The organism is Kribbella sp. NPDC059898 (genome assembly GCF_042730855.1).
Classification (GTDB): Bacteria; Actinomycetota; Actinomycetes; order Propionibacteriales; family Kribbellaceae; genus Kribbella.
In genome coordinates, this window is sequence record NZ_JBHWKR010000015.1 from 55039 (window position 1) to 108291 (window position 53253).

Genomic DNA, 53253 nt, shown 5'->3' on the forward strand with positions numbered 1-53253 from the left:
ACGATGCGGCTGCGGCATCTGATTGGGGGCCGCCTGGAGCGCGGCACGATGGCGCTGGAGATGGTGATCCTCGCGCCCGTGCTGCTGGCGCTGTTCATGTTCCTGCTTGCCTGCGGGCGGTACTTCCAGACCTCCTCGCTGCTGGAGAGCGCGGCCCGCGACGGTGCCCGCGGCGCCAGCCAGTCGCGGTCGGTGCAGGAGGCGCAGAGCCGCGTCGACGAGGCGGTCAGTACGACGATGGGCCAGGCGGTGAAGTCCTGCAAGGAGACCGCGAGCGGCTCGATCACGACCGGGTTCGTTGCCGGGTCGCCGTTGTCGGTCGAGGTCACGTGCACGATCAACTACCGCGACCTGGGCCTGCTCGGGCTCGGCGGCGACACCAAGATCACCAAGCGCTTCACCTCGTCGCTCGACCCGTACCGGGGGGTGCGCGGTGCCGGCTCCTGACCAGCTCCGGTCGCGGCTCGTCGAGTTCCTCCGGATCGACGCCCCGCGGCCGCACCGGCGGTTCGCCCGCGGCGCGCTCAGCCCCGCGGTGGCGATCCTCGCGGTGATGATCTTCACGCTGGCCGGCCTGGTGATCGACGGCGGCCGGCAGCTCGGCGCCCGGTCCCGCGCGGTCGGCTACGCGCAGGAGGCCGCCCGGGTCGGTGCTGCCGCGATCCAGCTGAACGTGTCCGAGGCGAAGATCGACACCGCCAAGGCGGCCACCGCGATCGCCGGCTTCTGCGGCCAGGTGCAGAACAACGACCCGACCGTCACGTCGTGCGGTCCGACCACGCTGACCGAGAAAGAGGTCGACATCCAGGTCGACATCCAGAACAAGACCACCTTCCTCGGGCTGATCGGCAAACAGTCCCTGAAAGCGGTCGGCTCCGGCCAGGCGCACGCCGAGCAGGGGGTGGACAAGGCCGACGACAGCCCGACGATCCCGCCGATCGTGGTGCACTCGACCCCGGACGACCCGGGCAGCATCCCGATCACCAGCGCGGTCCCGCCGACCATCGACCTGCCGTGCCCGACCTGGACCGTCGGCTCGCCGACACCGGTCTGGACCCTGACACCGTTCCCGTTCCCGGCCACCTGCAAGCCGAACGTGACTCCCACGCCCACGCCGGATCCGTCCGGCACGCCGAGCACGACGCCGACCACCCCGCCCAAGTCCGTGCCTACCGGCCACCCCAAGCCCTCTAAGACGCCTCGGCGCTAGACAACGGAGGATCGTTCTTCGTGCGTACGTTTGCCATCCCGGCCGCGGTGCTCTGCGGCGTCCTGCTGCTGAGTGCCTGCGGCAAGGACTCGAACGACGGCGGCCTCCCGGTTCCGGGCGGCGGCTCCGGTACGACGACCTCGAGTACGCCGGCCACGCAGCCGACGGAGCCCCGCAGTACCGCGACCGCACCCGCGACCACCGCGCAGCCGACCGCGCCGGCCGCCAAGCAGGTCGTCGTACAGGCCGGGAACTTCGGGTCGAATCCCGCCGTCCAAGGCCTCGTGACCAGTTATCCGCTGTACTTCAAGGCGCTCGTCGACCGCGACGACACGATCCTGAAGCAGCGGTTCCCGTCGTTCTTCTACGCCGACGTGGCGCAGGGCATCGTGGACGCCAAGCGCAACGGCTGGGTGATGAAGCCGCCGGGCGGCGTGGTCGTGGTCGGTGCGCGCAGTACGCCGCAGGGCACCGTGGCGGTGCAGACCTGCCGCTCGCAGAGCACGCAGTACTGGGACCCGAAGGCGCGGAACTGGACCGTCGTGGCACCGCACGGGTCGCCCGAGGTGATCGAGATGGTGAAGACCGGGATGGGCTGGCTGCCGTACCGGCTGGTCACGAGCAAAGGCGTGAACTGTGCGGGCGTGCATTACCCGGTCTAGACCGGAACGCCGAAATTCAGGTTGCGAAGAGGTGACGGGGCACTGGGCAACGGGCATGATGCCCCTGGTCGAAGATAATCTGCCGGAAGACGAGTCTGGGGAGTGAGGATGCACAACCGGGTAGGCCGCGCGCTGCTCGCCTTGAGCGCCGTTCTCGCACTACTGGTGGCAGTCCCCGCCACCACGGCCACTGCCGAGACGATCGTCACCGGCAACTCGGTCTGCAGCATGTACATGAACTCGGTCGGCTTCGGCTCGTACTGCAGCTCCGGCAAGGCCTATGTCGGCGACGGTACGCCGCCGCCGACCTGGAAGGAGCGGCTGAACGGCCAGCCCTTCGTGCCCTGCCGGAACTTCCCGATCCCGGACGGGATCCGGTTGCCGAAGGCACCGGAGGGCAAGAAGTGGGTGCTCCGGGTCACGATCACCGACTACGACCTGAACTCGTACAACGGCGGCAAGAACGCGCACCTGGAGCGCGCGTACATGCCCGTCGACGCGGCCGAGGAAGCACAGTGCCCGTTCCCGGACTACATGCGGCAGTTCTGGTACGAGTTCCAGACGAACTACCCGGATCCGGCGCTGCAGATCATGCCGACGTACACGCCACGGGTGAACATCCCGGCGTACTTCACGCTGACGCCGACGAGCTCGGAGATCTACAAGATCGACGGGACGACCAGCAGCTACTTCAGCCCGGGGCGGAACCTGACCATGCGCGGGATGGTCACGCAGATGACGATCGATCCGGGCGACGGCACCGGCGAGTTCACCTGCATGGCCGGGACAACGCCGCTGGACAACCCGACCGGGTACGACGAGACGAAAGACCCGTTCCACCAGATCAACCCGTGCTTCCACAAGTACGCGAAGTCCAGCGCGAGTCAGCCGGACGGGATGTACACGGTGAAGCTGACGATCACCTGGGACGTGTCGTACTGGATCGGCAAGGACCACGGCGGCTGGCAGTCGATCGGGCAGGCGGACGTTCACGCGGTGCAGCGGTTGCCGGTCCAGGAAGTCGAGGCCATCGGTGGCTGACAGGGTGCCTGATGGCGGGGGTATGGAGGAGCGATGGTAAGGGCGAATGATCCGGTGCGCGCGGCGCGGCTGCCGCAGCGGCGGTCGACGAGTCCAGGTGCGGACCGGCTGAAAGGCTTCCTCGCGCTGCTCGCGATCCTCGCGATCGTCGGCGGCGTGCCGTACCTGCTGCTGCGGTTCTTCGGTACGCCGTGGCCGGACAGCATGCCCACCAAGAGCATGCTGTTCAGCGAGCTGAGCATCCGGACCGTGCTGGGCATCATCGCGTTCTTCATCTGGATCGCCTGGCTGCACTTCGTGGTCTGCCTGATCGCCGAGGCGGTCGCGGAGGTCCGCGGCCACGGCCTGTCGCCACGGGTCCCGCTCGGTGGTGGCTCGCAGGCGCTGGCCCGGCGGCTGATCGGCACCGTCGTACTGATCGCGGCCGGAGCGGGCGTCAGCCTGCCGGTGGCGAGCGCGGCGACGATGAGCGGCCCGGTCGCCCCGACCGCGGTCACCGCGCGGCACAGCGCGCAGGAGTCCGCGTCGTCGCAGTTCCGCCAGACCGAGGCGTCCAGCACGATCCTCAACGGCAGCAACCAGCAGGCGACGAAGACCACCACCGGTGTGCGGACGAACCACGACCACAAGGGTCAGGTCATCAAGTACACCGAGGTGCGCCCGCCGCACGGCCGCAACTACGACTGCCTCTGGGACATCGCGGAGCGGCACCTCGGCGACGGCCGCCGGTACAAGGAGATCTACGACCTCAACAAGAACAAGCTGCAGCCGGACGGCCGCCGGCTGACCAACCCGGACCTGATCATGCCCGGCTGGCAGGTGCGGCTGCCGGCCGACGCCAAGGGACCGGGCGTGCACACCGTGCGGGTCAGCATCGGCGACCACACGACCACGAACGAGACCAAGACCCACACCACCGAGACCCGGACGAAGACCACCGAGACCAAGACGACGGCGAAGCCGAAGGTCGCGGTCGACCACCGGACCGAGGCCGGCACGAACGGTCCGGGACGCTTCTCGGAGCAGGGCTCCGAGAAGGGGTCCTCGCTGGGGATCGTCAGCTCGACGACCGACCCGGGCGCGAAGAACGTCAAGCCGGGCGGCCCGAACGTGACGGCCGAGCCGCACATCCCAGGCACGGGGACGAACGCCCAGGGCGAGCCGGCCGGTGGCGGGACCCAGGTGCCGGCGGCGACGCCGGTCGCGGCGCACAGCGGCGGCATCAGCCTGCAGGAGGCGGGGATCTTCGGCTTCGGCGCGACGCTGCTCGCGGCCGGCCTGGCGGTGGCGCTGAAGCGCCGCCGCGGCTGGGCACAGGGCCCGGGTCCGAAGGCCGCGGGTCAGCGGCAGACCGAGATCGACCTGCGGCTGGCGGCCGACGTACCGACCGCGCAGTTCGTGGACAACTCGCTGCGCAAGCTCGGCGCTGACATGACCCAGCTCGGGCGTCCGATGCCGAACGTGGTCGCCGCGCTGGTCACGGACCGGGCACTGACCCTGGTCCTGGACCCGTACGAGTCGCAGCCCGCCCCTCCCGGTCCGTGGCAGGCGATCGCCGAGGGCACCCGCTGGACGCTGCGCCGCGGCTACGGCCCGGCCGGCGAGGTGAACGCGCCGGCGCCGTACCCGACGCTGGTCACGGTCGGCCAGAACGCCGACGGTGCGACGGTGCTGATCGACCTCGACACCGCGAACGGGATCGTCGCGTTCGGCGGCGTCACCAACGCGTCCCGCGACGTGGTCGGTTCGCTGGCCGTCGAGCTGGCCACGAACCTGTGGTCGGAGGGCGCGCACATCAGCATGGTCGGGTTCGGCGACGACCTGTCGTCGCTGTCGCCGAGCCGGCTGAGCTACTGGATCCGGCTGGACGACGCGATGGGCGAGGTGGTCCGCCGGACCGAGGCGCAGGTGCAGGCCTGCCAGCGGCGGAACGCCGGCTCGGTCGCCGAGGCCCGGATGACGCACCCGGACGCGGCGCTGTGGGGCGCGGAGATCATCTTCGTGTCCGCGCCGCCGTCGCCGGAGGAGCAGGAGCAGCTGAACCGGCTGGCCGCCGACACCAAGCGGAGCATCTCGGTGGTCGTGGTCGGCGACGTACTGAACGCGCCGTGGCGGTTCGTCGTGGACGAGAAGAACCAGGCGGTCTGCCGGCTGCTCGGTCTCGAGGTCGAGGCGCACAGCATCAACCCCGAGCAGTTCGCGGACCTGGTGCAGCTGTTCGACGCGGCCGAGGTGGACGCCCGCGACAAGCGCCGTGCGGAGCAGGACATGCCGGCGTACGAGTACTCGGCGATGGACCTGAGCCAGCCGGCCCCGGTCGAGGTCGACCTGCTCGGCCCGGTCGAGGTCGACGCCCGCGGCACGATCGACGAGGGGCGGATCGCGCTCGCGACCGAGATCGTCGCGTTCCTGGCCAGCCAGGACTACGGCGTACACCCGAACGTGCTGGCCGGTGCGATCTGGCCGCGCGGCATCAGCCAGGAGCTGCGCGACTCGGCGCTCGACCACACCCGCCGCTGGGTCGGGGTGGACGCGATGTACGCCGACGAGTCCGGCCGCTGGATGCTGAATCGCAGCGTGGTCCGGGTCGACTGGGACGTGTTCCGCACGCTCGCCAAGCAGGCGTCGATGGTGGACGACCCGCGCGGCCCGCTGTCGACGGCGCTCAGCCTGGTGCACGGCCCCGCCTGGTCGAACCTGCCCGGCGGCCGCTACTCGTGGCTCGCCTCGTCCGGTATCGAGCGCCGGATGGTCGAGTCCGTCGTGGACGCCGCGCTGCGGCTCGCCGAGGCGTCCCTCGGCCACAACGACGGCAACCTGGCCCGCACCGCCCTGCAGACCGGCCTGAGCTTCTCACCGGCCTCCGAGGAACTGTGGCGAGCCACCCTCCGGCTGGCCGCCCACTTCGGCACCACCGCCGACGTCACCAACGTCGCCGGCCAGATGTACGCCGCCCTCACCAAGCACGGCGCCCCCCGCGGCCCCGAAGCGGAAACCGACGCCCTCGTCGACGAACTCCTCCCCGGCTATCACCGCCCCGCCCAGGTCGCCTGACCCCCCTTCCGCACAACCCTCCAGCTCAGGGGACATCCCCTGAGCTGGAGGGTTGCCTACTGAAAATCTGCGGGGGCAACCCTCCAGTTGAGTGGGCAACCCCCTCAGAGAGAGCTGGCGGACCAGGTGTCGCAGGCGTTCAGGTCGCCGGAGTCCATGCCGGCCTTGAACCACTTCATCCGCTGGGCGGCGGTGCCGTGGCTGAAGGACTCGGGGGTGACCTGGCCCTGGGTCTTCTGCTGGATGCGGTCGTCGCCGACGGACGCGGCGGCGTCGAGGCCGCGGGCGATGTCGTCCTGGGTGAGGTCGGTGATCAGCGGCTTGCCGTTCTTGCCGGGGACGGTGGTGGCGTGGTTGGTCCAGACGCCGGCCAGGCAGTCGGCCTGGAGCTCGGAGCGGACCGAGTCGGACGCCGGGCCGCTCCGGGTCTTGATCCGGTCGAGGATGCCGTACAGGTTCTGGATGTGGTGCCCGTATTCGTGCGCCACGACGTACGCCTCGGCGAACTCGCCGCCGCGGGCGCCCAGGTCGGTCTGCAGGGTCTGGAAGAAGCCGATGTCGAGGTACACCCGCTTGTCCGGCGGGCAGTAGAACGGGCCGACCGCGCTGGTCGCCGGGCCGCAGCCGGTGTTCACCGAGCCGTCGAAGACCCGCATCGCGGCCGGCGTGTACTTCTTGCCGCGCCGGGGGAGCTCGCTCGCCCAGAAGCTCTGGATCGAGTTCTGGTAGAAGACGAACCTGCAGTTCGAGTTCGACTGCAGGTCGGTGCCCTTCTTGCACGAGCTGAGATTGCCCGCCGCCGTGTTCTGCGTGACCGGCTGGTCGCTGCCACCTCCGCCTGGCAGGCCGCCGTTCAGGAGCAGGATCACGACGAGCAGGATGATGCCGCCGATGCCGCCGCCGACCGGGATCACCCCGCCGGGCAGCCCACCGCGGCCCCCGCCACCGCTACCGCCGCCACTCCCGCGGGTGTCCTCGACACCGCTGGTGTCGAGATCCGCGTCCGGATTGAATTTCACGCCACATACACTAGAGCAGCTCACCCCTGCCGGACCCCAGCGTAAGGACCTCTGCGTACCCCGATGATCACTGTTTCCAATCTCGAGGTCCGTGTCGGTGCCCGCCAGCTGCTGGCGCCCGCGTCGTTCCGGGTCGGCCCGGGCGACAAGGTCGGGCTGGTCGGCCGCAACGGGGCCGGCAAGACCACACTGACCAAGATCCTCGCCGGCGAAGGGCTGCCGGCCGCCGGGTCGGTGACGTCGTCGGGGGAGATCGGCTACCTGCCGCAGGACCCGCGCACCGGCGACCTCGACGTACTCGCCCGGGACCGGATCCTGTCCGCCCGCGGGCTGGACGACGTGGTCCGGCGGCTGCGCGGCGCCGAGAAGCAGATGGCGAGCACGGACGAGAAGACCCGCGCCAAGGGCATGCGGCGGTACGAGCGCGCCGAGGCCGACCTGCACGCGGCCGGCGGGTACGCCGCCGAGTCCGAGGCGGCCCGGATCGCCGCGAACCTCGGCCTCCCGGACCGCGTCCTCGGCCAGCCACTGTCCACTCTGTCCGGCGGTCAGCGGCGCCGCGTCGAGCTGGCCCGGATCCTGTTCGCGCAGGCCGAGGCGCTGCTGCTCGACGAGCCGACCAACCACCTGGACGCGGACTCGATCATCTGGCTGCGGGACTTCCTGAAGTCGTACGCCGGCGGCGTGATCATGATCAGCCACGACGTGAACCTGCTCCAGGACACCGTCACCCGGGTCTTCCACCTGGACGCGAACCGGGCCGAGATCGACGTCTACAACGTCGGCTGGAAGGCGTACCTGAACCAGCGCGAGACCGACGAACGACGCCGCAAGCGCGAGCGGGCGAACGCCGAGAAGAAGGCCACCCAGCTGGTCGACCAGGCGAACAAGATGCGCGCCAAGGCCACCAAGGCGGCGGCCGCTCAGCAGATGCTCCGCCGCGCCGAGCGGTTGATGTCCTCGCTCGAGGACGAGCGCCAGGCCGACCGGGTCGCGAAGATCGCGTTCCCGACGCCGGCGCCGTGCGGCAAGACGCCGTTGATGGCGCGCGAGCTGTCGAAGTCGTACGGCTCGCTGGAGATCTTCACCGACGTCGACCTGGCGATCGACAAGGGCTCCCGGGTCGTCGTACTCGGGCTGAACGGTGCCGGCAAGACCACCCTGCTGCGGATCCTCGGCGGGATCGAGAAGGCCGACACCGGCGAGATCATCGACGGCCACGGCCTCAAGCTCGGGTACTACGCCCAGGAGCACGAGACGCTCGACGTGAACCGGACCGTACTGGAGAACATGAAGTCCGCCGCCCCGGACCTGAACGAGACCCAGGCGCGCAGCGTGCTCGGCTCGTTCCTGTTCACCGGCGACGACTCCGACAAGCCTGCTCGCGTGCTGTCCGGCGGTGAGAAGACCCGGCTGGCGCTGGCGACTCTGGTGGTGTCCGCGGCGAACGTGCTGCTGCTCGACGAGCCCACCAACAACCTCGACCCCGCGTCCCGCGCCGAGGTGCTGAACGCGATCCGCTCGTACACCGGCGCGATCGTGCTCGTCACCCACGACGAGGGCGCCGTCGAGGCCCTCGAACCCGAACGTGTCGTCCTGCTCCCCGACGGCGTCGAGGACCTCTGGACCAACGAGTACGCCGACCTGGTCTCGCTTGCTTGATTACTTCTGAGTAATATCCGGGAGTATGACTGGTCTGAGGCTGAGTGTGGACGGGCCCGTGGCCCGGGTGGTGCTGGATCGGCCCGAGGTGCGGAACGCCCAGACGCCCCGGATGTGGAGCGAGCTGGCGGAGTTCGGTACGTCGCTGCCGGACGACGTCCGCGTGGTGATCGTGTCGGGGGAGGGCCCGTCGTTCTCGGCCGGGCTCGACCGGCGGCTGATCATGGGCGAGAACGACCTCGGCGAGGAGCCGCTACTCAACCTGGGCGCCAGGCCGACCGCCGAGGTGCTGGAGCTGATCGCGCACTTCCAGTCCGGGTTCTCCTGGCTGCGCCGGCCGGAGATCGTCAGCATCGCGGCCGTCCAGGGGCACGCGGTCGGCGCCGGCTTCCAGCTCGCGCTGGCCTGCGACCTGCGGGTGGTGACCCCGGACGCCCGGTTCAGCATGCGCGAGCCGTCGCTCGGCCTGGTCCCGGACCTCGGCGGCACCAAGCCGCTGGTCGAGCTGGTCGGGTACTCCCGGGCGCTCGAGATCTGCGCCACCACCCGCTGGGTCGAGGCGGCCGAGGCGAAGGAGCTCGGCCTCGCGAACATCGTCGTACCGGCGGACGAGCTGGAGGCGACGGTCAAGGACTTGTCCGACGCGCTGCTCGGCCCGCTGCCGGGCGCGATCCGCGAGACCAAGGCGCTGCTCCTCGGTGCCGCGGACCGCGCGTACGACGACCAGCTCCGGGCCGAGCGTGAGGCCCAGGAGCGCCGGCTGAAGGAGCTCCTGGCCGCTTTCGGCTAGTGCCAGTTGCTCACGAGTACGTCGTTCGGGGCCGGCTCGCCCTTGCCGGTCTCGACGTACTGCTTGAGGCTCATCAGGAACGTCGCCCACTTGGTGCTGCAGTGGTACATGAACTCGACCGGCTCGCGCCAGCCCTCCTGCTTGAACAGGACGATCGTGTAGTCGTCGGCCTGTGAGAGCTGGAAGCTCACGTGGGTGCCGATCCACTCGTCGGGCCCGGCAACGACCTCCCACCGGATCAGCTCCGGCGTCTTCTCCAGGACCTTCATGTCGAACCCGTCGCCGCCCGCGCTGGCGAAGCGGAACGCGATCACGCCGTCGACGTCGCCGGTGGTGTCCTCGGTCCACCACCCGGCCAGCCCGTCGATCGTGGTGAGTGCGTCGTACACGGCCTTCGGGTCCGCGATCACGCCAACCCGGTGCAAAATGTCGCTCATCGTTCTTGCCTCTCTGTTTTCTCGATCGCCTCGGCGATCGTCTTGATGCGCTGCAGCCGCCGGTCCCAGGCGTGGGTCACGTCGGACAGCTGGTTGATGGCGTGGGCGAGGCGGTCCTCGTCCACGGTGTAGCGGCGTTCCCGGCCGTACGGCGCGGAGTGCACCAGGCCGGCCCGGTCCAGGACGCCGAGGTGTTTCGCCACCGCCTGCCGGGTGACGGGCAGGCGCTCGCTGAGCCCGGTCGCCGTACCGCCGCCGTCCGCGAGCAGCAGGTCGAGCATCCGGCGCCGGGTCGGGTCGCCGATCGCGGACCAGAGCTCGTCGTCGATCATGACCTGGCGACCAGCCGATCGACGTACGGCGCGATCCGGGGAAGGAAGTAGTTCCAGCCGCTGGTGTGGTCGTTGAACAGGTCGTCGGACTTGCCGGCCTCGTCGAACCCGGTCTCGGCGAACCGGAGCAGCGTGCCCCCGTCGACCGGGGTCAGGTCGAAGGTGACCAGCACCGAGTTCTGCGGGGTCGCGGTCTCGCCGTCGTAGTCCCAGCGGAACGTGAACCGGTGCGGCGGCTCGGCCTCGAGCACGGTCAATCCGACGGTCATCGTGCCCGTGTCCTGCGTGAAGCCGATCGTCCCGCTGCCACCGGGGACGGGCTTGTAGTCGGCCTCGTCCGGCCACCACTCGCGCAGGTGCTCCGGCGAGCTGACCACCTCGTAGACGACCTCCGGTGCCGCCTCGACCCGAATCTCCCGCTCGATGCTCCTGCTCATGACCCTCATCCTTTCGCAACCTTTGGTTGCTCATGACTGTAGACCGTCGATCTCGAATGTGCAACTAAAGGTTGCGGGAAGTGTGTTCTGTCCCCGGCTGTTGAGAAGATCAGTACAAAGAGAGGCGGCAGTATGTCGATGATGGGTGGGATGGCCGCGGCCGGCTGGCGGCGCCAGGACGCGTCGATCGTCGGGCGGAAGCTGGCCAAGGGCACGGTGCGGCGGATCCTGAGGTTCGCGCGGCCGTTCCGGTGGCAGATCACGGCGTTCCTGGTCCTGGTGATCCTGTCCGCGTTCCTGGTGATCGCGTCGCCGCTGCTGTTCAAGAAGATCGTCGACGACGGCATCACCAAGGGGAACGCCGGACTCGTCACGGCGCTCGCGCTGGTGGTCGCCGGGCTCGCGGTCGTCGAGGCGGTGCTCGGCCTGGTGCAGCGCTCGTTCTCGGCGCGGATCGGTGAGGGACTGATCTACAACCTGCGGACAAAGGTGTTCGCGCACGTCCAGCGGATGCCGGTTGCGTTCTTCACCCGGACGCAGACCGGTGCGCTGGTGTCGCGACTCAACAACGACGTGATCGGCGCGCAACAGGCCTTCACCAGCACCCTGTCCGGCGTGGTCTCGAACATCATCAGCCTGATCCTCGTGGTCGGGGCGATGCTCGCGCTCAGTTGGCAGCTGACCGTGGTGGCGATCCTGCTGCTGCCGATCTTCCTGATCCCGGCCCGCGTCCTCGGCCGCCGGCTGGCCGCGATGACCCGCGAGCAGATGAACCTGAACGCCGAGATGTCGTCCGCGATGACCGAGCGGTTCAGCGTCGGCGGCGCGCTGCTGGTCACGCTGTTCGGCCACCCGGCGCTGGAGGAGCGCGACTTCGGCGAACGCGCCGGGCGGGTCCGCGACCTGGGCATCCGGATCGCGATGCTCGGCCGGGTGTTCTTCACCGCGCTGACCCTGGTCGCGGCGCTCGCGACAGCCCTCGTGTACGGCGTGGGCGGCAACCTGGCGGTCCGCCAGACGCTGACCGTCGGCACGCTGCTCGCCCTCGTCGCACTGCTCGGCCGGCTGTACGGCCCGCTGACCGCGTTGTCGAATGTCCGCGTCGACGTGATGACGGCGCTCGTGTCGTTCGAGCGCGTCTTCGAGGTGCTCGACCTGGAGCCGATGATCAAGAACGCCCCTGACGCGCAGCCGCTGCCCGAGGACGCCGCGAGCGTCGAGTTCGACCACGTCGCCTTCGCCTACCCGACCGCCGAGCAGGTCTCGCTGGCCAGCCTGGAGTCCGTCGCGGTCCTCGACAAGCGCGCCTCCGCCCAGGTCCTCGAAGACGTGAACTTCGTCGTGCAACCGGGCCAGATGGTGGCGCTGGTCGGCCCGTCGGGCGCCGGTAAGACCACCATCACCAACCTGGTCGCCCGCCTCTACGACGTGACCGGGGGAGCGGTGCGGATCGGCGGGTCCGACGTTCGCGATGTCACCCTGCAGTCCCTGCACGACACGATCGGGTACGTGACGCAGGACCCGCACATGTTCCACGACACGATCCGCGCGAACCTGCTGTACGCGAAGCCGGACGCCACCGAGGACGAGATGACGGCGGCGTTGCGGGCGGCGCAGATCTGGGAGCTGGTGTCAGAGCTTCCGGACGGGCTGGACACGGTGGTCGGCGACCGCGGGCACCGGCTGTCCGGCGGCGAGCGGCAACGGCTCGCGATCGCCCGGTTGTTGCTCAAGGCGCCGAAGATCGTCGTTCTCGACGAAGCGACCGCGCACCTGGACTCCGAGTCCGAGGTCGCCGTCCAGCGGGCCTTGGACACCGCTCTCGAAGGCCGTACGTCGCTCGTCATCGCGCACCGGCTGTCCACCGTCCGGAACGCCGACCAGATCCTGGTCGTTGACCACGGCAACGTCATCGAGCGCGGCACGCACGAGCAGCTGCTCGCGGCCGGCGGCGAGTACGCTGATCTGTATCACACGCAGTTCAAGGAGTCCGGCACAGCGGCAGGTGTCTGATGGTCAAACTGGGGCTGGTCCTGGCAGCCGGGTACGCCGGCTACAAGGTCGCGTACCACTCCGAGGACGGCCGGCACTACGGCCGCACCGGTGAGCGCACGATCAGGACGACGTTGTCGCTCCTGATCGCGAGCCTGGCCGGCGGCCTCACTTACGCGGTTCTGCTTCAGCACTAGACCGGGACTCGTGCTCCAGCAGGTGCAGCACGGGGACGCCGAGATGCCGGCGGGCCGAGTTGGTCCAGTCCAGGTGGAAGAACTCGGCGACGATGTGCGGCCGGGTCAGGATGATGACCTCCTGGCCCTGGCTCTGCTGGACGGTCGCGACCAGTGCGTCGATCGGCCGGTCGTGCGAGATCCCGCCCTCGGCGCGCTGCCCGAGGTCGCGGAGCCGTTGCACGCTGCGGCCGCTGCAGCCCTTGGCCTCGGAGTCGATCGCCCGTTGCGCCTCCTGCAGGTCCTCGCGCTGACCGGCGAGGCCCGGTCCGTAGAGGTCCGCCGTACCGAGCGCGCTGATCGACGCCTCGACGCCTGCCTCCGCGTTGTGGCAGGGCACCAGCACGTGGTACGTGACCGGCTCGGGCATGTCCTGATGGAGTTCGACGACGCGTTTCGCGTCCGGCACGGACAGTTCCTGCTCGACAAGCAGTACGACGTCGTACATCGTGCCACCTCCGCTGACCAGTCGGTATACCCCCATAGTGCCCCTTCAGGGGCCGCTCAGTCATGGGGCCTCCCGGTCCGGACTGAGGAGCGGCGGGAGCGAAGCGACCAGAGCGACGAGGGAAGACCGGGAGTGACAGCCCCATGACTCGCCGCGCCGGAGGCGCGGCATCAGCAGAGTATTCAGCTGGATCGTTGCAGTCTGCGGTGTCCGTACGTCCGCAGCGCGCGGAGCAGGTCGACCTCGCGGAACGCCGGCCAGTACAGGTCGCAGAACTCGATGTCCGAGCCGGTCGCCTGCCAGAGCAGGAAGTCCGACATCCGCAGCTCGCCACTGGTCCGGATCACCAGCTCGGGGTCGGGCAGGCCGGGCACGTACAGGTGCCGGCCGATCTCCTGTTCGCTCAGCGTGTCCGCGACGTCCTCGAGCGACCGCCCGTCCGCCGCCGCGTCGTCGAGCAGCTCCCGGACGGCGTCCACGACCTCGAGGCGCCCGGAGTAGCCGATCGCCAGTGTCAGATCACCGGCGGCACGATCCCGGCTGAGCTCCACAGCCTCCTTCAACGCCCTGGCTGTTGAATCGGGCAACAAATCCAGCTGGCCCGCGACATGGAGCCGCCAGCGGTGGTCCCGCCGGATGTGCTCGGCGAGCACGCTCTCCGTCAGTTCCATCAGGTAGTCGACCTCGGCCGAGTCGCGCTTGCGCATGTTGTCGGCCGACGCGACCCAGGCCGTGACACAGGTGATCCCGGCGTCGGCGCTCCACTGCAGGAACTGCTCCAGGTGCTGCGCGCCGAAACGGTGCCCGACGCGTACGTCGTCGTACCCGGCGCCGCGCGCCCAGCGACGGTTGCCGTCCATCACGATGGCGACATGACGCGGCACCGGAAGGATCTTCAGCTCGCGCCGGAGGCGGCGCTTGTACAGGGAGTAGAGCATCAGCGCTGGGCGCTCGAGAGGACGTCGGCCAGGTCGAACTTCACCGGCTCCTCCAGCTGCTCGTACGTGCAGGACTCCGGCGTCCGGTCCGGGCGCCAGCGGACGAACTGCGCGGTGTGCCGGAAGCGGATCCCTTCCATGTGGTCGTACCGCACCTCGACCACGCGCTCCGGGCGCAGCGGCGTGAACGACAGGTCCTTGCCCGCCTGCCAGCGCGAGCCTTCGGCGTTCCGCGGCGTACGGACGCCTTCCTCCTGCTTGGCCCAGGCCCACGGGTGGTCGTCGAACGTCGTGACCAGCGGCTGCATCTCCTCGAACAGCTCCTTGCGGCGCTCCATCGGGAACGCGCCGATCACGCCGACGCTGGCCAGCGTGCCGTCGCCGTTGTACAGCCCGAGGAGCAGCGAGCCGATCCGGTCCGGGCCGCTCTTGTGCAGGCGGTACCCGGCGACGACGCAGTCCGCCGTACGCTCCGGCTTGATCTTGAACATCACCCGCTTGTCCGGCTGGTACGTGCCGTCGAGGGGCTTGGCGATCAGCCCGTCGAGGCCGGCGCCCTCGAACTGCTCGAACCACCGCGCGGCGGTGTCGTGGTCCGCGGTCGCCGGGGTCACGTGGATCGGCTCCTTCGCGCCGGCCAGCGCGTCGAGCAGCGCGGTACGGCGTTCCGCGAACGGGCGCTCCGTGTAGTCGTCGTCACCGAGCGCCAGCAGGTCGAACGCGACGAACCGGGCCGGGGTCTTCTCGGACAGCATGTTCACCCGGCTCGCGGCCGGGTGGATGCGCTGCTGCAGCACCTCGAAGTCGAGCCGGTCGCCGGACCCGCCGATCACGATGATCTCACCGTCGATCGCGCAGCGCTCCGGCAGGTTCGCCTTGACCGCCTCGACCAGCTCGGGGAAGTACCGCGTCATCGGCTTCTCGTTCCGGCTGCCGATCTCCACCTCGTCGCCGTCGCGAAAGATGATCGACCGGAACCCGTCCCACTTCGGCTCGTAGGACAGGTCGCCGCGCGGGATCTCCTTCACCGGCTTGGCGAGCATCGGCTTGACCGGAGGCATCACTGGCAGTCGCATGCAGTCATTCTGTCCCACGCCGCTGACACTTCCCAGGCACATCACAGGTGGACGAGACGCGAGTTGCCTCGGACAATGCCTGTATGAGCTCGCTCGGGGTGGGTACGCGTCCGTCGGACGCGGAGCGTGACCGCGCGCTCTCCGTCCTGCGCGACGGCGCGGGGTCGGGCCGCCTCTCCCACGACACCTTCGTCCGCCGGATGAACGTCGTACTCCGCGCCCAGACCCATGGCGAACTGGCCGACGTCCTCCGCGACCTGCCCCGCCGCGAGTCCCGCGTCACCACGATCACGCGCAACCTGCGCGAGAAGCTCCCGCGGCTCGCGCTCGACCGCCCGTCCCGCAGCGTCCCGCGCTGGGACGTGCTCGCTCGGCTGTCGGTGGTCCGGAAGGCGCCCACACCGGCACCTCCCGCGCTCGCGCTGCCCGCACCCGGATCTCCCACTGTGCGGGTCGGCCGCGGTCCCGGGGCGACGCTGCGGCTGGGGGACGTGACGGTGTCCCGGTTCCATGCCGAGCTGCGGTACGTCGGGGAGGGCTGGCTGCTCCGTGATCTCGGGTCGATGAACGGGACCTGTGTGAACGACCTCCGGATCACGACCACCGTCCGGGTCCGCCCGGGGGACCGGGTCAGCTTCGGCGCGGTCAGCTTCACGCTGACGCAGCAGCCGTAAGGACTTGCATCCGGTACCTGGGTACAGGTTTACCGTCGATCACATGGACGTACCCGATGCCTGCACCTTGCCCACCGCGGAGCAACCGCTCCGGATCGCCGAGTTCGCTCAGCTCTTCGCCGACCACCTCCGGCACGCCGAGCGCGTCGACGCCCGTACCCTCGAACTCACCCTCGACCCGGACGCCCGCGAAACAACGGCAGACCTGATCGCCCGCGAGTCCGAGTGCTGCTCCTTCTTCACCTTCACCGGCGCCACCACCCTCCGCATCACGGTCCCACCGGCCCGCACCGCCGTACTCGACGGCTTCCCCCAATGAGAGCCGGCGAACTCGCGGCCGCCGCCGGCGTCAACCTGCAAACCGTCAGGTACTACGAACGTCGCGGCCTCCTCGACGAACCGGACCGCAGCCTCGGCGGCCACCGCATCTACTCGGCCGAAGCCGTCGCCACGCTGCGCGTCATCAAGTCCGCGCAACGCCTCGGCTTCACGCTCACCGAGGTCTCCGAACTGCTCGACGCCGCGAGACATCGGCACGGCCGCGGCGAGGGAGCCGGGCTGCAGGCGCGGGCCCGGGAGAAACTGGTGGACGTGGAAGCCAAGATCGCCGACCTGACGGTCATCGCCGAGACCCTGCGCGCCGGGATCGCCGCCGGCTGCGACGACCTGGAGACCTGCGCGGGCGACCCGTCCTGCCCGCTCCCGTTCGTCGAGCTGGGCGGCCAGGCGTGACCGTACTGCGTTCGATCCTGCTGTTCGTGCTCGCCGCGATCGCCGAGATCGGCGGCGCCTGGCTGATCTGGCAGGGCTGGCGCGAACACCGCGGCGTGCTCTGGATCGCCGCCGGAATAGTTGCCCTCGGCGCCTACGGCTTCGTCGCAACCTTCCAGCCGGACGCCAACTTCGGCCGCATCCTGGCGGCGTACGGCGGCATCTTCGTCGCCGGCTCCCTCGCCTGGGGCATGCTCGTAGACCACTTCAAACCCGACCGCTACGACCTCACCGGCGCCACCATCTGCCTCCTCGGCGTAGCCATCATCATGTACGCCCCCCGCAACGGTGCCTAGTGAAAGCTGGAGAAGGTTGTGGTGAACGAATTGAAGCCGTTCCTGGTTCTGGCGGATGCAGTGGCGGAGGGGCGGTTGTCGGCTGGGGAGTTCAAGCGGATCTGTCTGCCGTTGTTCACAGACACGCCGGGATGGTTCAAGTCCTCAGAGCATTTCCACGCTGCGCAGGACCTGTTCTTCGTGGCGGACGACTATTGGGAGAGTCCGGGGGAGACGCCGTCGGATTTGCTGACGGCTGAGCAGGTGCGGGAGAAGGCAGCGGCGATCGCCGTCCGGATGCGCTCGCTGCAGGAGGTGTGATGCGGGAAGCCGAGGGTTTCGTGTCGTTGGCGGAGGCCGTGGGGCAAGGGCGGTTGTCGGCAGCGGACTTCAAGGTGTTGTGCCGGCCCTTGTTCAGGTTCTCGCGGTGTCACTTCTTGTCGCGTGAGGAGTACGTCGCGGCGCGGGACCTGTTCTTCGTGTCCGACGACTATTGGGAGCGCGAGGGGGATCCACCGGCAGGTCTGCTGACGGCCGACGAGGTCCGAGTCCAAGCGGCCGAGATCGCCGCCCGGCTGCGCTCGGACATGGACGACACCGAACGACGAATCCGCGAGCACGAAGCGCGCACCGAGGAACCCGACGACATCACAGCCTGAAGCAGGCCTTGCGCGATCGTCAGGTGGTGAGGACGACTTTGCCGGTGGTTGCTCTGGTCTCGAGAGCACGGTGGGCGGCTGCTGCTTCGGAGAGCGGAAAGGTGGTGGTGAGGGCTCGCCAGCGGCCGGTGGTGGCTTCTTCGAGGGCGGCTGATTCGAGTTCGCGGAGGCGGCGGGCCAGTTTGGCGCCGAGGGCCCAGCCGACGGTGAGGCCGCGGGTCATCAGGTCGGTGTGGGTGAACTCGATCGGGCCGCCGCCCGACCAGCCGAACAGGAACGCGCGGCCGCCGGGGCCGAGCAGGTCGAAGGCCTGCCGGCCGCTGGTGCCGCCAACGCCGTCCAGCAGGACCGTGATCTCCTGGCCGTCCAGCGCGTCCTTCAGTGCCTGAGCCCACTCCGGGTCCCGGTAGTCGATCGCGTACTGTGCTCCGAGCGAGCGCACGGCCTCGACCTTCGATGGGCCGCCGGCGAGGCCGATCGCGACCGCGCCGACGTTCCGCGCCGTCTGGATCAGGTAGCTGCCGATGCCGCCGGCGGCTGAGGTGACGAGTACGACGTCTTCCATCGTGAGGTGCGCCTGCTGGAGGATGCCGGCCGTCGTACGGCCGGTGCCGATGGCGGCGACTGCCTGTGCGGCGTCGACGTGGTCCGCGAGTTCGTACAGCGACTCGACCTTCGCGACCGCGAGTTCGGCGTAGCCGCCGGGGACCATGCCGAGGTGTACGACGACCCGCTTGCCGATCCACGACCGGTCGACGCCCGGGCCGGCCTCGCGCACCCGTCCGGCGACCTCGCGACCCGGGATCGTGGGCAGGTCCGGCACCGGGATCGGGCTGCCGCCGGTGGCCCCGGACCGGATCATCGTGTCGACGAGGTGGACCCCGGCGGCCTCGACCTCGACGAGAACGGTCCCGGCGGACGGCACCGGGTCCGGGACCTCCTCGTACACCAGGTTCTCCGCCGGACCGAACGCATGCAGTCTGATCGCTTTCACACCGAGAACGCTAGAACCTCAACATTTGTTGAGGTCAAGCGATGCGGCTCCCCAGGCCATCACAATTGGTCGTTCCTCGCGATCTCAGTCGTGGCCGGGCGCTGCGGTCGCGATTGTGATGGCCTGGGGATCCCTCGCTGCCGGGGTTGGTGGGTGTCACGCGTCCGCGCGGACGAACTGCTGCAGCCAGCGGCCGCTCTTCTTGACGATGCGTTGCTGGGTCGCGTAGTCGACGTACACGATGCCGAAGCGGCGGCTGTAGCCCCAGGCCCACTCGAAGTTGTCGAGCAGGGACCAGGCGAAGTAGCCCTTGAGCGGGAATCCCTCGGACACCAGGTCCTTGCAGACGGCAACGTGTTGCTGGAGGTAGTCGAGCCGTTCGTGGTCCTCGACCTGGCCGTCCGCGGTGACCACGTCCGGGTACGCCGACCCGTTCTCGGTGACGTACAACGGGAGCTCCGGCGCGAGTTTGTTGATGGAGACCAGGATGTCGCGCAGCCCGGACGCCTGGATCGGCCAGCCCATCTGGGTCTTCGGCAGGCCGGTGTCGACGGTGAGGACGTTCTCGCTGCCGGGCTGCGTCGACGGTCCGGGAGTGGAGATCGGCCCGTCCGGGGCGGCGACCGTGGTCGGGCAGTAGTAGTTCACGCCGATGAAGTCCAGCGGCGCCCCGATCAGCGGCAGGTCCGCCTCCTGTGCCGCGAACCAGTCGGTCATGCCGGTGTCCTCGAGCACGTCCGCCGGGTACTGGCCGGACAGCAGCGGCTCCAGGAAGAGGCGGTTGCGCAGCCCGTCGATCCGGCGGGCCGCGTCGCGGTCGGCGGGGGAGTCGGTGGCGGCGTGGATCGGCGCCGGGTTCAGCGCGATGCCGTACGTGCCGCCCTCGGTGCGGATCGCGTCCAGTGCGAGCCCGTGCCCGAGCAGCAGGTGGTGGACGGCCTTCAGCGCGCCGGCGCCTTCGGTCCGGCCCGGCGCGTGCTCGCCGTTGCCGTACCCGAGGAACGCCGAGCACCACGGCTCGTTCAGCGTCATCCAGTGCTTGACCACGTCCGACAGCGCGTCGTGGGTGACGGCGGCGTAGTCGCGGAACCGCTCGGCGGTGTCGCGCACCAGCCAGCCGCCGGCGTCCTCGAGCGGCTGCGGCAGATCCCAGTGGTAGAGCGTCGCGTACGGCGTCACGCCGTTCGCCAGGCAGGTCTCCGCGAGCCGGCGGTAGAAGTCCAGCCCGGGCTGGTTCACGATGTTCGCCGGCATGATCCGCGGCCAGGCGATCGAGAACCGGTACGCCGTCAGTCCGAGGCCGGCCAGCAGCCTGATGTCGTCGGCGAATCGATGGTAGTGGTCGTCGGCGACGTCACCGGTGCTGCCGTCCGCGATCGCGCCCGGGGTGTTCGCGAACGTGTCCCAGATGCTCGGGCCGCGCCCGTCCGCGTGGATCGCGCCCTCGACCTGGTACGACGCGGTGGCCGCGCCCCAGGTGAACCCGCTCGGGAAGCCGTTCGTCACGTCGTCTCCTTCTCGACCCAGTGTTGCTCGTCCGGAAGCAGGTTACCTAACCGGTTAAGCAGCTCGTCGGGGAGGTCCACGGCGAGCGCCTTGGTCAGTGCGTCGACCCGGGCGGGCTTGGTGATCCCGACGACCGTGCCGGCGATGCCCGGATCGTCCACCGAGTGCCGGAGCGCCGCGGTGGCGAGGTCGACGCCGTACTCGCGGCAGGCGTCGTCCATCGCGGTGACGGCCTCGAGCAGGGCGGACGGCGCCTCGCGGTAGGCGTACTTCGTCGCGCCGGCCGGGTTCGCCAGGATGCCGCCGCCGTACACGGCCGCGTTCACGACCGCGATGCCGTCGGCGCGGGCCCGGCGGAAGATCCGGTCGGCGGAGTGGTCGACGAGGCTCCACCGGTTGTGCACCAGCAGTACTTCGAACCCGCCGAGGCCGAGGTACCGGGACAGCTCGCGGGTGTCGCCGCCGGCCAGCCCGACGTGGCCGATCTCGCCGTCCGCGCGGAGTTGCATCAGCGTGTCGACGGCGTCCCGCATCGTGTCGAAGTCGTGCGCCTCCGGGTCGTGCAGGTAGACCAGCGGCAGGTCGTCCAGCCCGAGCCGTTCCTTGCTCTCGGCAACACTCGCCCGGACTCTCGTACCTGAGTAGTCGCCATCGCGAGCGTCCACCTTGGTCGCGACCAGGAACCCGTCGGGCAGCCCGCCGTACTCGCGGATCGCCTGGCCGATCCGGGTCTCGCTGGTCCCGTCGCCGTACCCGTTGGAGGTGTCGATCCAGCTGAGCGGGCTGTCGAAGACCCGCAGTACGAGGTCGACGGCCTCCTGTGCGGTCACGTCGTACCCGAAGACGGCGGGCATGCCCGCGATGCCGCTGCCGCCGGCGCAGACGGCCGAAACGGTGAGCCCGGTCGACCCGAGCGGGCGGAGCCAGTTGTTGGTCATGCGCGCGAGCCTAGACGGCACGACTTTGTAGGGTTGGGGCCATGGTGGTGCGGTTGAGCGAACAGTGGCCCGAGGTCAGTCCCGACCGCTTGCTTTCGGAGTGCGTCCCGCCACCGCGGTTCGCCGACGCCCGCTTCACGACGTACCGCCCAAACCCGGACGAACCAACCCAGGCCGAGGCCCTGACCGCCCTGGAGGCCCGCGCCACCCAACTCGCGAGCCCGCGCCCCACCCGCTCCCTCTGGTCCCGCCTCCGCCCTTCCTCCCCGGACCCGGGCAAACAGGGCATCTACCTGGACGGAGGATTCGGAGTAGGCAAAACCCACCTCCTCGCCTCGCTCTGGCACGAAGCAGCCGCCCCGAAGATGTACTGCACCTTCGTAGAACTCACGAACCTCGTCGGCGCCCTAGGCCTACGCGCGGCAGTAGAAAGCCTCTCGAGCTACCGCCTGATCTGCATCGACGAGTTCGAACTGGACGATCCCGGCGACACGATGCTGATCTCCCGCCTCCTGGCCCAGTTGGCGGACGCCGGCGTCGAGCTCGCCGCCACGTCCAACACGCTCCCGGACAAGCTCGGCGAGGGCCGGTTCCAGGCGGTCGACTTCCTCCGCGAGATCCAGGCCCTGGCCGCCCGCTTCGACGTACGCCGGATCGACGGCCCCGACTACCGCCACCGGGGTCTCCCGTCCGCCCCCGACCCCTGGCCGGACGAGAAGGTCGAGTACGAGGCCGCCGTACGCCGGAACGCGTCGTGCGACCACTTCGTCGACCTGCACCGGCACCTCGCGGAGCTGCACCCGAGCAAGTACGGCGCGCTCCTCGACGGGGTCGAGACCGTGGCGATCACCGACGTCCGCCCGCTCACCGACGAGAACGTCGCACTCCGGATGGTGGTCCTCGCGGACCGGATGTACGACCGGAACCTGCCGCTGCTGGCGAGCGGCGTACCGCTGGACGAGCTGTTCTCCAAGGACATGCTCAAGGGCGGGTACCGGAAGAAGTACCTGCGCGCGCTGTCCCGGCTGATTGCGCTGGCCCGCGCTGCGTGACGGGGAACTCGCCGCCCGATGAGGCAGGATGAGGGAATGGCGAAGCAGAAGAAGGGCGAGAAGGCGTCCAAGAAGCCGGTCGTGAAGGCTGCGAAGGCTGCCGTGAACAAGGCGCCGGGGCCGGTGGCCGGTGGGGGACTGCGCGAGCTTTTGCGGGTACCGGCCGGCGAGATCGACCTGACGACGTACGACACGCGGTCGACGGCCGGGTTCGGCGGCAGCAAGGACGACGGCAAGGAGGCCCTGGCGGGTCTCGGCGCCGAGGTGTCGGACTGGCAGGAGCGGCTGTTCGCCGAGGGACGCAGCGGCGGGGAGCGGAGCATCCTGCTGGTGCTGCAGGGGATGGACACCTCCGGTAAGGGCGGCGTGATCCGGCACGGCGCGGGGCTGATGGACCCGCAGGGCCTGAAGATCACCTCGTTCAAGGCGCCGACGCCGGCCGAGAAGCGCCGCGGGTTCCTGTGGCGGATCCGGCAGGCCGTACCGGGCGGCGGCATGATCGGCATCTTCGACCGGTCGCACTACGAGGACGTACTGATCGCCCGTGTCCGCGAGCTCGTCACGCCGAACGTCTGGACCCGGCGCTACGACCAGATCAACGAGTTCGAGGCCGAGCTGACCGCGAGCGGCGTGAAGATCGTGAAGTGCTACCTGCACATCTCGCCCGACGAGCAGCGCACCCGGCTCGAGGCGCGCCTGGACGACGCCACCAAGCACTGGAAGTACAACCCGAGCGACGTCGACGAGCGTCAGCTGTGGCCGGACTACATGGACGCGTACCACGCGGCGATCGAGCGCTGTAACACCGCGGACGCACCGTGGTACGTGATCCCGAGCGACCGCAAGTGGTACCGGAACTGGGCGGTCACCACGATCCTGCTCGAGACGCTGAAGGAACTGAACCCGGAGTGGCCGGCCGCCGACTTCGACGTCGAGAAGGAGAAGAAGCGCCTGGCCGCCACCTGAGGTCAGCTGTCCGGGTCGACGCCGTGCCGGCGGAGCAGGTCGCGGAGTCGCGCGACCTGCTCGTGCAGGCGCTCGTTCTCGTCCAGCACCGAGTTCAGCTCGGCGATGAGGTGGTGCCGGCGGCCGTACGTCTGCCACGCCCCGGCCTGCTCCGCCGCCACCTCGGCGACTACGGACTCGGACCGGCGGCGCCAGTTCATCCGCTGTTCGAGCTCGCGCCGTACCTCCTCCACGTCCTCGGCGAGCTTCGTGAGGATCTGGCCGCCGACACCGTCGGCGTCGTGCAGTACGCCGAGCAGGACGTGCTCCGGGCCGACCTGCTCCGCGCCGCGCGCCCGCGCCTCGCCCCAGGCGAACTCGAACGTGCTCTTCGCCCGTGGCGTGAACGGGATCGCGCCGGTGCCCGCGCCGCTCTTGCCGCGGCCGATGATCTCGACGACGAGGTCGCGCACCGCGGGTGCCGTGATGCCCAGGTCGGCCAGCACCTTCGAGGCGACGGGCGATCCCTGCGCGATCACGCCGAGCAGCAGGTGCTCGGTGCCGACGTACACGTGGTCGAGGCCGCGGGCCTCCTCCTGCGCCAGCACGATGACCTGCCGGGCTTCCTGGCTGAACTGTTCGTACATCCGGATTCCCCTCCACCATTCCTCTTGGACGTCGAAGGCCAGGGCCTCCTCGGACAGCAGCAGCTCGATCCGCAGCTCCTCCTGCAGGTCCTCCGCGGCGACCGGACGGTGGTCCAGCCGGCTGCGGACGAACGCGACGGCCTCGGTCTGCCCCGCCGTGCCGGCGGCGATCCGGTCGAGCAGGTCGTCGACGTCCGCGACCGGCTCGAGTTGCAGGTCGGCCCGGTTCAGCGAGACGAACTGCAGCACCACCGCGACCGCGACGACCCGGTTCGCGCCGTCGAACGGGCGCGCCTCCACCAGCCCCGCGAGCAGTACGCCGGCCGCTTCCGCCAGCCCGCCCGTCCGCCGTACGTCGGCCAGCACCCGGTCGATCGCGTCGAGGTCCGACCGGCGTACGACGTCGTCGGACGCGCAACGCAGGACGCGTGCCGCGACGGCGAGTACGTCGTACCGGCCGAGGTGTCGCATCAGTCCTCTCCACGCAGCCGGCGCAGTGATTCCTCGTGGCGGGTCAGGTTCTCCTCGAGCAGCCGGCTGAACTGGGCGTCCTGGCGCCGCTGATCCACCAGCGCCGCGATCGCCTCGCGGGCCACGTCCGACACCGACCGCCCCTCCACCGACGCCACCGTCTGCAGCCGATCGGCCAGCTCCGGATCGAGCCGCAGCAGGATGTTCTTGGTCACGTCCTTCGCCATAGCTATCAAGATATCACGCTAGCCATGGGGTACTCGCAGTGACTCGGCCCCAACCCCGGTGACCGCGCCGACATGATCGGCGTCATCCGGTACGCCGTGGAGCACGGCGTCACGTTCTTCGACACGGCCGAGGTGTACGGGCCGTACGTGAACGAGGAACTCGTCGGCGAGGCGCTGGCGCCGGTGCGGGACCAGGTGGTGATCGCGACGAAGTTCGGGTGGAACATCCAGGACGGGAAGATGCTCGGCACGAACTCCCGCCCGGAGCAGATCCGCCGCGTCGCGGACGAGTCGCTGCGCCGGCTCGGGATCGACGTGATCGACCTGTTCTACCAGCACCGGGTCGACCCCGAGGTCCCGATCGAGGACGTCGCCGGGACGGTGGCCGAGCTCGTACAGGCCGGGAAGGTGCGGCACTTCGGGTTGTCCGAGGCGGGCGCGGCGACGATCCGGCGCGCGCACGCCGTACATCCGGTGACCGCGCTGCAGAGCGAGTACTCGCTGTGGACGCGCGATCCTGAGCCCGAGGTGCTGCCTACGTGTGCGGAGCTCGGGATCGGGTTCGTGCCGTTCAGCCCGTTGGGGAAGGGGTTCCTGACCGGGACGGTGGGCACGTCGACCGAGTTCAGTGCGGGCGACATCCGCCACCGGGTCCCGCGTTTCGAGGCGGACAACCTGACTGCCAACGAGGCCTTGGTCGGCTATGTCCGCTCCCTCGCCGAGCCGAAGGGGTGTACGCCGGGTCAGGTGGCGCTCGCGTGGTTGCTCGCCCAGCAGCCGTGGATCGTGCCGATCCCGGGCACCCGCCGCCGCGAACGCATCGACGAGAACAGTGCCGCCACCCAGGTCGCCCTCTCCGCCGACGAGCTGGCCGATCTCAACACCCTCGCCACCCGCGTAGGCGTCCAAGGCAACCGCTACAACCCCGCCGGAATGGCCATGGTCGGCCTATAGGGTCGCGGGTATGGCGGATGTTGTGGTGGTGGGGCTGGGGGCGTTCGGGTCGGCGGCTTTGTGGCGGTTGGCTGCTCGTGGGGTCGATGTCGTGGGGATCGAGCGGCAGGGGATCGGGCACGCGTTCGGGTCGTCGCACGGGACGACCCGGCTGTTTCGGGTGGCGTGTATGGAGCATCCCGGGCTGACCGCGATCGCGCGGAAGTCGCTGGCGTTGTGGACGGAGCTGGGGGAGCGGACGCGAGCGACGTACGTCCGGCAGACCGGTTCCCTCAACGTCGGCGCCCCGGACAGCCAGCCGGTGAAAGGTGCACGGGCGGCAGCGGGTGCCCGGACGACCGACCTCACCCACGACGAGCTGCACGAGCGGTTCCCGCAGTACGACCTGGCGACGGACGATGTCGCGGTCTGGGACCCGGACGCGGGCATCTGCTACGCCGAGCCGACCGTCCGCGCGCATGTCGCCGAGGCCGAGCGGCTCGGCGCGACCGTCTATCCGCACACGATGGTGACGGCGATCGACGTACGGCCCGACGGCGTGACGGTTCGTACGCCGACCACCACCATCACTGCCCAGCAGGTCGTGATCGCGACCGGTGCCTGGTTGAGCAAACTCGTACCGGACGTGACCCTCTCACCACGCCGTACGCCGCTGTTCTGGTTCCAGCCCAAGGACCCGGCGTCGGACGCGTTCCAGCTGCGGAACTTCCCGTCCTTCATCTGGGAGTTCGCCGACGGCCGCGGTCTCTGGGGCCACGGCTCCGACGAGGACTTCCTGGTCAAGGTCGGCCTCGACGGCGCCGACCGCGACCGCGACGTCGACCCGGACGAGCTGGACCGCTACATCCACCCGCGCAAGGACATCGCCGAACTGTCCGCCGCGATCGCACAACACTTCCCGGACCTCGACCCCGAGCCGGTCAAGCTGATGCCGTGCATGGTCACGGACTCGCTCGACGGCCAGTTCCTGGCCGGACGGTACGACGACCGCGTGCTGATCGCCGGCGGCGACAGCGGCCACGGCTTCAAGCACTGCGCCGGAATCGGCGAACTGCTCGCCCAGCAGACAACGAAGGAGACGCCCTACACGGACGCCTCCTTCGTCGACCCACAGCGGTTCCGGCGCTGAGCGGACCTCCACCACTCGCCAACCTGCGATCCGAGCCGGCTGCGTCGGACAGGTTGGTGAGTGGGAGCGGTCCGCCGGTCAGGCGGTACGGACGAGCTCCGGGCGGGCGAGCACCGGCCGCGGCGCGGGCTCCAGGGTCAGGAGGTCCAGGCCGGCGACGCCGTACCGGAGCATGACCAGCCGGGCCACCTCGGCGCTGACACCCAGCGGACGCGACACCGCGACGGCGCCGGCCCGGCGCGAGGTGGACTCGGCACGATCCGGCAAGACGCCCGGCGCGAGGAAGAGCGAGCCGACCGCGACGTGGCGCCGGCCCTCCAGCCGCCACTGCAGGACGGCCTCGGCGGGCGACGGCGACGCCGCGCAGACGAAGGCGGCGGTGACGGGCAGCTTGTGCCGCTGACCCCACAGCCGAGCCAGCCGCGTGACACTCGCGTTCGCGTGCGAGTCGCTCGACCCGGCGCACGCCAGCACCAGCGCGTCCAGCTCCCGCACCCGGCCGCCCTTGAGCTCGGCGCGCATCCGGCGGTCGAGTACGTCGAGCAGCGTGTCGTCGTACCCGAGCACGTCGGAGGCGATCACCCGCAGGCCCGGGAACCGGCTGCGCGCCTCGTCGATGACGGCCGGTACGTCGATCCGCGCGTGGTACGCGGCCGACAGCAGCAGCGGCAGGACGACGACCTCCTCGACGCCCTCGGCGGCGAGCTTCCCGAGCACCTGGTACGGCGTCGGCGGGCAGTGGTCGAGGAAGGAGGCTTCGATCCGCAGATCGTCACGCAGCTCGCGCAGGCACTTGACGAGGGCGTGGACGGTGGCGGCCGAGCGCGGGTCGCGGCTGCCGTGGGCGAGGATCACGAGCGCTGGAGCAGTCACAGCAGTTCCCCTTCTTCGTCGTCGATCATGCCGGCTGCCAGCGTCCACCCGTCGTGGGCGTCGATCAGCAGGAACGATCCGGTGATGGTGTTGCGGGAGTACGGGTCGGCGGCCAGCGGTGCGGCGATCTTGAGTTGCACCTTGCCGATGTCGTTCAGGGCGAGCTCGGCGGCGTCGATGACGCCGAGGGTGTCGAGGTCCAGCGCGCCGGTGATCTTGGTGACGATCGCCTGTGCGGTGGTGGTGGTGTGCTTGATCAGCACCCGGGCCCCGACGGTCAGTGGCCGGTCGGACAACCAGCTCACGGTGGCGGCCAGCTCCCGGCGGGTGCCGGGGGAGGCGTCGGCGGCGACGATGACCGAGCCGCGGGCGACGTCGAGGTCGTCGGCGAGCCGGACCGTGACGGCCTCGCCGGCGATCGCGGAGGGCCGTTCGGCGACCGCGGTGCCGGTGGCGGTGACGACCGGCCGGTCGATGCCGGCGATCGACGTGCGGCGGCCGGCCGGCAGCACGATGACCGGGTCGCCGACCGTGACGGTGCCGGAGGCAACGGTTCCGGTGTAGCCGCGGTAGTCGCGGTACTCGTCGTCGGTCTGCGGGCGGATCACGTACTGCACCGGGAACCGCAGCGGCTGCCGCGACGTGTCGGTGCGGCCGTTCGCGTTCTCCAGGTATTCCAGCAGCGTCGGCCCGTCGTACCAGGAGGTCTGGGTGGAGTGGTCGACCACGTTGTCGCCGACCAGCGCGGAGACCGGGATGGCCTGGATGTCGGCGATGCCGAGCTGGTCGGCGACCTCGTTGACGTCCTTGGCGATCTTGGTGAACACGGCCTCGTCGTACCCGACCAGGTCGATCTTGTTCACCGCGAGTACGACGTGCGGTACCCGGAGCAGACCGGCGACCGCGAGGTGCCGGCGGGTCTGCTCGAGGACGCCGTGCCGGGCATCGACCAGGATGATGACCACGTCGGCGGTCGAGGCGCCGGTGACGGTGTTCCGGGTGTACTGCACGTGCCCGGGGCAGTCGGCCAGGATGAACGAGCGCTTGTCGGTGGCGAAGTACCGGTAGGCGACGTCGATCGTGATGCCCTGCTCGCGTTCGGCCCGCAGGCCGTCGGTGAGCAGCGCGAAGTCGAAATCGCCGCCGCGGGCTTCAGAGACGGTTTTCACGTGTGCGATCTGGTCGGCGAGGATCGCCTTGCAGTCGTGCAGCAGCCGGCCGACCAGGGTCGACTTGCCGTCGTCGACCGATCCCGCGGTCGCCAGGCGGAGGAGCGTGCTCATCAGAAGTACCCCTCTCGCTTGCGGTCTTCCATCGCGGCCTCGCTGGCCCGGTCGTCGGCGCGGGTCGCGCCGCGCTCGGTGATCTCGCTGGCCGCAACCTCGACGACCACGTCCGCGGCGGTCGTCGCGGTGGACGCGACGGCACCGGTGCAGGACATGTCTCCGACCGTCCGGTACCGGACGGTGCGCTGGGCGACGGTCTCGCCGTCGCGCGGCCGCGAGTAGGGGCCGACGGCAAGCAACATGCCGTCGCGCTCGAACACGTCGCGCTGGTGGGCGTAGTAGATCGACGGCAGCGGGATCTGCTCGCGCTCGATGTAGTTCCAGATGTCCAGCTCGGTCCAGTTGGACAGCGGGAACACCCGGACGTGCTCGCCCGGCCGGTGCTTGCCGTTGTACAGCGACCACAGTTCGGGGCGCTGGTTGCGCGGGTCCCACTGGCCGAACTCGTCGCGCAGGCTGAAGATCCGCTCCTTCGCCCGGGCCCGCTCCTCGTCCCGCCGGCCGCCGCCGAACACCGCGTCGAAGCGGTGCTGGTTGATGGCGTCGAGCAACGGAATCGTCTGCAGCTGGTTCCGGGTCCCGTCGGTCCGCTCCCGCAGCCGGCCGTCGGCGATGTAGTCCTCGACACTCGCGACCTCGAGCCGCAGGCCCAACTGCTCGACCACGGAGTCGCGGTACGCCAGCACCTCCGGGAAGTTGTGCCCGGTGTCGACGTGCAACAGCGTGAACGGCACGCCCGCGGGCGCGAACGCCTTCCGCGCCAGGTGCAGCATCACGATCGAGTCCTTGCCGCCGGAGAACAGGATCACCGGCCGCTCGAACTCCGCCGCGACCTCGCGGAACACGAAGATCGATTCGCTCTCCAGAGCGTCCAACTCAGTAACGGTTGCGGTCATGTGTGCAACCCGCATTCCACCTTGCCGGTGCCCGCCCAGCGGCCGCTGCGCGGGTCCTCGCCCGGCGCGACGCGTTGCGTGCACGGCTCGCAGCCGATCGACGGGTAGCCGTCGTACTGCAGCAGGTTCACGAGTACGCCGTTGTCCTGGATGTAGGCGTCCAGGTCGTCCTGCGTCCACGGCGCGATCGGGTTCAACTTCACCATGTCGCGCTTCTCGTCGTACTCGACGACCGGCGTGTTCGCGCGGGTCGGCGCCTCCTCGCGGCGGATGCCGGTGACCCACGCCTTGTACCCGGACAGGTACCGGTTCAGCGGCTCGACCTTGCGGAGCGCGCAGCACTTGTTCGGGTCGCGGTCGTGCAGCTTCTCGCCGTACTCCGCGTCCTGCTCGGCCACGGTCTGCTTCGGGGTGGCGTTGATCAGGTGGATCGGCAGCGTCGCGGCCACCGCGTCCCGGGTCCCGATCGTCTCGGCGAAGTGGTAGCCGGTGTCGAGGAACAGTACGTCGACCCCGGGCGCGGCCTGCGCCGCCAGGTGGGGGAGCGCACCGTCGGCCATCGAGGCGGTGACGACGAGGTCGTCGCCGAAGGTCTCGCGCGCCCAGGCGAGCACCTCGACCGCCGACGCGTCGGCGAGCCGCTCGTTCGCCTCCTCGGCGATCGTCTTCAAGTCGCTCATTCCACCGTCACCCGCAACCCGATCATCTTCAGCTGGAACACCCGTGCACACGGCCGGCACTCCCACGCGCCATGGCCTTCTTCGGAGGGCCTGAGGTCCTCGTCTCCGCAGTACGGGCAGTACAGTGGTGCCGCACGTTCGCTCATGCCAAAGCCTCCTCGTCCGCCCGGGTGACCCACTGGGCGAACCGCTCGCCCTCGTTGCGCTCCTTCAGGTAGTTCTGGGTGATGCGCTCGACGTAGTCGGTGAGGCCGTCCGCGGTGACCTTGTGACCGCGGAGCTTCCGGCCGAAGCCGGCGTCCAGCCCGAGACCGCCGCCGAGGTGCACCTGGTACCCGGGCACCTGGTTGCCGTCGGCATCCAGCACCAGCTGGCCCTTGAGCCCGATGTCCGCGACCTGGATCCGGGCGCACGAGTTGGGGCAGCCGTTCACGTTCACCGTGATCGGTACGTCGAGGTCGGGGATCCGCTCCTCGAGCTCGTTGATCAGCTGCGCCGCCTTCGCCTTGGTCTCGACGATCGCCAGCTTGCAGAACTCGATCCCGGTGCAGGCCATCGTGTTCCGCCGCCAGGCGCTCGGCTTCGCCTGGAAGCCGAGCTTGTCCAGTTCGGCCACCAGCGAGTCGACCTGGGACTCCTCGACGTCCAGCACCAGCAGCTTCTGCTGCGCGGTGGTCCGGATCCGGTTCGACCCGTGCGCCGCAACGACGTCAGCGACCTGCGCCAACGTCGTACCGGAGACCCGGCCGACGACCGGCGCGACGCCGACGTAGTACTTGCCGTCCTTCTGCTTGTGCACACCGATGTGGTCGCCCTGGACGGCCGGCACCTCGGGCGCTGGGCCGTCGATCAGCTTCCGGTTCAGGTACTTCGTCTCCAGGACCTCGCGGAACTTCTCCACGCCCCAGTCCTGCAGCAGGAACTTCAGCCGCGCCCGGGTCCGCAGCCGCCGGTACCCGTAGTCGCGGAAGATGCTGGTCACGCCCCACCAGGCCTCGGCGACCTCCTCGCGCGGGATCCAGGTGCCGAGCCGCTGCGCGAGCATCGGGTTCGTCGACAGCCCGCCGCCGACCCACAGGTCGAAGCCCGGGCCGTGCTCCGGGTGCACGACACCGACGAACGCGATGTCGTTGACCTCCGGTACGACGTCGTGCGACGGGTGCCCGGTGAGCGCGGTCTTGAACTTCCGCGGCAGGTTCGAGAACTCGTCCGAGCCGATGTACTTGTCGACGATCTCGGTGATGGCCGGCGTCGGGTCGATGATCTCGTCCGCCGCGATGCCGGCGACCGGGCTGGCGATCACGACCCGCGGTACGTCGCCGCACGCCTCGGTGGTGTACAGCCCGACCGCCTCGAGCGCCTGCCAGATCGCCGGTACGTCCTCGATCGCGATCCAGTGCAGCTGGATGTTCTGCCGGTCGGTGATGTCGGCGGTGTCCCGCGCGTACTTCGTCGAGACCTCGGCGATCACCTTGAGCTGCTCGGTCGTCAGCTGGCCGCCCTCGACCCGGACCCGCATCATGAAGTAGCGGTCGTCCAGCTCCTCCGGCTCGAGCGTCGCGGTCTTGCCGCCGTCGATCCCCGGCTTGCGCTGCGTGTACAGCCCCCACCAGCGGAACCGGCCGCGCAGGTCGGCGGGGTCGATCGAGTCGAATCCCCGGTGCGCGTAGACGTTCTCGATCCGGGCCCGGACGTTCAGGCCGTCGTCGTTCTTCTTGTTCTCTTCGTTCTTGTTCAGCGGCTCGCGGTATCCGAGTGCCCACTGGCCTTCGCCCTTGCCCTTGCGCGGGCGGGCGGGCTTGCGGGCAGCAGGGGTGGTGACGCCGGCAGTCATCGGGGCGTGTCCTTGTCCTCGTGACAGGTGCTCACCAGCGGCGGGGAGATCGAAGCGTCGTCGGTTCGATGTGTTCCGCGCGGTGCGCACCCAGCGGTGATCGGGGAATGATCAGGGGGCTGTCAGAACATCGAAGGACAACAGATGGCGCTGCGCATCCGCCCGAGGTCGACATGAATGCGACCTACGAGGTGGGTGGAGAGGGCAGCGAGCATGTCCACAAGCGTCAGCGCCAGCGCCTGACAAATCAACTCCCATTCCTACATCCTGAGATCCGATCTCACGATGTGGCTATGTATAGCAGTCTGGTGTTGATTGATTCGGGCGTATTCGGTGTTGTGCAAGAACTCTTGTGCAAGAGTTCTTGTGGAAGCTACGGTGACGTCCATGACACCTCCGAACCGGCGGTCCGTGACCCCGTCCGTGCTGGCCGCGATGCACCATCCGCTGCGCCGCCGGCTGCTCGATCTGCTGCATGTCGACGGTCCCGCGACGGCTTCCCGGCTGGCCGGGGCGACCGGAGAACTTGTCGGCAACGTCAGCCATCACCTGAAGGTTCTCGCGTCCGCGGGCGTGATCGTCGAAGCGCCTGAACTGGCGAAGACCCGGCGCGAACGCTGGTGGAAGCTCGGCGACACCTCGGAGTACTCGTGGTCGATCGCCGACGCCCAGGGCGACCCGGCGGGGGAGCTGATCGCGGCCTCGGCGGAGGACGTGAACCTGGCCCACCACGTCGGCAAGGTGCGGCAGTGGTTCGACATCCGGTACGAGTTCGACGAGCCCTGGGTGCGGGCGGCGTACGCGACCGAGAGATGGCTCACATTGACGCCGGCGCAGCTCGTCGAGCTCAGCGAACGGATCGAGGACCTGGTCCGCGAGTACCACGACCACCCGGCCGAGGGGGAGGACGCGCACCGCGTGTTCTTCTTCGCGCACGCGGTCCCCGCCCGGCCATGAGCGCCCCGGTCTTCCCGCCGCTCCGGAGGGACCGCCGGGTGCACGGCTGGATCCTGTCGGCCGGGATCTCCTGGGCCGGTGACGTCGCGTGGTACGTCGGTCTCGCCTGGAGCGCGGCCCAGGTCACCACCCCCGCCGGGGCCGGGCTGGTGATGGGCGTCGGCGCGCTGCCGAAGGCGTTGATCCTGCTGTACGGCGGCGCGCTCGCGGACCGGCTCGACGGTCGGCGGACGATGATCCTCGCGAACCTGGCGCGGATCGCCGTACTCGCCGTCGCCTCGGTGGCGGTGCTGGCGTGGGGGTTGTCGCTCGGGCTGCTGATCGCGGTGGCGGTCGTGTTCGGGGCGGTCGACGCGCTCTACACGCCCGCGTCGGGGACGCTGCCGCGCCGGATGGTGCGCACCGAGGACCTGGTGAAGCTGTCGGCCGGTACGCAGCTGGCGACGCGGTTGGCGACGTTCGCGGGTGCCCCGTTGGGTGGGTTGCTGGTCGCGAATGGCGGGCTGGTCACGGTGATGCTGGTGGACGCGGCGTCGTTCGTGGTGATTGCGCTGGCGCTTGCCTTCGTGGTGAAGCCGCGGCTGCCCCAGCCGGCGTCGTCCGGACGATCCGTCCGTGCGGATCTGCGGGACGGGTTCGCGTACCTGAGGCGCGACGTACGGGCGCGGACGCTGGTGATCGCGTTCTCCGGACTGAACCTGTGCGTCGGGCCGGTGCTCGCGGTCGGGCTGGTGCAGCGCACGCACCGGGCGGGCTGGGGGCCGGCCTGGTTCGGGTGGTTCGAGGCCTGCTCCGGGATCGCAGCCGCGGCCGGCGCGCTGGCGGCGATCCGGTGGAAGCCGGCCGACCTGGCGCGGTCCGGGCTGCTGGCGCTGGTCGTGCAGGCGGCCGGGTGCGCGATGATCGGGGTGGTGCCGCGGCTGGCCGTCTTCGTCGCGATGGCGATGATCGGCTGTACGGCGGGGATCGCGTCGGCGCAGCTGTCGGCGGCGTTCCAGCAGTCGGTCGATCCGTCGTACCTCGGGCGCAGTTTCAGCATCGTGAACCTGTCCGACGAGGCACTGATGCCGCTCGCGATGACCGGGTTCGGCGCGCTGATCAGCCTGTCGAGTATCTCGGTCGCCTGCGGGGTGGTCGGCGTACTGTTCGCGGCGCTGATGCTGTGGGCCGCGACCCGGGTGCGTCCGCACGTAGACTCGGCGGGTGCCCGAGTGGGAGACCGTCCGTGAGTTCACCCTCAGCAACGTCGAACGCCCCGCGACCCGCACCCGCAACCGCATCGACTGGGGCCCGAACGCGATCCGCGTCCCACCAGGCCCGAGAGACGACCGAGTCCTCGAGCCCTGCGCGTACGTCGGCCCCGACCGCACCCTGTACGTCGACCCCAGCCTGACCCAACTCCTCTGCCGGGTCGTCCCGCAGTCCGACCACACCTGGTCGGTCGTAGACGCCACCAACACCGAACTCGGCACCATCACCCGCCTCCCCTCGACCCACCCCGTCCTCCGCCCCAACTGGCGCATTACCCAGCCCGGTCGACCTGAGGTGCTGGGTCGTACCGAATGGTTGAGCGGCCCGCCCGCCCGGCTTGCCGCGAAGGCCGCGGGCCGGTTGCTCGTCGGCGTGCTCGACGGGCTCACCGGGATCGGGGAAGGGGGTGGCGACCAACCGGTGAAGGCGCGGACCCTGGAGTGGCACGCCGGCGGCGAGGTCGTCATGTACTCCGAGGGCACCAACCTCATCACCGTCAAAGCCGACTGGCTGGACCGCCGGCTCGCCTTCGCCTACTGCCTGATCGCCACATGAGTCGGCGCACCGCACTCCGGACCGCGGAGCTGGTCCGCTCCGGCGAGCTGACCGCGATGGAGGTCGTCGAGGAGGCCCTGGACGCCGCCTGCCGGTTGGATCCGGTGCTGCACTTCCTGGAGGAACTGGACGCCGACGGAGCTCGCCGGGCGGCGGAGCGGGTGGATCCTGCTGGACCGCTGGCCGGCGTCCCGTTCCTGGTGAAGGCGCGTACGCCGCCGGAGTCGCCGATCCTGACCCGCCTGACCGCGGCCGGCGCGATCCCGATCGGCTGGTCGACCCGGGCGCGGAGTGGTGCGGTCTCGCTGACGTTCGGCTGGAACGGGCACGAGTACACCCGCAACCCGTGGGACCTCACCCGCTCACCGGGCGGTTCCACAGCGGGCGGGGCAGCCGCGGTCGCGGCAGGCGTCGTACCCCTGGCAACCGGCGGCGACAGCGGCGGCTCACTCCGCATCCCGGCCTCGTTCTGCGGCATCGTCGGCTTCAAAGGCACGTACGGCCGCATCCCCCGCCCCACCGGCGGAGGCTTAGGCGAACTCACCACAGCCGGCTTCCTCGCCGCCGACCTGGACGACCTGATCCAGGCGACCAGCCTCACCACCGGCCCCCACCGCCTGGACCCAACCGCCTTACCCCACTGGCCCGTACCACCGCTCGACCAGCGCCCGTGGCGGGTCGCGTATCGCCCAACGCTCGGCGCCTGCCCACCGGACGCAGGCGTCGATCGAGTGATCCGACAGCGTCTGGCCGAGTGCGGCGTACAGGTGGTAGACGCACCGCTCGACCTGGCCCCGACCGACGAAGCCTGGCCGGTCCTGTCAGCCCTCGACAACGGCCGAGGCATGACAGCTGCTCAAGTCCAACGAGCACGAGAAATCCGAGACCACAACAACACCTCCCTCGCCGACCTCTTCACCCAGGTCGACGCCCTGATAACCCCCACAACCCTGACAGTTGCCCACGGCTACAACCAACACGAACAATCCATCGTCACCGGCGACCCCTGCTGGACTTTCAACGTCACCGGCCACCCCGCAGTCAGCGTGCCGGCAGGCCTGTCAAACGGCCTCCCAGTAGGCGCCCAAGTAATCACCCCCCACGGCGCAGACGCCACCGCCCTAGCAGTAGCCCACCGACTCCAAGCACCCCTACCCCGACCGGCGATCAGCTAGCAGCTTCCGGTATTCCTCAAGCGATCCCAACCCCACCTGCCGCCGTCGTACGTCGACTTGGTCGGGGTCCGCCAGCGGCTGTGGCTCCAACGCACCGTCACCCGTCATCCGGAACTGCGTGCCGTACACCTGCTGCTTGCCCTCAGCCACCAGCACCCGATCTGTGAGGTAGGCCTCGTGACCAGCATCGGCGTCGCCTGCTCGCACGGCCTCGCTCAACAGTTCGAGGCAGCGGCGCTGGAACGCTGGATCCCGGTCAGCATGCTGGACCAGCAACCAGGCCGCTTCCGCTCCGTCCGAGCCGACCAGGGCATAGCCAGGCCAACCGTGCGCGGCGAGGACCTCCTTCATTCGCGTGGTGTTGCCGGCGTCCACCATCAGCAACTGCTCCAGCGTCTGGCGTTCGGCCGTGCTCAGGTCCTCCTCCGGTACGCCGTTCGTGAGGCGCGGGTGTTCGTCGAGGCGCCGGCGCGCGTGCTGGTCCGTTGCGACCAGTCGCAGCAGCTCTTCACGTAGTTCGGGGTTCATGGGTGTCGTTCGGCGCGCCAGTTCTTGATCATTTGGTCCATGTCGGCGTGGATGAAGGCGAAGAAGTCGGCGGCTTCGGTGAGGCGGTGGGCGACGGGGGAGCCGGCGGGGAAGAGGGTGGCGCCGGAGCGGCTGGTGGATTCCCATTCGCTGAGGGCGAGGTTGCGGCGTTCGAGGATTGCGGCGAAGACGTCCTCGCGGATCCGGTAGTGGTCCTTGCGGGAGCCGGGGATTCGTTCGCGGGAGATGAACGAGACCTGGAGTAGCTGCCGGACCGCGCCGGACACCGCCGGCTGGCTGATCTTCAGGGATTCGGCGAGCTCGGCCGCGGTCAGCGAGCCGTCGGGGCTGACCAGCATCGCGCCCATCACCCGGGCCGACATCGTCGGTACGCCGCTGTTCGCCAGCACGCCCGCGAAGCGCTCGACGAACTGGCTGACTGCCTCCCGGCTCGGTTCCTCCGCCATGGTTGAAGCTTACAGTAATCGGATTTATCGCAAGTATCACAAACTTCTGATAACTTGAATTTCATGACCACGACCACCCCGGAGTCGACACTGACCGGCGCCCGCCGGTTCGGTGTGCTCATCGCGCTGTGTCTCGCCGTACTCGTGCTCGGTCTCGACACCACCGTGCTCAACGTCGCGCTGCCGACCCTCGCGAAGGACCTCGACGCGTCCACCGGCCAGCTGCAGTGGATGGCGAACAGCTACAACCTGGTGCTCGCCGCGCTGCTGCTGCCGGCCGGTCTGCTCGGCGACCGGTACGGGCGGCGCAGGATCATCGCGATCGCGCTCACCCTGTTCGGGCTCGCGTCGCTTGCCTGCGCGCTCGCCGACTCGGCCGGTCAGCTGATCGCGGCGCGGGCGTTCCTCGGCATCGGTGCCGCGATGATCGTTCCGGTCGCGCTCTCGCTGATCACCGTGCTGTTCCGCACCGAGGAGGAGCGGAAGAAGGCGATCGGCTTCTTCGTCGTTGCCAACAGCATCGGTATGCCGCTCGGCCCGATCGTCGGTGGTCTGCTGCTCGACCACGCCGGCTGGCAGTGGATCTTCTTGATGAACGTCCCGATCGCGTTCCTCGCCGCGCTCGCGGTGACGCTCCTGGTGCCGGAGTCGCGCAGCTCACGACGCCCGGCGATCGACTGGCTCGGCATCGTGCTGTCCAGCGCCGGGCTGGCGACCTTGGTGTACGGCGTGACGAAGGCGGGCGAGACGTCCTGGTCCGGCGCGGTCACGATCGTGTTCCTCGGGCTGGCCGTCGTACTGATCGCCGGGTTCCTGGTCTGGCAGCGGCGGTGCTCCGAGCCGCTGATCGAGCTGCGGCTGTTTCGCGAGCGGGTGTTCACCGGCGGCGCCGTACTGCTGACGGTGTCGGTGTTCGCGATCTTCGGGCTGCTGTTCACGATGCCGCAGTACTTCCAGGGCATCAACGGCTCCGACGCGTTGCACACCGGGCTGAAGCTGCTGCCGTTCATCGGCGGGATGACGGTCGGCGCGAAGCTGGCCGAGCCGGTGGAGTCGCGGATCGGCACGCGGCTGGTGGTGATGACGGGGTGTGTCGTGATGGCGGCCGGGTTCGTGCTCGGCGCGTTCACCGACCTCGGCACCGGGTACGGGTACACCGCGATCTGGTTCGTGGTGGTCGGTTTCGGGCTCGGGTGTTCGATGCCGCAGGCAATGAACGCCGCCCTCGGCGTGCTCGACCCGGAGCGGGCCGGGACCGGATCCGGGCTGCTGCAGGCCTTCCGCCAGGTCGGCGGCACGGTCGGTGTCGCCGTACTCGGTACTGTGCTGAACTCGGTCTACCGGCACAACGTGGACACGACCGGTCTGCCGGCGCAGGTCGCGGACGCGGCGCAGCGGAGTCTCGCGGGTGGTCTCGCGGTGGCGGCGAAGACCGGTTCGGCGGGGCTGGCGAGCAGCGTGCGGGACGCGTTCCTCACCAGCCTCAACACCACGATGTGGGTCTCCGGCGGCATCGCGGTCGCCGGCGCGGTCCTCGCCGCGACGCTGATGCCGAAACGAAAAGCTGCCCGCCCTCAGGAGGACGGGCAGCCGGTGATCAGCTGAGCTCGAGGCCCGGGTACAGCGGGTGCTTGTCCAGGATCTCGGCCGAGGCGGCCTTGGTCTTGTCGGCGACGCCGTCGGCGAGGACGTACTTCGCCTTCGACGGGGCGCCGGCGGACGTGGTGGTCGGAGTGGTCGACGACAGGACATCGACGATCAGCTCGGCCACCCGGTCGAACTCGTCGGCGCCGAACCCGCGCGTGGTCAGCGCCGGCGTACCGATCCGGACCCCGGAGGTGTACCAGGCACCGTTCGGGTCCCGCGGTACGGCGTTCCGGTTGGTCACGATGCCCGCGTCGAGCAGCGCCGACTCGGCCTGCCGGCCGGTGATGCCGTACGACGAGACGTCGAGCAGAACGAGGTGGTTCTCCGTGCCGTCCGTGACGAGCTTGACGCCGCGCTTCATCAGCCCCTCGGCGAGCGTGACCGCGTTGTCCGCGACGGCCTGCGCGTACGTCTGGAACGAAGGCTGCCGCGCCTCGGCCAGCGCGACCGCCTTCGCGGCCATCGTCTGGCTGAGCGGGCCGCCGAGCACCATCGGGCAGCCGCGGTCGACGGACTCGGCGTACTCCGGCTGGCAGAGCACCATGCCGCCGCGTGGGCCGCGCAGCGACTTGTGCGTGGTCGTGGTGGTGACGTGCGCGTGCGGGACCGGGTCGAAGTCGCCGGTGAACACCTTGCCCGCCACCAGGCCGGCGAAGTGCGCCATGTCGACCATCAGCGTGGCACCGACCTCGTCGGCGATCTCGCGCATCGTGGCGAAGTTCACCTTGCGCGGGTACGCCGAGTACCCGGCGATCAGGATCAGGGGCTTGAACTCGCGCGCCGCCCGGGCGACCTCGTCGTAGTCGAGCAGGCCGGTCTCTGGGTTGGTCCCGTACGAGTGCTGGTTGAACATCTTGCCGGAGATGTTCGGCCGGAAACCGTGCGTCAGGTGACCGCCGGCGTCCAGCGACATGCCGAGCATCTTCTGGTCGCCGAGCGCCTTGCGGAGCTTGGTCCAGTCCTCCTCGGTCAGGTCGTTGACGTGCTTCGCGCCGGCCTCGGCGAGCGCCGGGGACTCGATCCGCTGCGCGAGGATCGCCCAGAACGCGACCAGGTTCGCGTCGATGCCGGAGTGCGGCTGGACGTAGGCGTGCGGCGCGTTGAACAGCGCCTGCGCGTGGTCGGCGGCGGCCTGCTCGACGGTGTCGACGTTCTGGCAGCCGGCGTAGAAGCGGTGCCCGACGGTGCCTTCGGCGTACTTGTCCGACAGCCAGTTGCCCATCGTGAGCAGGGTGGCGGGGGAGGCGTAGTTCTCGCTGGCGATCAGCTTCAGCGAGGACCGCTGGTCGGCCAGCTCGGCCCGGATCGCGCCGGCGATGGTCGGCTCGACCGCGGCGATCACCTGCAGCGCGTTGTTGTACGCGGCCGACGCGGCGGCGGCGTCGAAGGTTTGAGTCATCGTTGTCTCTCCTGCGGTTGCAGTGGGTCGAGGGCACCCAGGCGCACGGTGCCGACGGGTTTCGCTCCCCGGTGGTTCTCCACCTTCAGCGCGCCAGTCGCGACGTCGTTCACCCTATCGTGCGCTCGAGGATCCTTTCGAAGGGAGTCGTCCGCGGAAGCGTCCCGAACACGCCGCCCCAATCGCCCGCGAGCCGGGACGCGACGAACGCGTCGGCGACCTCGGGCGTCGAGTGCCGGACGAGCAGCGAAGCCTGCAGACAAAGGGCCATCCGTGCGGCCAGTCTGCGCGCGCCGGCTTCCGCGTCGTGGTGATCGGCAAGCGCTTGCAGTACACCCTCGACGGCGGCGTCCAGCCGGGCGTCCGCGCCTTGTACGGTGCCGACCTCGAGCAACCAGGCCTCCAGCGACTCGGGCTTCTGGAGCGCTCGCAGTACGTCGAGCGCGTTGACGTTCCCCGACCCTTCCCAGATCGAGTTCAACGGCGACTCCCGGTAGAGCAACGGCAGCCCGGACTCCTCGACGTACCCGTTCCCGCCGAGACACTCCAACGCCTCCGCCACCATGAACGGCGTCCGCTTACACACCCAGAACTTCGCCAACGGCAAACCGATCCGCCGGAACGCGGCCGCCTGCTGGTCGTCCACGGCCGCGGCGAGGCGCATGGCGAGGGCTGTTGCGGCTTCGCTCTCGATGGCGAGATCGGCGAGCACGTTCTGCATCGCGGGCTTGTCCGCCAGCAGGCCACCGAAGGCGGAGCGGTGACGGGTGTGCCAGATCGCCTCCACCAGCGCCCGCCGCTGGAGCGCCGACGACCCGAGCACGCAATCGAGCCGGGTCGCCGCCACCATCTCGATGATCGTCCGTACGCCGGCGCCCTCCTCGCCCAGCCGGTACCCGATCGTCCCGTGGAACTCGACCTCCGACGACGCGTTCGACCGGTTCCCGAGCTTGTCCTTCAGCCGCTGCAGCGCGAACGGGTTCCGATTGCCGTCGGCAAGCACCCGCGGTACGACGAAGCAGCTCAGGCCGTCCGGCGCCTGCGCCAGTACCAGGAAGACGTCCACCTGCGGCGCCGAGCAGAACCACTTGTGCCCGTCCAGCTGGTACACGTCTCCGACCGGCGTCGCGGTCGTCAGGTTCGCCCGTACGTCGGACCCGCCCTGCTTCTCGGTCATCCCCATCCCGGCCAGTACGCCGCCCTTCGCCGCGGCCGGCAACCGCCGTACGTCGTACTCCGTGGACGCCAACTGCGGCACCCACTCCGCCGCGAGCTGCTCGTCCGCCCGCAGCGCCGGGACCGCGGCGTACGACATCGAGATCGGGCACCCGTGCCCCGGCTCCACCTGCGACCAGAGGTAGAACCCGGCCGCCCGGCGCAGGTGCGGCGCGGGGCGGTCGCTCGTCCACGGCGCGGCCTGCAGCCCGAACCCGACGGCCTGCTCCATCAGCCAGTGCCACGACGGGTGGAACTCGACCTCGTCGATCCGGTTCCCGTACCGGTCATGGGTCCGCAGCACGGGCGGGTTCTGGTTCGCCGGGAGGGCGTGCGCGCGGGCCTCCTCGGACCCGGCGAGCTCACCGATCCGGGTCAGCGCGGGATCGTGCGCGAACTCGGCGTACGGGCGCAGAGCGTCACCGAGCGCCGCATCCCGCGTGAAGAAGTTCACGCCCCGCAGTGGGGGAGCCTGGTTCGTTACCGCGAATGGGTCCGCCATGTCAGTACGGTAAGCGGTATGGCACGTTCTGGGGCAGGACCCACTGGTGGGAGCTCCCTCTCATTGGCATGGGTTCGCAAGGTCCCCGCGACGACCTGGAAGCTGCTCACCCAGACGGTCGGGGTGTGTCTGCGGTACCGGGTCACCGGTCTCGCGGCCGAGGGGGCGTTCTTCGCGATCCTCTCGCTGCCGCCGCTGATCTTCGGGCTGGCCGGCTCGCTCGGCTACATCGCGAGCAGGTGGTTCGAGGTCGAGACGATCAACGACGTCAAACAGCAGATCGTCGACCTGGCCGCCCGGGCGCTCACCGACGACTCGATCAAGAGCGTGATCTCGCCGACCCTGGACCAGGTGCTGAACGGCGGCCGGCCGGACGTGATCTCGATCGGGTTCGTGCTCTCGCTGTGGTCCGGCAGCCGCGCGCTGAACGTGTTCGTCGACACCATCACGATCATGTACGGGATGGGCGGCAAACGCGGCATCGTCAAGACCCGCGCGCTGTCGTTCAGCCTGTACTGCGCCGCGCTGATCATCGGCGTGATCGTGCTGCCGCTGGTGCTGGCCGGCCCGGATGCGGTCGACGCCCTGTTGCCGCACCGCCTGGACTTCCTGAACCAGCTGTACTGGCCGGTGGTCACAATCCTGTCCGCGGGCTTCCTGAACACCCTGTACCACCTGTCGGTCCCGATCCGGACGCCGTGGGTCTCAGACCTGCCCGGCTCGTTCCTGGCGCTGTCGATCTGGATCCTCGGCAGCTTCGTGCTCCGCTGGATCCTGCAGAGCACAGTCGGCGGTACGTCGATCTACGGCCCGCTGGCGGCACCGATCGCGGTGCTGATGTGGCTCTACATGACCGCGATCGCCGTACTGATCGGTGCTGCCCTGAACGCGGTCGTGGACCGGCTGTGGCCGCACAAGGCGCACGTGACCGAGGTCAAGAAGGAGGAGCCCGCGCCCGTCGCCGGGAAGGACGACGAGGTCGAGCCGGTGATGAAGGCCGAGCCGGAGCAGCACCACGAGCACCCGCAGCCGCTGACGCCGGTGGAGTCCGAGGCGCATGCGGAGGCAGCGCGAAAACTGGAGGAGCTCGCGGAGCAGCCGCGGAACATCCCTCCGGCCGTCCGGAAGGGCCTCAAGAAGGCGGTCAAGAAGGCGCCCGCGGAGCCGGACCGGAAGGCCGCGCGGGTCGGAAAACCGGGTGCGCAGGGGGATGACGACGACCTAGGCTGACGGCATCGCGACAGACGGTCCTGGCTGGACCGCACAGGACCCGAAGGGAGGCAACCCGCCATGAGCTTCGAACAGGCCATCCGGCCCGTTGTCTCCCGCACTGTCCGGCCGCGGAGCTGAATCCGCGCGGCCGGCCCTTCGAAAGGTTCGCCGCATGTCAGCCACACTCCAGGCCCTGGGACTCGACAGCTCCACGGCCGAATGTCTGCACACCGTCCCCGCGGATCTGGTCCCGGGACGGGTCGCCCGGGTCGACAAGGGCCTGGCGACGGTCTTCACCGAGGACGGGCCGGTCCGGGCCAGCTGGTCCGGGGCGCTGCTCGCCGAGATCGCCTCAGACGCCCAGGCCGGCCCGTGTACGGGCGACTGGGTGGTACTTCGCTTCTGGCCGGACGACCGGATCACGGTCGAGTCGGTGCTGCCCCGCCGGTCGGCGATCGTCCGCGCGGAGGCCGGCCGGTCCTCCCGTGGGCAGGTGCTCGCGTCGAACGTCGACGTGATCGCGATCGTCGTCGGCCTGGTCCCGGAGCCGAACATCGTCCGGATCGAACGCTTCATGGCGCTGGCCTGGGAGAGCGGTGCGCGGCCGGTCGTCGTACTGACCAAATCGGACCTCGTGCACGATGCCGACCTGCTGGCCGAGGACGTGGCCGCGGCTGCGCCCGGGGCTGACGTACTGGTGTGTAGCGCGAGCACGGGCGCCGGTATGGACGCCGTACGTGAGCTGCTGGCCGACAACGCGACGCTGGCGTTGCTGGGGTCCAGTGGTGCGGGTAAGTCGTCGCTGGTGAACGCACTGGCCGGTGTGGAGCTCCTGGACGTGCAGGACATCCGGGAGGACGGCAAGGGACGGCATACGTCGGTACGGCGCGAGCTGATCGTGCTGCCGAGTGGCGGCGTCGTCATCGACACACCTGAGCTGCGGGGGATCGGTCTGCAGGAGAGCGGGGAGGGCCTGGCCGCGGCTTTCCCGGACGTGACGGAGCTGGCGGAGCAGTGCAAGTTCAAGGACTGCTCGCACGAGTCCGAGCCCGGTTGCGCCGTACGGGCGGGTCTCGAGGACGGGACGTTGCCGTACCGGCGCTACGAGAGCTGGGTGAAGCTGCAGCGCGAAGCGGCGTACATGGCGCGGCGGGCGGACGTGCGGCTGCGGAACGAGGCGAAGAAGGAGTGGGTGCGGGCCGCCAAGTCGTACCGTCGGGACTGGAACCCTCGTCAGTAGTGAAAGGATCGGTTGTATGAACCGATCAGTGCTGGTGACAGGGGCTTCGCGGGGGATCGGTGCGGCGACGGCGCGAGCCTTCGCCGCCGCGGGGGACCGGGTGGCGGTGCACTACAGCTCGTCCGGGGAGGCGGCCGCCCAGCTCGTGAAGGAGCTGCCCGGGTCGGGGCATCTCGCCGTCCAGGCGGACCTCGCCGATCCGGACGCGATCGAGGCGATGGTGTCGGACGCGGCGACCGCGCTGGGCAGCATCGACGTACTCGTGAACAACGCCGGCGTCTACCACCCGCACCGGATCCGGGAGACGACGTACGCCGAGTGGCAACAGGCGTGGACCGATACCCTGGCCGTCAATCTTGTTGGTCCCGCCAACGTAACGTGGTGCGCCGTCCGGCACATGACCAGGGGCGGCCGGATCGTCAACGTGTCGTCGCGCGGCGCCTTCCGCGGCGAACCGAACCAGCCCGCGTACGGCGCCTCGAAAGCAGCGATCGTCTCCTTCACCCAATCCCTCGCCCGCGCACTGGGCCCTGAAGGAATCGCTGTCACCGCCATTGCCCCTGGCTGGACGGTGACCGACATGGCCGCGGTCAACCTGGCCGGCGAAGGCTACGACCGCCGCCGCCTGGAAAGCCCGCTGGAACGCGTAGCGGACCCGTCAGAGGTGGCGGCTGCCATCCGCTACCTGGCTTCGGCCGAAGCGGAGTTCGCCACCGGCACCGTCCTGGACTTCAACGGCGGCTCGTACCTCCGCATGTAATCCAGTCGCCGAGGTGTGGAGGACTGGCTAAGGTCTCCTCGTGCATCGCATCATGACTCCGCCGGCCGCCGCTTAGCGGACGGCTTCCCCCACGCGCCCAGGTCCTGCGACCTGGGCTTCTTCGGGCTGTTCGCAGACGCCCCTTACTCGTAGCGAACGATCCTGGAGTGTCCGATGCACCATCGGCGTGCCCTTGTCCTCGTAGTCCTTGCCGCCCTCGCCTGGGGCACCGGCGGCCCCACCGGCGCCCTGCTCTCGCAGTACGCCGGCCTGTCCCCGCTCGCGATTTCCTTCTGGCGCCTGGCTGCCGCAGCGGTCTGGCTGTTGCCTGCCGTACGCCGACGTCCTGTGCAGCCACGTGCTGGTTTCAGTGGCGTCGGCCTGGCTATCTGCCAGCTCGGTTACTTCACTGCAATCCCACGTGTAGGCGTTGGGATCGCCACGGTCATCGCTCTTGGCGCCGCACCGGTGATCATCACCATCGCCGCCCGCGAACGCCTCACTACTGCCACCTTCACTGCCATAGCAGGCCTGGTCCTCCTCACAGCCACAACCGGCACCGCCAACCTCACCGGCATAGCGGCAGCCCTGGCCTCAGCTGCCGGCTACTCGCTAACGACACTCCTGAACCGCAAGAGCCAAGACCCTCTGACAACAGCCCTCGTTGGCTTCACCACCGGAGCCCTACTACTAGCCCCGTTCGCAGCACTCCCAACCACGTGGACGGGCTGGCTCCTGATCGCATACTTCGGCCTGGTCCCCACCGCACTGGCCTACACGCTCTTCTACGCCGGCCTAACAACCCTCAAGGCATCAACCGCAGCAGTAATAGCCCTACTGGAACCAGTAGTAGCCACAGCCATCGGCATACTCGCTTTCCACGAGCACCTAACTGCCCTGGCCCTCACCGGCGCCGCAGTACTCCTCTTGGCAGTCGCCGCCCAAGCCCGCCGACACTGAAAAGGCGGCGTGGTCAGCCTTCGCTGACCACGCCGCCTGTCGTGGACGATACTGGGATCGAACCAGTGACCTCTTCCGTGTCAGGGAAGCGCGCTACCGCTGCGCCAATCGTCCAAGCGCTGTAATGAGGTGGAGACGGGATTCGAACCCGTGTACACGGCTTTGCAGGCCGTTGCCTCGCCTCTCGGCCACTCCACCACTGAGAGCCGAACCCTCTCCGAGCGGACGACCGGGTTCGAACCGGCGACCTCAACCTTGGCAAGGTTGCGCTCTACCAACTGAGCTACGTCCGCGCTTCGCTGCGAGCGTTTCCGCTCCCTGCGAGAGCAGAACAGTAGCGCACTTTTCGCGTCCGCAAAAACCGGATTCCAGGCCGTTCCGGGACGCTCCGCGCGACGCACGATGCACGCCGATGCTGTCCACTCGCCACGCCGTCGGATCAGGCCCGCAAGGTCACGAGATCGACGCTTTCGAGGTACTCCGGATCGCCCCGGAGATCGATCGCGGCGACACGCCCGCCGACCACCGTGAAAGAGAACACAATCAACGGTTCGCCGCGCTGCATCCACACCAGGCCGGGCATCCCGTCGACGAGTACGAGCTTCGCCGCGCGCGCCCGCCCGGTGAAGGCCTCCGCGACCTCGGCGGCGCCGGACAAGGGCGACATCGTCGACCCGTACGACGCGGCGCTCGCGTCTCCGCGCACCACGACCTCCGGGTCGAGCACCGTGAGCAGCGCGGTGAAGTCGGCTTCGCGCGCCGCGGTCAGGAACGCGGTCACGACCTCCTTCTGGCGCAGGACATCCACGTCGGTCGGTTCCGGCGTACCGCGGACCCGCCGCCGGGCCCGGCTCGCGATCTGCCGCGCCGCGGCCGGCGACTTCTTGATGATCGGAGCGATGTCCTCGAACGGTACGGCGAACAGGTCGTGCAGCACGAACGCCAGCCGCTCGGCCGGCGACAGCGTCTCGAGTACGACGAGCAGCGCCAGCCCGACCGAGTCCGCCTGGATCGCCTCGAGCTCCGGATCCGGCACGCCGTCGTCGGCCAGCACGGCGGAGTGCTCGCCGACCGGGAGCTCGGGCCGCCCGCGCCGGGACCGCAGCATGTCCAGGCAGATCCGCCCGACGACCGTCGTCAGCCAGCCGCCGAGGTTGTCGATCGCCTCGGTGTCGCTGCGGCTGAGCCGGATCCAGGTCTCCTGGACCGCATCCTCGGCCTCCGGCTCGGAGCCCAGGATCCGGTACGCGACGGCGCGCAGCCGGTCCCGGTTCTCCTCGAACCGCACTGCCAGCCAGTCGTCCCCGGTCATCTCGCCCAACCTCTCACCTGTCACACTGTGCGGCCCAGCGCCGTCACACGACTGACGAAGCCCGACGGCGACATGTGACAGAGGAGTGCGCGATGACGGAGGCAGCCCGCCCGCCGGCGGTCCGCAAGCAGGACACCCTGGACCGGCTGGAGAAGGACGTCGACGCGTGGGTGTCGACGGCCGCGCTCGACGGTACGCCGTACCTGATGCCGCTCTCGTTCCTGTGGACCGACGGGACGCTGCTGCTGTCGACGTCGCGGACGAACCCGACGGCACGCAACCTGAGCGCGAACCCGCGGGTGCAGCTGACGCTCGGCGAGGTCCGCGACGTCATCCACGTGACCGGTACGGCCGAGGTGGTCGACGCGACCGACGCCGAGGGCGCGGCGTTCGCGGCGAAGGCCGGCTTCGACCCGCGGCCGCTGCCGAACTACCCGTTCTTCCGGGTGACGCCGACCAGGATCCAGGCGTGGCGCGAGGTCGAGGAGCTCAAGGACCGCGTGCTGATGAAAGGCGGCCGCTGGCTGGTCTGACCCGGTCCTGCGATTGATGCCGTCCTCTGTCGCGCGGCAGAGGCGGCAGCTGGAAGTTCCGTCTGCGCACCGATGAGCCGGGCGGCCCGCCGTACCTACGCTTCCGGCGTCATTCCCAGACGCAGGAGGAGAGAATGCGCATCATCGGCACAGCTGTTGCCACACTGTCCATGGTTTCCAGCATGGTGTCCGGAACTCCGCAGCAGCTCACCTGGCACGGCTGCAGCACCGGCCCTGACGATGAGGTCGGCGCGAGCCTGGATGCGGCCGGGGCGTCGTGCGCCGAGCTCCAGGTCCCGTTGGACTACAGCGATCCGAACGGCCGGGCGATCACCCTGGCCATCGCCCGGAGGAGCGCGACGGACACCCTGCACAAGCAGGGCACGCTGGTGGTGAACGTAGGCGGCCCGGAGGCGTCACGGCAGGGCATCAGCTGGTTACTGGAGAAGAACCCGGGCCTGGCTGCGAAGTACGACGTGGTGGGCGTCGACCCGCGGTTCTTCGGTCGCAGTACGCCGCTGGAGTGCGGTTACCCGACCGACGAGTACCTGCGGAGCGTGCAGTACGGCAGCCCGACCAGGCGCGACTTCCGGATCAGTACGGCGATCGCACGCGACCTGGCTGCCCGGTGTGCGCCGTACCAGGACCTGTTGCCGTACGCGTCGACGCGGAACATCGCCCGTGACCTGGACAAGGTCCGTGAGCGCCTCGGCGTACAGCGGATCTCGTACTTCGGGGTGTCGTACGGGACCTACTTGGGCGCCGTGTATCTGCAGCTGTTCCCGTCACGCGCTGATCGCGTAGTACTGGACAGCTCGCACGCTCCGGACAGCTATGGGCCCAACTGGACGCGTGAGACCGCACCAGCCGACGCAGCAGCCCTGGCGGACTGGGCCGGCTGGGCGGCGCGTCACAACGCCGGACTCGGTGCGACCAGGTCCGCCGTACTCGCAGCGATCGACCGGATCGCCGCAGCGACTCCACTGCAGGTCGGCACGCACCAGGTGACGCGGGCGATGCTGCCTGGTCTGTTGCTGACCGTTGACGACACAGACGCTTCGTACGCCGAGTTCAGCGCTCAGGTGCGCGTACTGCGAGACGCTGCCGCCGGGAAGGACGTCACGCCGACGCCCGCGCAGGAGCAACGCTTCCAGTTGTACGACCTGACCGACGTCGTGCCGGAGTTCAGCTTCAGCGCCAACGTGGCGAACCAGTGCGCCGACCGTGCGACCTCCCGCGACCCGGAGACGTACTACCACGACATCGTCAGCCACCGGGCAACTGAGCCGCTCTTCGGACCTCTGGCTCGGGACATCAACCCCTGCGCGTTCTGGCCGACCGCACCGAGCGAAGAGCCGACTGTTGTCGGTAACAACCACCAGGCCCTCATCCTTAGTGCCTCTGGCGACCCCGTGCTGCCGTACACCGGCCAACTCGCTATGCACAACGCTCTGACGGGCTCCCGCATGGTCACGTTGCAGGACAGCTATCGGCACGGCGTGTACGTCGCTTCCGCGTGTGTGGACGCCATTGCCGACTACTACCTGTCCAGTGGACGTCTGCCGTCGCGTGACGTGTCCTGCTTCGAGCCAGGGCGTACGAGACCGGCCTCATAGGCGAACACCACGGCCTGTACACGGTCGCGGATGCCCAGCTTCGCCAGGACGCTGCTGACGTGGGTCTTGACCGTTCCGGCCGACACTGTGAGGCGCTCGGCGATCTCGGCGTTCGACCAGCCGCGGGCGATCGACACCAGCACCTCCCGCTCGCGGGCGGTGAGTCCGTCGACGGCCCTGGCCGCGGCTGGATCAACAGCAGGCTCGACACGTTCGAGCAGCTGATCCAGCAGCCGCCGGGTCGTCGACGCGGCCAGTACGGCGTCACCGGCGTGCACAGTTCTGATCGCGGCGAGCATGTCCTCGGGTGGCGCGTCCTTCAGCAGGAACCCGCCGGCGCCGGCACGGACAGCGGCCAGCACGTATTCGTCGAGGTCGTACGTCGTCAGCATCAGCACGGCAGGCCCCGGGGTGATCCGCGCGGTGGCCTCGATCCCGTCGAGCTTCGGCATCCGGACGTCCATCACCACCACGTCGGGCCGTAACCGGCGTACCTGCTCGACCGCGGCGAGGCCGTCGCCGGCCTCGGCGACGACGGTGAGGTCGGGCTGCGAGTCGATCACCATCCGGAGGCCCGCGCGGACCAGCTGCTGGTCCTCGGCCAGGACGACGCGGATCATGCCGGAATCGTGGCCGTCAGCAACGACCCGCCGCCGTCGCGGGACCGCAGCTCTACCGTGCCGCCGTACGCCGCGGCGCGCTCGCGCATGCCGATCAGGCCGTAGCCCCGCGTGCGGGCCGGGCCGTGCGTGCGGGCCGGGCCGTGTGTGTGGGCGGGGCCGGCGCCGTTGTCGGCGACGGTGATCTCCACGCGGTCCGCTGTCCAGCGGACCGATACCTCCGCGTGTGCGTCCGGTCCGGCGTGCTTCATGAAGTTCGTGAGTCCTTCCTGGACGATCCGGTAGACGGTCAGCCCGAGGGCCGGGTCCACTGTGCTGGGTGCGGCCTCGATCGTCGCCTCGACACTCTGGCCGCCGGCCCGGACCTGTTCGATCAGCCCGGTCAGCTCGCCGGGGCCGGGCGCGGGTGCGTTGGGGCGTTCGCCGGAGCGCAGCACGCCGAGGATCTGGCGCGTCTCGGCGAGTGCGGCGCGGGCGTGCTGCCCGATCGTCGCGAGCGCCGTGATCGCCGGGTCCCCGGCGGGGTGGTTCGCGGCGTACCGGCCGCCGTCTGCCTGCGCGATCACAACGGCCAGCGAGTGCGCGACGACGTCGTGCATCTCCCGCGCGATCCGGGTGCGCTCGGCGAGTACGGCGAGCAGGCGCTCCCGTTCGGCCTGGGTACGACGTACCCGCTGGAGCGAGCCGACTGCCCACGCGGCGACCACTGTGCTCGCCAGCAGTGCCCCGATGACCAGGTGAGCGGCTGTCGTGTCCAGCAACCGCGGCCAGGCCAGTGCGCCGAGCACTGCGCCCACGAGCGCGCCGCCGAGCGCTCCCCGTGCCAGCCAGACCGAGCCGTACGCCGCGGCAGCGTGCACCGCGATCGGCACTGCCAGGTCTGCCGGTACGGCGCTCACCGTGTTGCGAACGGTAAGCCACTGCACAAGCGCCGCCACCGCAACCGCCACGACGCATGCGGCCGGCCAGCGCCGCCGTACCGTCAGAGGAAGCACCAGCAACACAGAGAACACGAAGTACTCGACAGGCGCACTCAAGGCCCAGCCGACGGCTAGGACTACCGCTAGAAGCACGCCGGCCGCTACAGAGTCCACAGCTGTCCGATGCGACCGTAAGTAGCTCTCGAACCGCTCCGCCAACACGCGGCAACTATAGGCACCCGTTGACTTACCGCTGGGCTGGTGGATCAGCTGGACAAGGCCTGAGCGCGGGCGTTGAAGCGGTACCGCAACGGCGACTCGCCGACCTCGCGTTTGAACGCAGTACTGAAGGCGCTCTCGGAGGCGTAGCCCAGCTCGGTGGCGAGTGACCCAACGCTGACGTCGCCGGTGCGAAGAGCGCGCTGGGCGAGCATCATCCGCCAGCGGTTCAGGTACGCGCGTGGCGGCATCCCAGCGACGGCGCGGAAGCGCTCGGCGAAGGCGGTGCGGGACATCGCGGCGGCGTGCGCGAGTTCGTTCAGACCCCAGAGCGTGTCCGGCTGCGAGTGCATCAGGGTGAGCGCAGGGCGGAGGCGCTCGTCGGTCAGGACACGCAGCCAGCCGGGTGGGAGCTCGGCCTGTTCGACGTACGTGCGAAGGACTTCCAGGAGTACGAGCTGCGCGTGCTGGCGGATCGCGAACGCCGAGCCGATCCGGTTGCTCGTGACCTCGGTGAACAGCCGGTGCAGGCTTCCGCGGAGGTTCGCGCCGGTGGTGGGGGAGGCTTGGACGTGCGCGACCGGCGGCAGCGCCTCGCCGAGCAGCGTGCGCCCGGCGTCGTTCAGGTCGATGCGGCCGCCGATGACGATGTCGTTGCTGTCCCAGTCGGCGCCGAGCAGCTCCAGCCCGGTCTCGACCGGCTCGACCAGTTGGACCGGACCGTCGCCGGACCCGCCGGACAGCTCCAGCCGCGTGCGGTTGTTGAGGATCGCGACATCGCCCGCGCGCAGCTCGACCGGCCCGTCGATGCCGTCGGTCGTCAGGCGGGCGCGGCCGCCGACCATCGCGATGAACTTGAACGTCTCCCGCAACGTCGCGCGCGACACCCACGGCCCCTGGACCACGAACCCGCCGGACACCAGCCCGCGCACCTCGACGAGCTCGAACACCTCGGACAGCTGATCGGTCATCTGTACTCTCGCGAAGAAAATCTGGACGGATACTTATTCATCGTACGCCGATCCCGCGCGAGGGTGGAGGCATGACCAGACAACAGCTCATCGGTACCGGATTCACCGCCGCGTCGACCGCGGACGACGTACTCGAAGGCATCGACCTGACCGGCAAGAACGCGATCGTCACCGGCGGCCACCGCGGCCTCGGCCTGGAGATGACGCGCGCACTGCGCAAGGCCGGCGCCCACGTGACGGTCGCCGTCCGTGACCCCGGCGCGGTCGAGGACCCGGACACAAGTCAGCTCGACCTGCTCGATCCGCGGTCGATCGACGCGTTCGTCGAGCGGTACCTCGGGACCGGGCGGCCGCTGCACATCCTGATCAACAACGCCGGCATCATGGCCGGGCCGCTGCACCGGGACGCCCGCGGGTACGAGTCGCAGTTCGCCACGAACCACCTCGGGCATTTCCAGCTCACGCTCGGCCTGCTGCCCGCGCTGCGGGCGGCGCACGGCGCTCGGATCGTGAACGTGACGTCCGGCGGCCACCGGCTATCCGACATTCGTTGGGATGACCCACAGTTCGAGCAGGGGTACGACCCGCTGCTCGCGTACGGGCAGTCGAAGACCGCGAACGTGCTGTTCGCGGCGGAGCTGGAGCGGCGGTGGGCGCAGTACGGCATCCACGCCTTCGCCGTGCACCCCGGCATCGTGATCACCACGAACCTCGGCCCGCACCTGGGCGTGGGGGAGACCCGTACGCCGTGGCTCTCGCTGGAGGCCCACAAGGAGATGGGCCTGGTCGATGACGACGGCAACCAGATCCTCGATCCGTCCCGCGAACGCAAGACCGCTCAGCAAGGCGCCAGTACTGCGGTCTTCGGCGCCACCAGCCCGCTACTGGAAGGCCACGGCGGCACCTACCTGAAGGACAACGACATCTCACCCCTCGACCTGGTCGGCAGCACCGACTTCCACGACCCGGACGTCCGCTCCGACGTGGTGCCGCACGCCGTCGACCCAGAATCCGCCGTACGCCTGTGGAACCTCAGCGAGCAACTGATC

At 69.6% G+C, this 53253-nt stretch carries 57 protein-coding genes, 3 tRNA genes and 1 riboswitch (1 of these 61 only partly in view); of the genes, 31 read left to right on the top strand and 29 right to left on the bottom strand.

Annotated elements, in window-relative coordinates; all coding sequences use genetic code 11:
• Positions 1-3: 3 nt before the first annotated feature.
• From ACFV9C_RS35405 to ACFV9C_RS35425, 5 genes are all read left to right on the top strand, one after another.
• On the top strand, positions 4-447 hold the full coding sequence (locus ACFV9C_RS35405; RefSeq protein ID WP_380200587.1) for a TadE/TadG family type IV pilus assembly protein: 444 nt from the start codon (positions 4-6) through the stop codon (positions 445-447).
• Positions 434-1210: a TadE/TadG family type IV pilus assembly protein gene (locus ACFV9C_RS35410; RefSeq protein WP_380200589.1), complete on the top strand. Its 777-nt coding sequence runs from the start codon at positions 434-436 to the stop codon at positions 1208-1210. The genes ACFV9C_RS35405 and ACFV9C_RS35410 overlap by 14 nt, the downstream gene beginning before the upstream one ends.
• A gap of 20 nt (positions 1211-1230) precedes the next feature.
• The gene (locus ACFV9C_RS35415; protein WP_380200591.1) at positions 1231-1872 is read left to right on the top strand and encodes a hypothetical protein; all 642 of its coding nucleotides are present in this window, start codon (positions 1231-1233) and stop codon (positions 1870-1872) included.
• 108 nt (positions 1873-1980) lie between these two features.
• A complete protein-coding gene (locus ACFV9C_RS35420) occupies positions 1981-2913 on the top strand; it encodes a hypothetical protein (protein ID WP_380200593.1) in 933 nt (310 codons plus the stop codon).
• Between the two features lie 33 nt (positions 2914-2946).
• Positions 2947-5967, top strand: coding sequence for a hypothetical protein (locus tag ACFV9C_RS35425; protein ID WP_380200595.1), 3021 nt, complete (start codon positions 2947-2949; stop codon positions 5965-5967).
• Positions 5968-6071: 104 nt separating this feature from the next.
• On the opposite strand, the gene ACFV9C_RS35430 is transcribed toward ACFV9C_RS35425, so the two are convergent.
• Positions 6072-6986 carry a neutral zinc metallopeptidase gene (locus ACFV9C_RS35430; RefSeq protein ID WP_380200597.1) on the bottom strand — a complete coding sequence of 305 codons (915 nt, stop codon included), beginning with the start codon at positions 6984-6986 and terminating at the stop codon, positions 6072-6074.
• A gap of 63 nt (positions 6987-7049) precedes the next feature.
• Here ACFV9C_RS35430 and ACFV9C_RS35435 point away from each other — a divergent pair, with 63 nt between their 5' ends.
• Together ACFV9C_RS35435 and ACFV9C_RS35440 are read left to right on the top strand one after the other, a co-directional pair.
• The gene (locus ACFV9C_RS35435) at positions 7050-8648 is read left to right on the top strand and encodes an ABC-F family ATP-binding cassette domain-containing protein (protein WP_380200598.1); all 1599 of its coding nucleotides are present in this window, start codon (positions 7050-7052) and stop codon (positions 8646-8648) included.
• Between the two features lie 25 nt (positions 8649-8673).
• Positions 8674-9438, top strand: a complete 765-nt coding sequence (locus tag ACFV9C_RS35440; RefSeq protein ID WP_380200600.1) for an enoyl-CoA hydratase/isomerase family protein — start codon at positions 8674-8676, stop codon at positions 9436-9438.
• On the opposite strand, the gene ACFV9C_RS35445 is transcribed toward ACFV9C_RS35440, so the two are convergent.
• The 3 genes from ACFV9C_RS35445 to ACFV9C_RS35455 are packed head-to-tail and all read right to left on the bottom strand — an operon-like array spanning position 9435 to position 10644.
• The gene (locus tag ACFV9C_RS35445) at positions 9435-9875 is read right to left on the bottom strand and encodes an SRPBCC domain-containing protein (protein ID WP_380200602.1); all 441 of its coding nucleotides are present in this window, start codon (positions 9873-9875) and stop codon (positions 9435-9437) included. The genes ACFV9C_RS35440 and ACFV9C_RS35445 overlap by 4 nt on opposite strands.
• A complete protein-coding gene (locus tag ACFV9C_RS35450) occupies positions 9872-10207 on the bottom strand; it encodes an ArsR/SmtB family transcription factor (RefSeq protein WP_380200604.1) in 336 nt (111 codons plus the stop codon). The genes ACFV9C_RS35445 and ACFV9C_RS35450 overlap by 4 nt, the downstream gene beginning before the upstream one ends.
• Positions 10204-10644 carry an SRPBCC domain-containing protein gene (locus ACFV9C_RS35455; RefSeq protein WP_380200606.1) on the bottom strand — a complete coding sequence of 147 codons (441 nt, stop codon included), beginning with the start codon at positions 10642-10644 and terminating at the stop codon, positions 10204-10206. Before ACFV9C_RS35455 ends, ACFV9C_RS35450 begins: the two co-directional genes overlap by 4 nt.
• A 138-nt stretch (positions 10645-10782) precedes the next feature.
• Here ACFV9C_RS35455 and ACFV9C_RS35460 point away from each other — a divergent pair, with 138 nt between their 5' ends.
• Positions 10783-12657, top strand: a complete 1875-nt coding sequence (locus ACFV9C_RS35460) for an ABC transporter ATP-binding protein (RefSeq protein WP_380200872.1) — start codon at positions 10783-10785, stop codon at positions 12655-12657.
• Positions 12657-12833 (top strand): hypothetical protein, encoded by a 177-nt coding sequence (locus tag ACFV9C_RS35465; RefSeq protein WP_380200608.1) that lies wholly within the window; start codon positions 12657-12659, stop codon positions 12831-12833. Before ACFV9C_RS35460 ends, ACFV9C_RS35465 begins: the two co-directional genes overlap by 1 nt.
• On the opposite strand, the gene ACFV9C_RS35470 is transcribed toward ACFV9C_RS35465, so the two are convergent.
• The 3 genes from ACFV9C_RS35470 to ACFV9C_RS35480 all read right to left on the bottom strand — a co-directional run bounded on the left by ACFV9C_RS35470 (position 12805) and on the right by ACFV9C_RS35480 (position 15334).
• Positions 12805-13320, bottom strand: a complete 516-nt coding sequence (locus tag ACFV9C_RS35470) for a hypothetical protein (protein WP_380200610.1) — start codon at positions 13318-13320, stop codon at positions 12805-12807. The genes ACFV9C_RS35465 and ACFV9C_RS35470 overlap by 29 nt on opposite strands.
• A 182-nt stretch (positions 13321-13502) precedes the next feature.
• A complete protein-coding gene (gene uppS, locus ACFV9C_RS35475; protein WP_380200612.1) occupies positions 13503-14258 on the bottom strand; it encodes a polyprenyl diphosphate synthase in 756 nt (251 codons plus the stop codon).
• Entirely contained in the window at positions 14258-15334 is a 1077-nt protein-coding gene (locus ACFV9C_RS35480) for an ATP-dependent DNA ligase (RefSeq protein WP_380200613.1), read from the bottom strand. Before ACFV9C_RS35480 ends, uppS begins: the two co-directional genes overlap by 1 nt.
• 83 nt (positions 15335-15417) lie before the next feature.
• On the opposite strand from ACFV9C_RS35480, the gene ACFV9C_RS35485 reads away from it, so the two are divergent.
• Genes ACFV9C_RS35485 through ACFV9C_RS35510 form a run of 6 tightly spaced genes read left to right on the top strand, consistent with a single transcriptional unit; the run spans position 15418 to position 17713 of the window.
• Positions 15418-16008 (top strand): FHA domain-containing protein, encoded by a 591-nt coding sequence (locus tag ACFV9C_RS35485; protein WP_380200614.1) that lies wholly within the window; start codon positions 15418-15420, stop codon positions 16006-16008.
• Positions 16009-16051: 43 nt separating this feature from the next.
• Entirely contained in the window at positions 16052-16327 is a 276-nt protein-coding gene (locus ACFV9C_RS35490; RefSeq protein ID WP_380200616.1) for a hypothetical protein, read from the top strand.
• Positions 16324-16740 (top strand): MerR family transcriptional regulator, encoded by a 417-nt coding sequence (locus tag ACFV9C_RS35495; RefSeq protein ID WP_380200618.1) that lies wholly within the window; start codon positions 16324-16326, stop codon positions 16738-16740. Before ACFV9C_RS35490 ends, ACFV9C_RS35495 begins: the two co-directional genes overlap by 4 nt.
• Complete coding sequence (locus ACFV9C_RS35500) at positions 16737-17075, top strand: YnfA family protein (RefSeq protein WP_380200620.1); 339 nt, start codon at positions 16737-16739, stop codon at positions 17073-17075. Before ACFV9C_RS35495 ends, ACFV9C_RS35500 begins: the two co-directional genes overlap by 4 nt.
• A gap of 21 nt (positions 17076-17096) precedes the next feature.
• Positions 17097-17375: a hypothetical protein gene (locus ACFV9C_RS35505; protein ID WP_380200622.1), complete on the top strand. Its 279-nt coding sequence runs from the start codon at positions 17097-17099 to the stop codon at positions 17373-17375.
• Positions 17375-17713 carry a hypothetical protein gene (locus ACFV9C_RS35510; RefSeq protein ID WP_380200624.1) on the top strand — a complete coding sequence of 113 codons (339 nt, stop codon included), beginning with the start codon at positions 17375-17377 and terminating at the stop codon, positions 17711-17713. The genes ACFV9C_RS35505 and ACFV9C_RS35510 overlap by 1 nt, the downstream gene beginning before the upstream one ends.
• 19 nt (positions 17714-17732) lie before the next feature.
• On the opposite strand, the gene ACFV9C_RS35515 is transcribed toward ACFV9C_RS35510, so the two are convergent.
• The 3 genes from ACFV9C_RS35515 to ACFV9C_RS35525 form a co-directional block, all read right to left on the bottom strand.
• Complete coding sequence (locus ACFV9C_RS35515) at positions 17733-18707, bottom strand: zinc-binding dehydrogenase (RefSeq protein WP_380200626.1); 975 nt, start codon at positions 18705-18707, stop codon at positions 17733-17735.
• A gap of 156 nt (positions 18708-18863) precedes the next feature.
• The gene (locus ACFV9C_RS35520) at positions 18864-20213 is read right to left on the bottom strand and encodes a GH1 family beta-glucosidase (RefSeq protein ID WP_380200628.1); all 1350 of its coding nucleotides are present in this window, start codon (positions 20211-20213) and stop codon (positions 18864-18866) included.
• The gene (locus ACFV9C_RS35525; RefSeq protein WP_380200630.1) at positions 20210-21151 is read right to left on the bottom strand and encodes an aldo/keto reductase; all 942 of its coding nucleotides are present in this window, start codon (positions 21149-21151) and stop codon (positions 20210-20212) included. Before ACFV9C_RS35525 ends, ACFV9C_RS35520 begins: the two co-directional genes overlap by 4 nt.
• 41 nt (positions 21152-21192) lie before the next feature.
• On the opposite strand from ACFV9C_RS35525, the gene zapE reads away from it, so the two are divergent.
• Positions 21193-22203, top strand: coding sequence for a cell division protein ZapE (gene zapE / locus ACFV9C_RS35530; protein ID WP_380200632.1), 1011 nt, complete (start codon positions 21193-21195; stop codon positions 22201-22203).
• Between the two features lie 36 nt (positions 22204-22239).
• Entirely contained in the window at positions 22240-23169 is a 930-nt protein-coding gene (locus ACFV9C_RS35535) for a PPK2 family polyphosphate kinase (RefSeq protein WP_380200634.1), read from the top strand.
• 2 nt (positions 23170-23171) lie between these two features.
• Here the strand turns inward: ACFV9C_RS35535 and ACFV9C_RS35540 are convergent, their stop codons facing one another.
• Together ACFV9C_RS35540 and ACFV9C_RS35545 are read right to left on the bottom strand one after the other, a co-directional pair.
• Entirely contained in the window at positions 23172-24266 is a 1095-nt protein-coding gene (locus ACFV9C_RS35540) for a Clp protease N-terminal domain-containing protein (RefSeq protein ID WP_380200636.1), read from the bottom strand.
• Positions 24266-24493 carry a ribbon-helix-helix protein, CopG family gene (locus ACFV9C_RS35545; RefSeq protein ID WP_380200638.1) on the bottom strand — a complete coding sequence of 76 codons (228 nt, stop codon included), beginning with the start codon at positions 24491-24493 and terminating at the stop codon, positions 24266-24268. The genes ACFV9C_RS35540 and ACFV9C_RS35545 overlap by 1 nt, the downstream gene beginning before the upstream one ends.
• Positions 24494-24565: 72 nt before the next feature.
• Between ACFV9C_RS35545 and ACFV9C_RS35550 the strand changes: the two genes are divergently transcribed.
• The gene (locus ACFV9C_RS35550) at positions 24566-25447 is read left to right on the top strand and encodes an aldo/keto reductase (protein WP_380200640.1); all 882 of its coding nucleotides are present in this window, start codon (positions 24566-24568) and stop codon (positions 25445-25447) included.
• A gap of 10 nt (positions 25448-25457) precedes the next feature.
• On the top strand, positions 25458-26576 hold the full coding sequence (gene solA / locus ACFV9C_RS35555) for an N-methyl-L-tryptophan oxidase (RefSeq protein ID WP_380200642.1): 1119 nt from the start codon (positions 25458-25460) through the stop codon (positions 26574-26576).
• 78 nt (positions 26577-26654) lie between these two features.
• Here the strand turns inward: solA and ACFV9C_RS35560 are convergent, their stop codons facing one another.
• From ACFV9C_RS35560 to ACFV9C_RS35585, 6 genes are read right to left on the bottom strand one after another with little or no spacing between them, the layout of a single operon-like run.
• Positions 26655-27449 (bottom strand): sirohydrochlorin chelatase, encoded by a 795-nt coding sequence (locus tag ACFV9C_RS35560; protein WP_380200644.1) that lies wholly within the window; start codon positions 27447-27449, stop codon positions 26655-26657.
• Entirely contained in the window at positions 27446-28732 is a 1287-nt protein-coding gene (locus ACFV9C_RS35565; RefSeq protein WP_380200646.1) for a sulfate adenylyltransferase subunit 1, read from the bottom strand. The genes ACFV9C_RS35560 and ACFV9C_RS35565 overlap by 4 nt, the downstream gene beginning before the upstream one ends.
• Positions 28732-29631, bottom strand: a complete 900-nt coding sequence (gene cysD, locus ACFV9C_RS35570) for a sulfate adenylyltransferase subunit CysD (RefSeq protein WP_380200648.1) — start codon at positions 29629-29631, stop codon at positions 28732-28734. The genes ACFV9C_RS35565 and cysD overlap by 1 nt, the downstream gene beginning before the upstream one ends.
• Positions 29628-30311: a phosphoadenylyl-sulfate reductase gene (locus tag ACFV9C_RS35575; protein WP_380200650.1), complete on the bottom strand. Its 684-nt coding sequence runs from the start codon at positions 30309-30311 to the stop codon at positions 29628-29630. The genes cysD and ACFV9C_RS35575 overlap by 4 nt, the downstream gene beginning before the upstream one ends.
• On the bottom strand, positions 30308-30457 hold the full coding sequence (locus tag ACFV9C_RS35580) for a hypothetical protein (protein WP_166665480.1): 150 nt from the start codon (positions 30455-30457) through the stop codon (positions 30308-30310). Before ACFV9C_RS35580 ends, ACFV9C_RS35575 begins: the two co-directional genes overlap by 4 nt.
• Positions 30454-32145 (bottom strand): nitrite/sulfite reductase, encoded by a 1692-nt coding sequence (locus ACFV9C_RS35585; protein ID WP_380200652.1) that lies wholly within the window; start codon positions 32143-32145, stop codon positions 30454-30456. Before ACFV9C_RS35585 ends, ACFV9C_RS35580 begins: the two co-directional genes overlap by 4 nt.
• Positions 32146-32532: 387 nt before the next feature.
• On the opposite strand from ACFV9C_RS35585, the gene ACFV9C_RS35590 reads away from it, so the two are divergent.
• Genes ACFV9C_RS35590 through ACFV9C_RS35605 form a run of 4 tightly spaced genes read left to right on the top strand, consistent with a single transcriptional unit; the run spans position 32533 to position 36083 of the window.
• A complete protein-coding gene (locus tag ACFV9C_RS35590) occupies positions 32533-33102 on the top strand; it encodes a winged helix-turn-helix domain-containing protein (RefSeq protein ID WP_380200654.1) in 570 nt (189 codons plus the stop codon).
• Complete coding sequence (locus tag ACFV9C_RS35595) at positions 33099-34331, top strand: MFS transporter (RefSeq protein WP_380200656.1); 1233 nt, start codon at positions 33099-33101, stop codon at positions 34329-34331. Before ACFV9C_RS35590 ends, ACFV9C_RS35595 begins: the two co-directional genes overlap by 4 nt.
• Complete coding sequence (locus ACFV9C_RS35600) at positions 34306-34908, top strand: hypothetical protein (protein WP_380200658.1); 603 nt, start codon at positions 34306-34308, stop codon at positions 34906-34908. The genes ACFV9C_RS35595 and ACFV9C_RS35600 overlap by 26 nt, the downstream gene beginning before the upstream one ends.
• Positions 34905-36083 (top strand): amidase, encoded by a 1179-nt coding sequence (locus ACFV9C_RS35605; RefSeq protein ID WP_380200660.1) that lies wholly within the window; start codon positions 34905-34907, stop codon positions 36081-36083. Before ACFV9C_RS35600 ends, ACFV9C_RS35605 begins: the two co-directional genes overlap by 4 nt.
• Here ACFV9C_RS35605 and ACFV9C_RS35610 read toward each other — a convergent pair.
• A complete protein-coding gene (locus ACFV9C_RS35610; protein ID WP_380200662.1) occupies positions 36060-36611 on the bottom strand; it encodes a DUF6624 domain-containing protein in 552 nt (183 codons plus the stop codon). The two genes, ACFV9C_RS35605 and ACFV9C_RS35610, sit on opposite strands and share 24 nt — an antisense overlap.
• Complete coding sequence (locus tag ACFV9C_RS35615) at positions 36608-37078, bottom strand: GbsR/MarR family transcriptional regulator (RefSeq protein ID WP_380200664.1); 471 nt, start codon at positions 37076-37078, stop codon at positions 36608-36610. The genes ACFV9C_RS35610 and ACFV9C_RS35615 overlap by 4 nt, the downstream gene beginning before the upstream one ends.
• Before the next feature lie 63 nt (positions 37079-37141).
• On the opposite strand from ACFV9C_RS35615, the gene ACFV9C_RS35620 reads away from it, so the two are divergent.
• A complete protein-coding gene (locus ACFV9C_RS35620) occupies positions 37142-38683 on the top strand; it encodes a DHA2 family efflux MFS transporter permease subunit (RefSeq protein WP_380200666.1) in 1542 nt (513 codons plus the stop codon).
• Here the strand turns inward: ACFV9C_RS35620 and ACFV9C_RS35625 are convergent.
• Both ACFV9C_RS35625 and ACFV9C_RS35630 read right to left on the bottom strand, forming a co-directional pair.
• Positions 38676-40124, bottom strand: coding sequence for a glycine hydroxymethyltransferase (locus ACFV9C_RS35625; protein ID WP_380200668.1), 1449 nt, complete (start codon positions 40122-40124; stop codon positions 38676-38678). The genes ACFV9C_RS35620 and ACFV9C_RS35625 overlap by 8 nt on opposite strands.
• Positions 40125-40152: 28 nt before the next feature.
• Positions 40153-40235: riboswitch (ZMP/ZTP riboswitch) on the bottom strand.
• On the bottom strand, positions 40234-41841 hold the full coding sequence (locus ACFV9C_RS35630; RefSeq protein WP_380200670.1) for an acyl-CoA dehydrogenase family protein: 1608 nt from the start codon (positions 41839-41841) through the stop codon (positions 40234-40236). Its footprint overlaps the riboswitch before it by 2 nt.
• Before the next feature lie 63 nt (positions 41842-41904).
• On the opposite strand from ACFV9C_RS35630, the gene ACFV9C_RS35635 reads away from it, so the two are divergent.
• The 4 genes from ACFV9C_RS35635 (at position 41905) to ACFV9C_RS35650 (ending at position 46013) form a co-directional block, all read left to right on the top strand.
• Positions 41905-43071, top strand: a complete 1167-nt coding sequence (locus ACFV9C_RS35635) for a YihY/virulence factor BrkB family protein (RefSeq protein WP_380200672.1) — start codon at positions 41905-41907, stop codon at positions 43069-43071.
• A 154-nt stretch (positions 43072-43225) separates the two neighbouring features.
• A complete protein-coding gene (gene rsgA, locus ACFV9C_RS35640) occupies positions 43226-44293 on the top strand; it encodes a ribosome small subunit-dependent GTPase A (RefSeq protein ID WP_380200674.1) in 1068 nt (355 codons plus the stop codon).
• A gap of 16 nt (positions 44294-44309) precedes the next feature.
• Positions 44310-45053, top strand: coding sequence for an SDR family NAD(P)-dependent oxidoreductase (locus ACFV9C_RS35645; RefSeq protein ID WP_380200676.1), 744 nt, complete (start codon positions 44310-44312; stop codon positions 45051-45053).
• Between the two features lie 468 nt (positions 45054-45521).
• On the top strand, positions 45522-46013 hold the full coding sequence (locus ACFV9C_RS35650) for an EamA family transporter (protein WP_380200678.1): 492 nt from the start codon (positions 45522-45524) through the stop codon (positions 46011-46013).
• 42 nt (positions 46014-46055) lie between these two features.
• Here the strand turns inward: ACFV9C_RS35650 and ACFV9C_RS35655 are convergent.
• The 4 genes from ACFV9C_RS35655 to ACFV9C_RS35670 form a co-directional block, all read right to left on the bottom strand.
• Positions 46056-46127 (bottom strand) — tRNA-Val (locus tag ACFV9C_RS35655).
• Positions 46128-46140: 13 nt separating this feature from the next.
• Positions 46141-46211: transfer RNA gene (locus ACFV9C_RS35660), tRNA-Cys, on the bottom strand.
• 22 nt (positions 46212-46233) lie between these two features.
• Positions 46234-46306, bottom strand: a tRNA-Gly gene (locus ACFV9C_RS35665).
• Positions 46307-46452: 146 nt separating this feature from the next.
• A complete protein-coding gene (locus ACFV9C_RS35670) occupies positions 46453-47325 on the bottom strand; it encodes a sigma-70 family RNA polymerase sigma factor (protein WP_380200680.1) in 873 nt (290 codons plus the stop codon).
• A 92-nt stretch (positions 47326-47417) separates the two neighbouring features.
• On the opposite strand from ACFV9C_RS35670, the gene ACFV9C_RS35675 reads away from it, so the two are divergent.
• The gene (locus tag ACFV9C_RS35675) at positions 47418-47858 is read left to right on the top strand and encodes a pyridoxamine 5'-phosphate oxidase family protein (RefSeq protein ID WP_380200682.1); all 441 of its coding nucleotides are present in this window, start codon (positions 47418-47420) and stop codon (positions 47856-47858) included.
• A gap of 134 nt (positions 47859-47992) precedes the next feature.
• Positions 47993-49474, top strand: coding sequence for an alpha/beta hydrolase (locus tag ACFV9C_RS35680; protein ID WP_380200684.1), 1482 nt, complete (start codon positions 47993-47995; stop codon positions 49472-49474).
• On the opposite strand, the gene ACFV9C_RS35685 is transcribed toward ACFV9C_RS35680, so the two are convergent.
• The 3 genes from ACFV9C_RS35685 to ACFV9C_RS35695 form a co-directional block, all read right to left on the bottom strand.
• Positions 49399-50094, bottom strand: a complete 696-nt coding sequence (locus ACFV9C_RS35685; protein ID WP_380200686.1) for a response regulator — start codon at positions 50092-50094, stop codon at positions 49399-49401. The two genes, ACFV9C_RS35680 and ACFV9C_RS35685, sit on opposite strands and share 76 nt — an antisense overlap.
• Positions 50091-51089 (bottom strand): sensor histidine kinase, encoded by a 999-nt coding sequence (locus ACFV9C_RS35690; protein WP_380200688.1) that lies wholly within the window; start codon positions 51087-51089, stop codon positions 50091-50093. Before ACFV9C_RS35690 ends, ACFV9C_RS35685 begins: the two co-directional genes overlap by 4 nt.
• A gap of 191 nt (positions 51090-51280) precedes the next feature.
• Positions 51281-52204, bottom strand: coding sequence for an AraC family transcriptional regulator (locus ACFV9C_RS35695; protein ID WP_380200690.1), 924 nt, complete (start codon positions 52202-52204; stop codon positions 51281-51283).
• 71 nt (positions 52205-52275) lie between these two features.
• Here ACFV9C_RS35695 and ACFV9C_RS35700 point away from each other — a divergent pair, with 71 nt between their 5' ends.
• Positions 52276-53253: the 5' portion of an SDR family NAD(P)-dependent oxidoreductase gene (locus tag ACFV9C_RS35700; RefSeq protein ID WP_380200692.1), read on the top strand. It continues 9 nt past the right edge of the window; only the first 978 of its 987 coding nucleotides appear in the window; the start codon lies at positions 52276-52278; its stop codon lies off the right edge, out of view.

Excerpts from the sequence above, each read along its gene's own strand:
- ACFV9C_RS35405 (WP_380200587.1), top strand. The coding sequence starts at position 4 with ATGCGGCTGCGGCATCTGATTGGGGGCCGCCTGGAGCGCGGCACGATG.
- ACFV9C_RS35420 (WP_380200593.1), top strand. The coding sequence starts at position 1,981 with ATGCACAACCGGGTAGGCCGCGCGCTGCTCGCCTTGAGCGCCGTTCTC.
- ACFV9C_RS35425 (WP_380200595.1), top strand. The coding sequence starts at position 2,947 with ATGGTAAGGGCGAATGATCCGGTGCGCGCGGCGCGGCTGCCGCAGCGG.
- ACFV9C_RS35435 (WP_380200598.1), top strand. The coding sequence starts at position 7,050 with ATGATCACTGTTTCCAATCTCGAGGTCCGTGTCGGTGCCCGCCAGCTG.
- ACFV9C_RS35440 (WP_380200600.1), top strand. The coding sequence starts at position 8,674 with ATGACTGGTCTGAGGCTGAGTGTGGACGGGCCCGTGGCCCGGGTGGTG.
- ACFV9C_RS35445 (WP_380200602.1), bottom strand. The coding sequence starts at position 9,875 with ATGAGCGACATTTTGCACCGGGTTGGCGTGATCGCGGACCCGAAGGCC.
- ACFV9C_RS35450 (WP_380200604.1), bottom strand. The coding sequence starts at position 10,207 with ATGATCGACGACGAGCTCTGGTCCGCGATCGGCGACCCGACCCGGCGC.
- ACFV9C_RS35455 (WP_380200606.1), bottom strand. The coding sequence starts at position 10,644 with ATGAGCAGGAGCATCGAGCGGGAGATTCGGGTCGAGGCGGCACCGGAG.
- ACFV9C_RS35460 (WP_380200872.1), top strand. The coding sequence starts at position 10,783 with ATGATGGGTGGGATGGCCGCGGCCGGCTGGCGGCGCCAGGACGCGTCG.
- ACFV9C_RS35465 (WP_380200608.1), top strand. The coding sequence starts at position 12,657 with ATGGTCAAACTGGGGCTGGTCCTGGCAGCCGGGTACGCCGGCTACAAG.
- ACFV9C_RS35470 (WP_380200610.1), bottom strand. The coding sequence starts at position 13,320 with ATGTACGACGTCGTACTGCTTGTCGAGCAGGAACTGTCCGTGCCGGAC.
- uppS (WP_380200612.1), bottom strand. The coding sequence starts at position 14,258 with ATGCTCTACTCCCTGTACAAGCGCCGCCTCCGGCGCGAGCTGAAGATC.
- ACFV9C_RS35480 (WP_380200613.1), bottom strand. The coding sequence starts at position 15,334 with ATGCGACTGCCAGTGATGCCTCCGGTCAAGCCGATGCTCGCCAAGCCG.
- ACFV9C_RS35485 (WP_380200614.1), top strand. The coding sequence starts at position 15,418 with ATGAGCTCGCTCGGGGTGGGTACGCGTCCGTCGGACGCGGAGCGTGAC.
- ACFV9C_RS35490 (WP_380200616.1), top strand. The coding sequence starts at position 16,052 with ATGGACGTACCCGATGCCTGCACCTTGCCCACCGCGGAGCAACCGCTC.
- ACFV9C_RS35495 (WP_380200618.1), top strand. The coding sequence starts at position 16,324 with ATGAGAGCCGGCGAACTCGCGGCCGCCGCCGGCGTCAACCTGCAAACC.
- ACFV9C_RS35510 (WP_380200624.1), top strand. The coding sequence starts at position 17,375 with ATGCGGGAAGCCGAGGGTTTCGTGTCGTTGGCGGAGGCCGTGGGGCAA.
- ACFV9C_RS35525 (WP_380200630.1), bottom strand. The coding sequence starts at position 21,151 with ATGACCAACAACTGGCTCCGCCCGCTCGGGTCGACCGGGCTCACCGTT.
- zapE (WP_380200632.1), top strand. The coding sequence starts at position 21,193 with ATGGTGGTGCGGTTGAGCGAACAGTGGCCCGAGGTCAGTCCCGACCGC.
- ACFV9C_RS35535 (WP_380200634.1), top strand. The coding sequence starts at position 22,240 with ATGGCGAAGCAGAAGAAGGGCGAGAAGGCGTCCAAGAAGCCGGTCGTG.
- ACFV9C_RS35540 (WP_380200636.1), bottom strand. The coding sequence starts at position 24,266 with ATGCGACACCTCGGCCGGTACGACGTACTCGCCGTCGCGGCACGCGTC.
- ACFV9C_RS35545 (WP_380200638.1), bottom strand. The coding sequence starts at position 24,493 with ATGGCGAAGGACGTGACCAAGAACATCCTGCTGCGGCTCGATCCGGAG.
- ACFV9C_RS35550 (WP_380200640.1), top strand. The coding sequence starts at position 24,566 with ATGATCGGCGTCATCCGGTACGCCGTGGAGCACGGCGTCACGTTCTTC.
- solA (WP_380200642.1), top strand. The coding sequence starts at position 25,458 with ATGGCGGATGTTGTGGTGGTGGGGCTGGGGGCGTTCGGGTCGGCGGCT.
- ACFV9C_RS35565 (WP_380200646.1), bottom strand. The coding sequence starts at position 28,732 with ATGAGCACGCTCCTCCGCCTGGCGACCGCGGGATCGGTCGACGACGGC.
- cysD (WP_380200648.1), bottom strand. The coding sequence starts at position 29,631 with ATGACCGCAACCGTTACTGAGTTGGACGCTCTGGAGAGCGAATCGATC.
- ACFV9C_RS35575 (WP_380200650.1), bottom strand. The coding sequence starts at position 30,311 with ATGAGCGACTTGAAGACGATCGCCGAGGAGGCGAACGAGCGGCTCGCC.
- ACFV9C_RS35580 (WP_166665480.1), bottom strand. The coding sequence starts at position 30,457 with ATGAGCGAACGTGCGGCACCACTGTACTGCCCGTACTGCGGAGACGAG.
- ACFV9C_RS35585 (WP_380200652.1), bottom strand. The coding sequence starts at position 32,145 with ATGACTGCCGGCGTCACCACCCCTGCTGCCCGCAAGCCCGCCCGCCCG.
- ACFV9C_RS35590 (WP_380200654.1), top strand. The coding sequence starts at position 32,533 with ATGACACCTCCGAACCGGCGGTCCGTGACCCCGTCCGTGCTGGCCGCG.
- ACFV9C_RS35595 (WP_380200656.1), top strand. The coding sequence starts at position 33,099 with ATGAGCGCCCCGGTCTTCCCGCCGCTCCGGAGGGACCGCCGGGTGCAC.
- ACFV9C_RS35605 (WP_380200660.1), top strand. The coding sequence starts at position 34,905 with ATGAGTCGGCGCACCGCACTCCGGACCGCGGAGCTGGTCCGCTCCGGC.
- ACFV9C_RS35610 (WP_380200662.1), bottom strand. The coding sequence starts at position 36,611 with ATGAACCCCGAACTACGTGAAGAGCTGCTGCGACTGGTCGCAACGGAC.
- ACFV9C_RS35615 (WP_380200664.1), bottom strand. The coding sequence starts at position 37,078 with ATGGCGGAGGAACCGAGCCGGGAGGCAGTCAGCCAGTTCGTCGAGCGC.
- ACFV9C_RS35620 (WP_380200666.1), top strand. The coding sequence starts at position 37,142 with ATGACCACGACCACCCCGGAGTCGACACTGACCGGCGCCCGCCGGTTC.
- ACFV9C_RS35625 (WP_380200668.1), bottom strand. The coding sequence starts at position 40,124 with ATGACTCAAACCTTCGACGCCGCCGCCGCGTCGGCCGCGTACAACAAC.
- ACFV9C_RS35630 (WP_380200670.1), bottom strand. The coding sequence starts at position 41,841 with ATGGCGGACCCATTCGCGGTAACGAACCAGGCTCCCCCACTGCGGGGC.
- rsgA (WP_380200674.1), top strand. The coding sequence starts at position 43,226 with ATGTCAGCCACACTCCAGGCCCTGGGACTCGACAGCTCCACGGCCGAA.
- ACFV9C_RS35645 (WP_380200676.1), top strand. The coding sequence starts at position 44,310 with ATGAACCGATCAGTGCTGGTGACAGGGGCTTCGCGGGGGATCGGTGCG.
- ACFV9C_RS35670 (WP_380200680.1), bottom strand. The coding sequence starts at position 47,325 with ATGACCGGGGACGACTGGCTGGCAGTGCGGTTCGAGGAGAACCGGGAC.
- ACFV9C_RS35675 (WP_380200682.1), top strand. The coding sequence starts at position 47,418 with ATGACGGAGGCAGCCCGCCCGCCGGCGGTCCGCAAGCAGGACACCCTG.
- ACFV9C_RS35680 (WP_380200684.1), top strand. The coding sequence starts at position 47,993 with ATGCGCATCATCGGCACAGCTGTTGCCACACTGTCCATGGTTTCCAGC.
- ACFV9C_RS35685 (WP_380200686.1), bottom strand. The coding sequence starts at position 50,094 with ATGATCCGCGTCGTCCTGGCCGAGGACCAGCAGCTGGTCCGCGCGGGC.
- ACFV9C_RS35695 (WP_380200690.1), bottom strand. The coding sequence starts at position 52,204 with ATGACCGATCAGCTGTCCGAGGTGTTCGAGCTCGTCGAGGTGCGCGGG.